54 protein-coding genes and 1 pseudogene (1 of these 55 only partly in view) are annotated in these 56940 nt (G+C 66.3%); 28 read left to right on the top strand and 27 right to left on the bottom strand.

Going from position 1 to position 56940, the window contains the following annotated elements; genetic code table 11:
• Positions 1-310 carry the 5' portion of a DUF4124 domain-containing protein gene (locus AAGA11_07025; protein MEM9602597.1) on the bottom strand. 17 nt of this gene lie to the left of the window's left edge, so 310 of the gene's 327 nt are visible here — the first part of the coding sequence; it begins with the start codon at positions 308-310; its stop codon lies off the left edge, out of view.
• Positions 311-745: 435 nt separating this feature from the next.
• On the opposite strand from AAGA11_07025, the gene AAGA11_07020 reads away from it, so the two are divergent.
• Complete coding sequence (locus AAGA11_07020) at positions 746-1120, top strand: hypothetical protein (protein ID MEM9602596.1); 375 nt, start codon at positions 746-748, stop codon at positions 1118-1120.
• A gap of 373 nt (positions 1121-1493) precedes the next feature.
• Here the strand turns inward: AAGA11_07020 and AAGA11_07015 are convergent, their stop codons facing one another.
• The 8 genes from AAGA11_07015 to AAGA11_06980 form a co-directional block, all read right to left on the bottom strand.
• A complete protein-coding gene (locus tag AAGA11_07015) occupies positions 1494-1949 on the bottom strand; it encodes a transposase (GenBank protein MEM9602595.1) in 456 nt (151 codons plus the stop codon).
• A gap of 401 nt (positions 1950-2350) precedes the next feature.
• Entirely contained in the window at positions 2351-3130 is a 780-nt protein-coding gene (locus tag AAGA11_07010; GenBank protein ID MEM9602594.1) for a 3-hydroxybutyrate dehydrogenase, read from the bottom strand.
• 57 nt (positions 3131-3187) lie between these two features.
• Positions 3188-4432, bottom strand: a complete 1245-nt coding sequence (gene phaZ / locus AAGA11_07005; GenBank protein MEM9602593.1) for a polyhydroxyalkanoate depolymerase — start codon at positions 4430-4432, stop codon at positions 3188-3190.
• A gap of 232 nt (positions 4433-4664) precedes the next feature.
• Positions 4665-5390 (bottom strand): acetoacetyl-CoA reductase, encoded by a 726-nt coding sequence (gene phbB / locus AAGA11_07000; GenBank protein ID MEM9602592.1) that lies wholly within the window; start codon positions 5388-5390, stop codon positions 4665-4667.
• 37 nt (positions 5391-5427) lie between these two features.
• Positions 5428-6606, bottom strand: coding sequence for an acetyl-CoA C-acetyltransferase (locus AAGA11_06995; GenBank protein ID MEM9602591.1), 1179 nt, complete (start codon positions 6604-6606; stop codon positions 5428-5430).
• 21 nt (positions 6607-6627) lie between these two features.
• A complete protein-coding gene (gene phaC, locus AAGA11_06990) occupies positions 6628-8406 on the bottom strand; it encodes a class I poly(R)-hydroxyalkanoic acid synthase (protein MEM9602590.1) in 1779 nt (592 codons plus the stop codon).
• A 53-nt stretch (positions 8407-8459) separates the two neighbouring features.
• Complete coding sequence (gene phaR / locus AAGA11_06985) at positions 8460-8906, bottom strand: polyhydroxyalkanoate synthesis repressor PhaR (GenBank protein ID MEM9602589.1); 447 nt, start codon at positions 8904-8906, stop codon at positions 8460-8462.
• Positions 8907-9007: 101 nt separating this feature from the next.
• The gene (locus AAGA11_06980; protein MEM9602588.1) at positions 9008-9367 is read right to left on the bottom strand and encodes a phasin family protein; all 360 of its coding nucleotides are present in this window, start codon (positions 9365-9367) and stop codon (positions 9008-9010) included.
• Between the two features lie 512 nt (positions 9368-9879).
• Between AAGA11_06980 and AAGA11_06975 the strand changes: the two genes are divergently transcribed.
• Both AAGA11_06975 and AAGA11_06970 read left to right on the top strand, forming a co-directional pair.
• Complete coding sequence (locus tag AAGA11_06975; GenBank protein ID MEM9602587.1) at positions 9880-10818, top strand: SMP-30/gluconolactonase/LRE family protein; 939 nt, start codon at positions 9880-9882, stop codon at positions 10816-10818.
• 26 nt (positions 10819-10844) lie between these two features.
• Complete coding sequence (locus tag AAGA11_06970; GenBank protein ID MEM9602586.1) at positions 10845-11261, top strand: heme-binding protein; 417 nt, start codon at positions 10845-10847, stop codon at positions 11259-11261.
• Positions 11262-11386: 125 nt separating this feature from the next.
• On the opposite strand, the gene AAGA11_06965 is transcribed toward AAGA11_06970, so the two are convergent.
• From AAGA11_06965 to AAGA11_06940, 6 genes are all read right to left on the bottom strand, one after another.
• On the bottom strand, positions 11387-11932 hold the full coding sequence (locus AAGA11_06965; GenBank protein MEM9602585.1) for a DUF4124 domain-containing protein: 546 nt from the start codon (positions 11930-11932) through the stop codon (positions 11387-11389).
• A 140-nt stretch (positions 11933-12072) separates the two neighbouring features.
• Positions 12073-12894: an aldo/keto reductase gene (locus AAGA11_06960; protein MEM9602584.1), complete on the bottom strand. Its 822-nt coding sequence runs from the start codon at positions 12892-12894 to the stop codon at positions 12073-12075.
• Between the two features lie 30 nt (positions 12895-12924).
• Positions 12925-14034 carry a sn-glycerol-3-phosphate ABC transporter ATP-binding protein UgpC gene (ugpC, locus tag AAGA11_06955; GenBank protein MEM9602583.1) on the bottom strand — a complete coding sequence of 370 codons (1110 nt, stop codon included), beginning with the start codon at positions 14032-14034 and terminating at the stop codon, positions 12925-12927.
• A gap of 5 nt (positions 14035-14039) precedes the next feature.
• A complete protein-coding gene (locus tag AAGA11_06950) occupies positions 14040-14912 on the bottom strand; it encodes a carbohydrate ABC transporter permease (protein ID MEM9602582.1) in 873 nt (290 codons plus the stop codon).
• Positions 14909-15790, bottom strand: a complete 882-nt coding sequence (locus AAGA11_06945) for a sugar ABC transporter permease (GenBank protein MEM9602581.1) — start codon at positions 15788-15790, stop codon at positions 14909-14911. The genes AAGA11_06950 and AAGA11_06945 overlap by 4 nt, the downstream gene beginning before the upstream one ends.
• Before the next feature lie 291 nt (positions 15791-16081).
• A complete protein-coding gene (locus AAGA11_06940; protein ID MEM9602580.1) occupies positions 16082-17332 on the bottom strand; it encodes an ABC transporter substrate-binding protein in 1251 nt (416 codons plus the stop codon).
• A gap of 179 nt (positions 17333-17511) precedes the next feature.
• On the opposite strand from AAGA11_06940, the gene AAGA11_06935 reads away from it, so the two are divergent.
• From AAGA11_06935 to AAGA11_06925, 3 genes are all read left to right on the top strand, one after another.
• Complete coding sequence (locus AAGA11_06935; GenBank protein ID MEM9602579.1) at positions 17512-18561, top strand: LacI family transcriptional regulator; 1050 nt, start codon at positions 17512-17514, stop codon at positions 18559-18561.
• Between the two features lie 18 nt (positions 18562-18579).
• Positions 18580-19824 (top strand): YbiU family protein, encoded by a 1245-nt coding sequence (locus AAGA11_06930; GenBank protein ID MEM9602578.1) that lies wholly within the window; start codon positions 18580-18582, stop codon positions 19822-19824.
• A 216-nt stretch (positions 19825-20040) separates the two neighbouring features.
• Positions 20041-22230, top strand: coding sequence for an OsmC domain/YcaO domain-containing protein (locus tag AAGA11_06925; GenBank protein MEM9602577.1), 2190 nt, complete (start codon positions 20041-20043; stop codon positions 22228-22230).
• A 19-nt stretch (positions 22231-22249) separates the two neighbouring features.
• Here the strand turns inward: AAGA11_06925 and AAGA11_06920 are convergent, their stop codons facing one another.
• Entirely contained in the window at positions 22250-23203 is a 954-nt protein-coding gene (locus AAGA11_06920; protein MEM9602576.1) for a formylglycine-generating enzyme family protein, read from the bottom strand.
• Between the two features lie 70 nt (positions 23204-23273).
• Here AAGA11_06920 and AAGA11_06915 point away from each other — a divergent pair, with 70 nt between their 5' ends.
• Together AAGA11_06915 and AAGA11_06910 are read left to right on the top strand one after the other, a co-directional pair.
• Positions 23274-24509: an aminotransferase class V-fold PLP-dependent enzyme gene (locus AAGA11_06915; GenBank protein ID MEM9602575.1), complete on the top strand. Its 1236-nt coding sequence runs from the start codon at positions 23274-23276 to the stop codon at positions 24507-24509.
• A complete protein-coding gene (locus AAGA11_06910) occupies positions 24506-24964 on the top strand; it encodes an Lrp/AsnC family transcriptional regulator (protein ID MEM9602574.1) in 459 nt (152 codons plus the stop codon). The genes AAGA11_06915 and AAGA11_06910 overlap by 4 nt, the downstream gene beginning before the upstream one ends.
• A 31-nt stretch (positions 24965-24995) precedes the next feature.
• On the opposite strand, the gene AAGA11_06905 is transcribed toward AAGA11_06910, so the two are convergent.
• On the bottom strand, positions 24996-25367 hold the full coding sequence (locus tag AAGA11_06905) for a VOC family protein (protein MEM9602573.1): 372 nt from the start codon (positions 25365-25367) through the stop codon (positions 24996-24998).
• Between the two features lie 43 nt (positions 25368-25410).
• Between AAGA11_06905 and AAGA11_06900 the strand changes: the two genes are divergently transcribed.
• The 3 genes from AAGA11_06900 (at position 25411) to AAGA11_06890 (ending at position 30404) form a co-directional block, all read left to right on the top strand.
• Positions 25411-25956 (top strand): winged helix-turn-helix transcriptional regulator, encoded by a 546-nt coding sequence (locus tag AAGA11_06900; GenBank protein MEM9602572.1) that lies wholly within the window; start codon positions 25411-25413, stop codon positions 25954-25956.
• A gap of 345 nt (positions 25957-26301) precedes the next feature.
• Positions 26302-28227 carry a nitrate- and nitrite sensing domain-containing protein gene (locus AAGA11_06895; GenBank protein MEM9602571.1) on the top strand — a complete coding sequence of 642 codons (1926 nt, stop codon included), beginning with the start codon at positions 26302-26304 and terminating at the stop codon, positions 28225-28227.
• Between the two features lie 263 nt (positions 28228-28490).
• Positions 28491-30404: a nitrate- and nitrite sensing domain-containing protein gene (locus AAGA11_06890; protein MEM9602570.1), complete on the top strand. Its 1914-nt coding sequence runs from the start codon at positions 28491-28493 to the stop codon at positions 30402-30404.
• Here the strand turns inward: AAGA11_06890 and AAGA11_06885 are convergent.
• A complete protein-coding gene (locus AAGA11_06885; GenBank protein ID MEM9602569.1) occupies positions 30394-30867 on the bottom strand; it encodes a MarR family winged helix-turn-helix transcriptional regulator in 474 nt (157 codons plus the stop codon). The genes AAGA11_06890 and AAGA11_06885 overlap by 11 nt on opposite strands.
• A gap of 75 nt (positions 30868-30942) precedes the next feature.
• On the opposite strand from AAGA11_06885, the gene hmgA reads away from it, so the two are divergent.
• Both hmgA and fahA read left to right on the top strand, forming a co-directional pair.
• On the top strand, positions 30943-32289 hold the full coding sequence (gene hmgA / locus AAGA11_06880) for a homogentisate 1,2-dioxygenase (GenBank protein MEM9602568.1): 1347 nt from the start codon (positions 30943-30945) through the stop codon (positions 32287-32289).
• Positions 32290-32299: 10 nt separating this feature from the next.
• Positions 32300-33574 carry a fumarylacetoacetase gene (gene fahA / locus AAGA11_06875; protein ID MEM9602567.1) on the top strand — a complete coding sequence of 425 codons (1275 nt, stop codon included), beginning with the start codon at positions 32300-32302 and terminating at the stop codon, positions 33572-33574.
• Between the two features lie 9 nt (positions 33575-33583).
• On the opposite strand, the gene AAGA11_06870 is transcribed toward fahA, so the two are convergent.
• Complete coding sequence (locus AAGA11_06870) at positions 33584-34735, bottom strand: ADP-ribosylglycohydrolase family protein (protein ID MEM9602566.1); 1152 nt, start codon at positions 34733-34735, stop codon at positions 33584-33586.
• 492 nt (positions 34736-35227) lie between these two features.
• On the opposite strand from AAGA11_06870, the gene AAGA11_06865 reads away from it, so the two are divergent.
• Complete coding sequence (locus AAGA11_06865; protein MEM9602565.1) at positions 35228-35590, top strand: nuclear transport factor 2 family protein; 363 nt, start codon at positions 35228-35230, stop codon at positions 35588-35590.
• A 19-nt stretch (positions 35591-35609) separates the two neighbouring features.
• Here AAGA11_06865 and AAGA11_06860 read toward each other — a convergent pair whose 3' ends face one another.
• Genes AAGA11_06860 through AAGA11_06845 form a run of 4 tightly spaced genes read right to left on the bottom strand, consistent with a single transcriptional unit; the run spans position 35610 to position 38752 of the window.
• Positions 35610-36371, bottom strand: coding sequence for a DNA alkylation repair protein (locus AAGA11_06860; GenBank protein MEM9602564.1), 762 nt, complete (start codon positions 36369-36371; stop codon positions 35610-35612).
• Positions 36368-37225 (bottom strand): TauD/TfdA family dioxygenase, encoded by an 858-nt coding sequence (locus tag AAGA11_06855; protein ID MEM9602563.1) that lies wholly within the window; start codon positions 37223-37225, stop codon positions 36368-36370. Before AAGA11_06855 ends, AAGA11_06860 begins: the two co-directional genes overlap by 4 nt.
• Positions 37222-37845: a peptidase gene (locus AAGA11_06850; protein MEM9602562.1), complete on the bottom strand. Its 624-nt coding sequence runs from the start codon at positions 37843-37845 to the stop codon at positions 37222-37224. The genes AAGA11_06855 and AAGA11_06850 overlap by 4 nt, the downstream gene beginning before the upstream one ends.
• Before the next feature lie 19 nt (positions 37846-37864).
• Positions 37865-38752 (bottom strand): phytanoyl-CoA dioxygenase family protein, encoded by an 888-nt coding sequence (locus tag AAGA11_06845; GenBank protein ID MEM9602561.1) that lies wholly within the window; start codon positions 38750-38752, stop codon positions 37865-37867.
• Between the two features lie 109 nt (positions 38753-38861).
• Here AAGA11_06845 and AAGA11_06840 point away from each other — a divergent pair, with 109 nt between their 5' ends.
• The gene (locus AAGA11_06840; GenBank protein MEM9602560.1) at positions 38862-39761 is read left to right on the top strand and encodes a LysR family transcriptional regulator; all 900 of its coding nucleotides are present in this window, start codon (positions 38862-38864) and stop codon (positions 39759-39761) included.
• A 6-nt stretch (positions 39762-39767) separates the two neighbouring features.
• Here AAGA11_06840 and AAGA11_06835 read toward each other — a convergent pair whose 3' ends face one another.
• The 3 genes from AAGA11_06835 to AAGA11_06825 form a co-directional block, all read right to left on the bottom strand.
• The gene (locus AAGA11_06835) at positions 39768-40232 is read right to left on the bottom strand and encodes an SRPBCC family protein (protein MEM9602559.1); all 465 of its coding nucleotides are present in this window, start codon (positions 40230-40232) and stop codon (positions 39768-39770) included.
• The gene (locus tag AAGA11_06830) at positions 40225-40542 is read right to left on the bottom strand and encodes a metalloregulator ArsR/SmtB family transcription factor (GenBank protein MEM9602558.1); all 318 of its coding nucleotides are present in this window, start codon (positions 40540-40542) and stop codon (positions 40225-40227) included. Before AAGA11_06830 ends, AAGA11_06835 begins: the two co-directional genes overlap by 8 nt.
• Before the next feature lie 68 nt (positions 40543-40610).
• Positions 40611-41795, bottom strand: a complete 1185-nt coding sequence (locus tag AAGA11_06825; GenBank protein MEM9602557.1) for an MFS transporter — start codon at positions 41793-41795, stop codon at positions 40611-40613.
• A gap of 119 nt (positions 41796-41914) precedes the next feature.
• Here AAGA11_06825 and AAGA11_06820 point away from each other — a divergent pair, with 119 nt between their 5' ends.
• The 9 genes and pseudogenes from AAGA11_06820 to AAGA11_06780 all read left to right on the top strand — a co-directional run bounded on the left by AAGA11_06820 (position 41915) and on the right by AAGA11_06780 (position 48957).
• Entirely contained in the window at positions 41915-43072 is a 1158-nt protein-coding gene (locus AAGA11_06820) for a Xaa-Pro peptidase family protein (protein ID MEM9602556.1), read from the top strand.
• Positions 43065-43853 (top strand): nitrilase-related carbon-nitrogen hydrolase, encoded by a 789-nt coding sequence (locus AAGA11_06815; GenBank protein MEM9602555.1) that lies wholly within the window; start codon positions 43065-43067, stop codon positions 43851-43853. Before AAGA11_06820 ends, AAGA11_06815 begins: the two co-directional genes overlap by 8 nt.
• A gap of 65 nt (positions 43854-43918) precedes the next feature.
• The gene (locus AAGA11_06810) at positions 43919-44284 is read left to right on the top strand and encodes a cupin domain-containing protein (GenBank protein ID MEM9602554.1); all 366 of its coding nucleotides are present in this window, start codon (positions 43919-43921) and stop codon (positions 44282-44284) included.
• A 12-nt stretch (positions 44285-44296) separates the two neighbouring features.
• Complete coding sequence (locus AAGA11_06805; GenBank protein ID MEM9602553.1) at positions 44297-44590, top strand: isochorismatase family protein; 294 nt, start codon at positions 44297-44299, stop codon at positions 44588-44590.
• 161 nt (positions 44591-44751) lie between these two features.
• Positions 44752-45075, top strand: a pseudogene (locus AAGA11_06800) (cysteine hydrolase).
• 37 nt (positions 45076-45112) lie between these two features.
• Positions 45113-45736, top strand: coding sequence for a glutaredoxin (locus AAGA11_06795; GenBank protein ID MEM9602552.1), 624 nt, complete (start codon positions 45113-45115; stop codon positions 45734-45736).
• Between the two features lie 100 nt (positions 45737-45836).
• A complete protein-coding gene (locus AAGA11_06790; protein ID MEM9602551.1) occupies positions 45837-46535 on the top strand; it encodes a DUF899 domain-containing protein in 699 nt (232 codons plus the stop codon).
• Positions 46532-47035, top strand: a complete 504-nt coding sequence (locus tag AAGA11_06785) for an RDD family protein (GenBank protein MEM9602550.1) — start codon at positions 46532-46534, stop codon at positions 47033-47035. The genes AAGA11_06790 and AAGA11_06785 overlap by 4 nt, the downstream gene beginning before the upstream one ends.
• A 152-nt stretch (positions 47036-47187) precedes the next feature.
• Positions 47188-48957 carry a hypothetical protein gene (locus AAGA11_06780; protein ID MEM9602549.1) on the top strand — a complete coding sequence of 590 codons (1770 nt, stop codon included), beginning with the start codon at positions 47188-47190 and terminating at the stop codon, positions 48955-48957.
• 192 nt (positions 48958-49149) lie between these two features.
• Here AAGA11_06780 and speB read toward each other — a convergent pair whose 3' ends face one another.
• Positions 49150-50100, bottom strand: a complete 951-nt coding sequence (gene speB, locus AAGA11_06775) for an agmatinase (GenBank protein ID MEM9602548.1) — start codon at positions 50098-50100, stop codon at positions 49150-49152.
• Positions 50101-50599: 499 nt separating this feature from the next.
• Between speB and AAGA11_06770 the strand changes: the two genes are divergently transcribed.
• From AAGA11_06770 to AAGA11_06755, 4 genes are all read left to right on the top strand, one after another.
• Positions 50600-52177 carry an FAD-binding oxidoreductase gene (locus AAGA11_06770; GenBank protein MEM9602547.1) on the top strand — a complete coding sequence of 526 codons (1578 nt, stop codon included), beginning with the start codon at positions 50600-50602 and terminating at the stop codon, positions 52175-52177.
• 184 nt (positions 52178-52361) lie between these two features.
• On the top strand, positions 52362-55286 hold the full coding sequence (locus AAGA11_06765; GenBank protein ID MEM9602546.1) for an adenylate/guanylate cyclase domain-containing protein: 2925 nt from the start codon (positions 52362-52364) through the stop codon (positions 55284-55286).
• Between the two features lie 26 nt (positions 55287-55312).
• On the top strand, positions 55313-56533 hold the full coding sequence (locus AAGA11_06760) for a DUF917 domain-containing protein (GenBank protein ID MEM9602545.1): 1221 nt from the start codon (positions 55313-55315) through the stop codon (positions 56531-56533).
• 152 nt (positions 56534-56685) lie between these two features.
• On the top strand, positions 56686-56940 hold a 255-nt coding region (locus tag AAGA11_06755), incomplete at its 3' end, for an adenylate/guanylate cyclase domain-containing protein (GenBank protein MEM9602544.1).

The following is a 56940-nucleotide window of genomic DNA, read 5'->3' as shown; positions in this document are numbered from 1 at the left end:
CACCTGCGCCGGGGTCGCCACCTGAAGCTGGCGGCAACTGTCGGGACGCACCGCGGCGCGGCAGATCACCCGATTGACCGCCTCTGCCGCCGATCGGCAGGCGTTTGACGATGTCCGGCGTGATGTCGGCCTCGGCCGTCGGGCACTTGGTCGAGCTGTACACGATGTTGCCAGCGCCGTCCTTGCACTTGTAGATCGCGGGTTGGGCGGCGGTAGAGTAGACGGCGAGTGCTGCGGTCGGCAGCAGGACGCGCAGAAGCCGGTGTGCTCGTTTGGAGAAAACCACGCGATTGCGGGGTGTGGAGCGCATGTTCAATGTCCCTGGCAGTGTGTGGAGAGGCTGCGTGAGCGGTCTGTCGTTCGCATCGTGTGCATACGACAGACACCACGCGCGTGCCGCAGCGCTGCACCCCGTCGAGCAATAGTCGTACCGTGGCCTGGGCAGTGGGTTCAGCGGGGCGCCCAGCAAGGGGGGCACGGCGGGGTGGCATCTTGCCGGGGGGCCCGGCTCAAGATGCTTGGCGAGGGGCGAGGGAGCACCCGACCATTGGTCCTTTGCAGGAGGTGTCACGCCTAAGCCGCCTGGCCGGAGGCGCCTGGCCAGGGGCGCCCAGCCAAGGGTGCCTGGCCAAGGGTGCCTGGCCAGGGGGCATGACGCCGGTTGTCAGGTCGAGCGGGCGCGGGGCGCCGGTGTGGCGGTGCTACGATGTGGCCACCGGTCTGCTCCGCTCGTTTCCCGATTGCGATGCCCCACTGCGAACTGCACTACTCCGCCGACCTGACGCTGGACGCCGTGGCCGTTCTGGCGTTGGTCGAACAGGTGATCAACGCGCACGACCCCGGCGCTGAAGAGTGCAAAGGGCGCGCGTATCCGGCCGAGCGGTTTCATCGGCGCCACCTCAAGGTGTCGGTCAGCCTGTTGCCGAAACCCCACCGCGACACCGCGTTCACACAGGCGCTGATGGACGACCTCGAGGCCCAACTCCGAGCACAACTGCCGCAGAGTTGTTTCTTCAGCCTCGCGCTCGAGTACAGCCCGGCCACCTGCCTCACCACCGTGCACCACGTGGACGGCGACCCGCTGCCCCGCTACCGCGACGACACGCCCATGGGGGCATGAGGCGCGCCGTGGGAGCCGCATCCTTGCGCAGCAAGATTCGGCGAAGCGGTGGTGAGCCTAGCGTGGGGCCTAATTCGCGCCGTGTTGCTACGCAACGACGGCGCTCCCACGGGGTCATGGGGTGGTGTTGGGTCCTCTGTGTGGGAGTCGCATCCTTGCGAAGCAAGATGCGGCGAAGCGGTGGTGAGCCTGGCGTGGGGCCTAGTTCGCGCCTAGGCTGCCCCACCGTGTTGCTACGCAACGACGGCGCTCCCACGGGGTCATGAGGTGGTGTTGGGTCCTCTCTGTGGGAGTCGCATCCTTGCGGAGCAAGATGCGGCGAAGCGGTGGCGAACCAGGCGACGCATGCCCAACCGCCACGGATTCAATACCGTCAGATCACTGCATCGCCGCCGTTCAGCCACACGGCATCCCAGTGCGGATAGTCAGCCACAGACGAAACCAGTCCGGCTCTCAGCGGGTTGGCAATGATGTAGCGTGCAGTATTTCGGAGGCTGTCTGTCGTTCGCAACGCATGATCAAAAAAGCCGCTTTGCCACTGGATACGCGGCGCGAGGCGCCGTGCGCTGTAGTGTTTGACGTTGCTAACACTGCGACCGAGTGACCCGTGTTTGAGGGTGAGCAGCCAATGCACGTGGTCCGGCATGACGACGAAACACACGGTGGCTGTTCGCTCTGCCCTGTCCTCCTGCTGCAGTGAGCGGATCACGGACCGCGCGGTGTGCAGCTCGGACAGGCTTGGCGTCCGGTCTCGTGTCGAAAAGCGCACGTGGTAGCTCAGGCCGATGCGGGAGACACGGCCGAGTCGCAGACGGTGGCTGTGGGCCATGGGGTGTGTTCTGTTGGCGTGCAATCAGAATGACGCCACGCTTGGTCGAAGCCAGCTCTGGTTGCCTTGCCATTGGCTTTTCTTGCGGGTGCTGGACCGCTTGGGAAACACATTCGCGCCTAGGCGGCCCCCCCGTGTCACTACGTGACGACGGCGCTCCCACGGGCTCATGAGGCGGTGCAGGGGCTGCCGTGGGAGCTGCATCCTTGCGGAGCAAGATGCAGCGAAGCGGTGGTGAACTAGGAGCGGAGTTTTTTCGCTCCGTGTTGCTACGCAACGACGAAGCTCCCACGGGGCATGGGGCGGTATCGGGTCTTCTTGTGGGAGCTGCATCCTTGCGCAGCAAGATGCGGCGAAGTGGTGGTGTCGCGACTGCCGAGTGCAGCCGCGCTTCGGGACCGCTAGAGCGCGGTCCAACCGCCGTCGACACTCAGGGTGGTACCGGTCATCTGATCGGCGCCGGGGGAGCAGAGGAATACGGTGGTCTGGCCGATCTGTTCGACTGACGCGAACTGCTTGGAGGGCTGGCGCGCGAGCAGGATGTCCCTGACGACGCTGTCGCGGTCCATTCCGTACTCTTTCATGGTGTCCGGAATCTGGGCCTCGACCAGCGGCGTGAGCACGTAGCCCGGGCAGATGGCGTTGGCGGTGATCGGTTCCTCGGCTGTCTCGAGCGCCGTCACCTTGGTGAAACCCACCACGCCGTGTTTGGCCGTGACGTAGGCGGACTTGTAGGGCGATGCCGTGAGCCCATGCGCCGAGGCCACGTTGATCACCCGACCCCAGCCGGCAGCGCGCATCATCGGCAGCGCCGCGGCGGTGGTGTGAAAGGTGGAGTTCATGTTGATCGCAATGATCCGGTCCCAGGTGTCGGACGGGAACTGGTCGATCGGCGCCACGTGCTGGATGCCGGCGTTGTTGACCAGGATATCGCAGGCACCGGCGTCGGCGATGAGCGCACGGCAGGCCGCGCCGTCGGCCATGTCGGCCTGCACATAGCGCACCTCGACACCGTGCGTGTCGCTCATGGACGCCGCGAGCGCGTGGTCTTCGTCACTGTTGGTGTAGGAGTTTATGACAAGTTTGGCCCCGGCCCGGGCGAGCTCGTGGGCGATGCCGAGGCCGATGCCCGAGGTGGAGCCGGTGACGACGGCGGTCTTGCCGTGAAGTGTGTGTGCCACTGTGGTGTCCTGGTGCGGTGGAGACGGCCGGGGTCGGTACGACCGACGGCGCCGGTCTCAGCCGTGCTTTCGCATGAAGGTGATCAGGAAAGGCGCGATCTCCTCGCGCCAGCGTCGGCCGCTGAACACGCCGTAGTGGCCGACGCCGTCTTTCAACAGGTGCTTGCGCTTGGACTTCGGAATGCCCGTGCACAGCTCCTGCGCGGCCTCGGTCTGGCCGACACCGGAGATGTCGTCCTTTTCACCCTCGATGGTCAGCAGCGCAGTGCGGGTGATCGCAGCGGGGTCGATGCGCCGGTGGCGGAAGGTCATGTTGCCGGTGGCGATCGCCGCCTGGTGAAACACGCGGTCGATGGTTTGCAGGTAGAAGTCGGCCGGCATGTCCATGACGGCGTTGTATTCGGAGTAGAAGAACTCGTGGGCTTCGACCGCGTCGTCGTTGCCGCTGACGAGGTCCTGGTAGTACTTCATGTAGGCGTTCTGGTGGCGCGTCGGGTTCATGTTGATGAACCCCGCGAGCTGCAGAAAGCCGGGGTAAACGCGCCGCCCGGCGCCCTCGAACATCATCGGCACGGTGCAGATCATGTTGTGGTTGAACCACGCCAGCGAGTGGTTGCGGGCGAAGTTGTTCGGCGCGGTCGGGCTGCGACGCGGGTCGATCGGGCTGCCCATCAGGGTCATCGACGCGGGCGCCTGCGGCGCGTTTGCCTGGGCGAGTACGGAGACGGCGGTCAGCACCGCGGGACCGGGCTGGCAAACGGCGACGACGTGCACGCTGCCGTTCGCGTCGTGCAGCTCGACCAGAAAGTCGCGGACGTGGGCAATGTAGCTGTCGAGGCCGAAGCTGCCGAGTTCGAACGGGATGTCACGCGCATCGACCCAGTCGGTCACGTAGACATCGCAGTCGGTCAAGAGACGCTTGATGGTGTCGCGCAGCAGGGTGGCGTGGTGACCGGACATCGGCGCGACCAGCAGCACGGGCAGGCGCGGCTGAGGGAGCGCGTTGACCGAGGCCAGGTCAAGGGAAAACTTGCGCAACTCGCAGAACGGGGTGTGGCTCACCACGCTTGTGACGACCCTGTGCTCCTTGCCGTCAATCTCGATCGCATCGATACCGAACTCGGGCTTGCTGTTCGGGCCGGTCATGAACTCGATGAACTTCAAGCCGGACGCGAGGTGGCGACCCGGGAAGGAATTTCGCCAGGGGTTGAACGGGTGCTCGAGGCACTGGCGCGCCATGACCGCGTAGCCGTGTGCCGGTACCGCCGTGGCCTGCAGGGATTCGTACATTTGATAGAGCATGGGTCCGCCTGTGTGAGCGTTGTCGTGCTGTTTTTCTATGGTGTCCGTGACGCGGTTTGCTGCGGTGCGTCGGCGGTGCTGCGGTTGTGGCCGCGGTGTCCTCTGTGTGCGTCCTGGCGCCCGTGCGCGTCGCGGCGTGGGGTCGTGCTCCTGGGTCTAGTGGCGCCGGGGGCGGTAACGCCCCCGACGATAGCGTAGTGTGTGATTGGCCTCGCCGCCGGCGAGCGCCGCATCAGTACATGTGTTGGCCGCCGTTGACGGACAGGGTCGAACCGGTGATGAAACCGGCGTCGTCGGCGACGAGAAAAACCACGCTGCGGGCGATGTCCTCGGCGCGGCCGAGTCGACCGACCGGGATCTTTGCGATGATTTTCTCGAGCACGTTCTCCGGCACCGCGCGCACCATGTCGGTGTCCACGTAGCCCGGTGCGATCGCGTTCACGGTCACGCCCTTGGCCGCGCCTTCCTGCGCCAGCGCCTTGGTGAAGCCGTGGATACCGGACTTGGCGGCGGCGTAGTTGACCTGGCCGTACTGGCCCGCCTGGCCGTTGATCGAGCCGATGTTGACGATGCGTCCGAAGCCACGCTCGCGCATGCCGTCGATCACCAGGCGGCACATGTTGAAACAGGAGCCGAGGTTGGTGTCGAGCACGGCTTGCCAGTTGGGCTGGTCCATGCGGTGCAAGGTGCCATCGCGTGTGATGCCAGCATTGTTGACGAGAATGTCGACGGTGCCGCCCATGTCTTCGCAGATGCGTTTCACACCGGCTTCACAGGCACTGAAGTCCGAGACGTCGAACTTGTAGACCGGGATGCCACTGCTCTCCGAGAAGGCCTTGGCGCGTTCGTCGTTGCCCGCGTAGTTGGCGGCCACCTTGTAGCCCTTGTTCTTCAACGCGATTGAAATTGCTGCGCCGATGCCGCGCGTGCCGCCCGTGACGACTGCAATTTTTGCCATGATGTTTGAAACTCCGTGTTCAGTCTGAAGGTGTGTGTCAGTCGCGCGCGACGCACATGGCGATGCCCATGCCGCCGCCGATGCAAAGCGTGGCCAGCCCTTTCTTCGCGTCCCGGCGTGCCATCTCGTGCAACAGCGTCACCAGGATGCGCGCACCCGACGCGCCGATCGGGTGGCCCAGTGCGATCGCACCGCCGTTGACGTTGACCTTGTCGGTGTCCCAGCCGAGGTCCGAGTTGACCGCGCAGGCCTGCGCTGCGAAGGCCTCGTTGGCTTCGACGAGGTCGAGGTCGTCGGTCGTCCAGCCGGCTTTCTTCAACGCCGCCTGGCTCGCCGGGATCGGGCCGGTGCCCATGATCTCGGGGTCGACGCCGGCGGTGGCCCAGGAGACGATCCGCGCCAGCGGTGTGATGCCGCGGGCCTTGGCGTTTTCGGCGGTCATGAGCGCGAGGGCGGCCGCGCCGTCGTTGAGGCCCGACGCGTTGCCGGCGGTGACCGAGCCCTCGCGGGCAAAGGCGGGGCGCAGCTTCGCGAGACCGTCCGCAGTGGTGCCGTGCTTGGGGTATTCATCGGCCTCGACGACCGTGTCACCGCGGCGGCTCGAGACCGTGACCGGCACGATCTCGTCCTGGAACCTGCCCGCGGTCTGTGCGGCTTCGGCTTTCTGCTGTGAGGCTGCGGCGAAGGCGTCCTGTTGCTCGCGGGTGATCTGCCAGCGCGCGGCGACGTTCTCGGCGGTGGTGCCCATGTGGTAGCCGTGGAACGCATCCCAGAGACCGTCCTTGATCATGGTGTCCACCATGCCGAGGTCGCCCATCTTGGTGCCGCTGCGCAGGTGCGCGCAGTGCGGCGAGAGGCTCATGTTCTCCTGGCCACCGGCGATCACGACCTCGCTGTCACCGGCCATGATGGCCTGGAAGCCCATCGCGACGGTGCGCAGACCCGAACCGCACACCTGGTTGACGGTGACGGCGGTGCGCTCGGCGGGGATGTCGGCCTTCATCGCAGCCTGGCGGCCCGGGTTCTGACCGGACCCGGCGGTCAGCACCTGACCGAAGATGACTTCGGACACGTCGGCCGGGTCCAGTTGGCTGCGTTGCAGCACTTCCCGGATGACGACGGCGCCCAGTTCGTCAGCGGCGACCGTGCTCAAGCTGCCGTTGAAGGCGCCGATCGGCGTGCGTGCGGCGCCGGTGATGACAATCTCGCGTTCCAAAACGATTCTCCAGATGACGGGTTAACTTTTGACCAGCACGTAGCTGCCCGGCGCGTCCTCGATCGCGGGCAGGTCGCGGTCACCGGGCACACGGGCCTTGACTCGGGTGCCGGACTGGGGTTTGAGCCAGGCGTGCCAATCCGGCCACCACGAGCCCTCGAAGGCCTCCGCACCGGCGAGCCAGGCGTCGAGGTCCTTGGGTTGGTCCGGGTTGATCCAGTAGCCGTACTTCTTGCTGCTCGGCGGGTTGATCACGCCGGCGATGTGGCCGGAACCGGCCAGCATGAAACGCACGGGGCCGCTGTACAGCCCGGTCGACTTGAACACCGACTTGTACGGGGCGATGTGGTCTTCGCGCGACGACTGCAGGTAGATCGGAATGCCAACCTTGGACAGGTCAATTGGCACGCCCTTGAGCGTGATGCCGCCCGGCTTGGCCAGGTTGTTGTGCAGGTACATCTGCCGCAGGTAGTAGAGGTGGGTCTCGCGCGGCATGCGCGTGGCGTCCGCGTTCCAGTGCAGCAGGTCGAATTTCAGCGGTTCTTTGCCGAGCAGGTAGTTGTCGACGTAGAACGACCAGATCAGGTCGTTGGCGCGCAGCATGTTGAAGGTGGTCGACATGGCGCTGCCTTCGAGGTAGCCCTTCTCGCCCATCATGGCTTCGAGGTTGTCGATCTGCGCTTCGTCGGTGAAGATCTTGAGCGCGCCGGCCTCGGAGAAATCCGCCTGCGAGGCGAAGAAGGTGGCGGACTGCACCCGGTCGTCGCCCTGGTCCGCCATGTACGCGAGCGTGGCGCTCAGCAGGGTGCCGCCGATGCAGTAACCGATCATGTTGACGTCGCGCTCGCCGCTTGCGGCTTCGACCGCCTCGAGCATGTCGAGGATGCCTTCCTGCATGTAGTCCTCGAAGGTCTTGCTCGCGAGTGCGGTGTCGGGGTTGACCCAGGACACGACGAACACCGTGTACCCCTGCTCGACAGCCCAGGCAATGAACGAGTTCCGCGGTTGCAGATCGAGGATGTAGAACTTGTTGATCCAGGGCGGCACGATGACCAACGGCCGTTTGAACACGCGTTTGGTGGTCGGCGCGTACTGAATGAGTTGTGCGAGGTCGTTCTGGAAGACCACTTTGCCAGGTGTGGTCGCGATGTCCTTGCCGACCGTGAAGGCGTCCGGGTCGGTCATCGTGATGCTGAGCTGACCGGTCTTCGGGTCCATGTCGCGCTGAAGGTTTTTCAGACCGTTGACGAGGCTCTGCCCCTCGGTCTCGACCATGGTGCGCAGCACCTCGGGGTTGGTCAGTGCGAAATTGCTTGGGGAAAAGGCGTCCACCATGAGCTGGCTGTAGAACTCGACCTTGTCGCGGTCGCTGTCTTCGAGCCCTTCGATCGAGCGCATGGTTTCGACGAACCACTGCGAGGTGATGGTGTAGGACCGCTTGATGTAGTCGAAGGCCGGGTTCCGGCTCCAGTCCTCGTGCGTAAAGCGTCGGTCGCGGCCCGGGTCGCCGGCGGCGGTGTCGGTGCCCTGTTTCTCGAACACGTCGAGCGTGAGTTCCTGCCAAAGGTCCATGTGCGCGGACCACAGCTCGTAGTTCGACTGCATCAGGCGTTGTGGGTCGGCGACCAGTCCGGACATCGCCTTGGTGAAGGCCGGCCCGGTGTTGAGGGGGTCGGTGCCCTGCGGTGCCGGTTGTTTGAGGAAGCTCGACATCATCGCCTGGTTCTGACGCATCAACTGGGTAAAGGTGTTACCCATCTCGAGCCACTGATCGGCCAGGGTCTTCTGCTTGTCGTCCACGGTCGCCTCCAGGCGGTGTTCACGCGGCGGTGTGTGGACGCCTGCGCGCGAACTCAGGGTTTGGTGGGATCGTCCGGTTTCTTGCCACCGAACATGGACTGCCACATGTCCATGTTCTTCTGCATCATGTCGAGCGGGTTGGTGGTCAGCATCCGCTGCATCTGATCCTGAATCGACTGCTGCTGTTCGACAAAGGCGTCAACACTGTTCTGCAGGTAGTCGGTCATCATGGCCTGCATGGGGTTGCCGTAGAAGCGGATCAGCTGCGCCAACAGGGTCACCGACAACAGCGGTTCGCCGGACTGTTCCTGGTCGACGATGATCTGCAGCAGCAGCGCCCGCGTGATGTCGTCGCCGGTGGTGTCGTCGACCACCCGGACGGTTTCGCCCGCGACGATGAAGCCCTTGATGTCGCTGAGCGTGACGTGCTTGCTGTCGACGGTGTCGTACAGGCGGCGGTTCGCGTATTTCTTGATCAGGCGGGTCAAGTCGGTGGCCACGGTGCGTTCGCTCGGTCGGCTGCGGGGTGCAGCCTGTCAGGCTGTCACCCGGGGGAGGGGATGTCCACCCCCTGCCCACCGGGCGACGCCCGATCACCCGATCACGCTGCTTTGACGGCGCTCGCGGCGTTGGCCGTGGCAGTCTGCAGCTCGTCGCCGAGTGACTTGGCGAGCTCGACGTACTCCGCCGTGCGGGCGTTCATGGTTTCGGCGAACGCCTTGGTCTGCTCGACCTGGGCTGTGGCGAGGTCGTTGATGTTGTCGTAGGCAAGCGGTGCGCGGGTGGTGGCCACCGCGTGCTCCACCAGGTCACCCATCACTTCGTAGTTCTTGCGCATGATCTTCTCAGACGCGTCGGCGGCGATGCCGAAGAACTGGCGCATGGGCTCGAGGCTTTTGGCCTGCATGTCGGTGAACTGCTTGAACTGGTCGGTCACTTTGTCCTTGGCTTTGGTCGGCATGGCTGGGGTCCTCAGGTTTCCGATTCACGAGAGCGATTGCTCATGTTGCAGTGCATAATATCGACCAGTTTTCTTGCATTGCAAGAAGAAATTGCAAAAATTTTTTTAATTTTTATAAATATTCTATAAAACAATAGTTTAAGTAAGATAACCGTAATGATATCCAAGCTAAATTATTCGTTTTGGGTAAAATTATTTTGCGAAAATTCTGCAGTAAACTGACGTCTCAGGCACTGCGTTGCCGACCGCCTCCGACAGCAGTTTGGCGCGAGACCACAGCGGTGCTGCGGACACACCGTTCGCAATGGCGGTATCGTGCCGGTCGGCACCGTGTGAGCGGCGTGGCGAGTCAGCCCGGCGACGGGGACGTCGGCGAGGACGGGATTCGTCCCCGATCGACAGGGGCGCGGCATTCCTGTCATCGGACGATTCTGTCAGACTGTTATCGGTAACAATCTGCGCGGCGGTGGCCCGATCGGGCCGCTGGAACAGCGAAATCGGAGGGTACGACTGTGTGGGGTGAACTCGAAGGCGCGGTTTTTGAGGTGATCGAACCGGCGTTTGCCGACTGCCTGATCGGGCACGCGCGTGTGGAGCGGCTCTGGAGCGGCGCGCGGTGGTCCGAGGGGCCAGCGTGGTTTGCAGCTGGCCGCTACCTGGTCTGGTCCGATATCCCGAACGACCGGATGCTGCGCTGGGACGAGACGGACGGCTCGGTGTCGACGTTCAGGCAACCGGCGAACAACAGCAACGGGCACACGGTGGACGTGTACGGCCGTCTCGTGTCCTGCGAGCACCTGACCCGGCGTGTGACGCGCACGGAGTTCGACGGGTCGGTGACAGTGATCGCGGACCGGATTGACGGCAAGCGGTTCAACTCGCCGAACGACGTCGTGGTGAAGTCCGACGGTTCGATCTGGTTCACTGACCCGAGCTACGGCATCCTCATCGACTACGAGGGCGAACGGGCCGACAGCGAGATCGGCGCCTGCCACGTCTACCGCTGGGACCCGGCGAGCAACACCGTGTCGGCCGTCGCCACCGACTACGTCAAGCCGAACGGGCTGGCCTTCTCGCCCGACGAATCGCACCTCTACATCGCCGACACCGGCGGCACCCACACGCCCGGCGGCCCCGCTCACATCCGCCGCCACGCGGTTGCCGCCGACGGCACATCGCTCGACGCGGGTGAGCTCTTTGCCGAGTGCACGGCTGGCTTCTTCGACGGTTTTCGCTTTGACACCGCCGGTCGGCTGTGGACCTCCGCCGCCGACGGCGTGCACTGCCTCGACCCGAGCGGCGCGCTGATCGGCAAGGTGCGCATCCCCGAGTTCGTCGGCAACGTGTGTTTTGGCGGCGCGAAGTTGAACCGCCTGTTTATCGCCGGGACCACCTCGCTCTATAGTGTGTACCTCGCTGTCAACGGTGTGCCGCCCGCGTCCGCCGTCTGATCCCCCTTCCGCACACGAGCCAACCCATGGATACAGTCATACCCTCAGCCCACCTCACGCACGCCGCCGTGCTCGCGATGTTGAACGCGGCCGTCGCCAAGGCCGAGGCCATCGGTCAGCCGCAGTGCATTGTGGTCGTGGACGCGAGTGGTGAACCGCTCGGCGAAATCCGCATGAACGGGTCGCGCTTCCTGAGCCGCAAGAGCGCACGCGCCAAGGCGCGCACGGCGGCCTCGATCGGCGGCGACAGCGCGAACATTCCCGAGGCCATGCGCGCGCCGCTGGCCGCGGCCACGGGCGGTGACGTGACCGGCCTCAGCGGCGGGCTTGCGATCCGGCTGGACGGTGCGTTGCTCGGCGGGGTGGGTGTTGGCTCCGGCAGTCCGGAGCAGGACATCGCGGTTGCCGAGGCCGCGCTGGCCGCGATTGGGGCCGAGCGCTGACACGACACGGCGGCGCCGGAGGGCGCCCGGTGGCTGTTCGTCGGCCCGATCGGTCTTCGTTGGGCTGATGTCGGTGGAGCGTGTCGGCGGCGGTCAGCCGGCGCTGCTGCGCGCGCGACCCGGGCTCACTTCTGTTTGCCGATGAGCGCGTTGAGGTCGTTGATGCGGTTTTCGTTCAGCGCCTTGAGTTCGTTGAGCTGCTCGCGGATGTCGCCGATGTCTTCGCGGGTCGGCAGCTCTTCGGAATCGTCGCGGTCGTCGCGGCTGCCACTGCCGTTGCTGTCGCCCTCGTCGCCGCCGTCACGGCTGCTGCCGCCGGACTCGGATTCGGTCTTCTTCTCCGGAATCGGGTGGGCCTTGACGAGGTTGGTGTTCGGATCGAGCTTCACGGTCTTGAACGCGGTGCCCGGCGGGGGCGGCGAACTGCTGAACTGCAAGCCGCCCTCGTGGTCCGTCCAGCGGTACACCGTGGTCTTCTCGGTACTGCTCTGGGTGAACGCGGACACGTCCGGGATATCGGGCAGGCTCGGCATCGAAATGTCGGGTTTCACCAGCTTCACGGCGTCGAAGTACGCCAACGGGTCCTTGCCCATGGTCGATGCGAGGTAGGTCATGCCGCCGACGCTGATCGCCACCATGCACGCCATCTTGAACAGGATTCGGGTCAGCATCTCTCGGTCCCCAAGGTGAAACGGGGCGCACGGTGATCAGAAACGCCCTCTCACCAGAGATAGCGAACCGAGGGCGGCAGGCTTGAGCCGGTGCGGCACATTTCTGCCGCCCGGCCCCGCTGCAGCCGCCGCTGGCCGGGTCAGTCGAAGTCGGGTGCCGTCGGCACCAGGTCCTTGTTGACGATGCGGTAGTTGGTGGCGGTCAGTGCGTCGATTCGCGCCATGTCGACCGAAGACAAGGTGAAACCGAGGGTGTCGAAGTTGGCCGCGATGTTCGCCGGTTTGGTCGACATCGCGTTGGTGGCGACGCCTTTCTGGAGGATCCAGCGCAAGGCCACCTGGGCGGCCGATTTCCCGTGTTCAGCCGCAATCGCCTGGATGGTGGCGTTCTCAAACACCTTGCCGCGCGCCACGGCGCAATACGCGGAGAGGGAAATGCCGGTTTCCGCTGCGGCGGCGAGCAGGGTGTCCTGGTTGAGCAGCGGGTGGAACTCCACCTGGTTGGTGCAGATCTCGCCGCTGCCGAGTTGCGTGACGGCGTCGCGCATCATCGCGGCGGTGTAGTTCGAAATGCCGATGTGCTGGGTGTAGCCACGGTGTTTGGCTTCGGCCAGCAGGTCCAGGCTTTCGGCGTTGTTGAAGTCAGCCGGTGGCCAGTGCACGAGCAGCACGTCGACGGCGTCGAGCTGCAGGTCGCGCAGGCTCTGCTCCACCGAAGGCAGGAAGCGGTCGGCGGCAAAGTTGACGGGGTCGACCTTGGTGGTGATGCACAGCACGTCGCGGTCGAGTCCGGTGGCTTTCAGCGCGGCGCCGGTGTCTGCTTCGTTGCGGTACATCTGCGCGGTGTCGAAGGCGCGAAAGCCGACGTCGGCGGCAGCGTGCACCGCCTGGTGCAGGGCATCGTCGGTCAGCGGGAAGGTGCCGAAGCCGCGTTCCTTGCCGCGCGTGAAGTAGATGCTCACAGGTCGGGTTCCTCCAGGGTGTGCCTCGACTCAGGCGATGCGGTCGCCTGAATCGGGGTCGAAGAAGTGGGCGCGCCGCATGTCGAGTGCGAACGGCGCGCGCGCACCCGATTCGATGCGCACGTCGTTGCCGACGCGCGCGGTGAACGAGGCGTCGCCGTCGCGGGTCACGATGAAGGTGTCCGAGCCGGTCGGTTCGGTCAGTTCGACGTTCAGGTGGAGCAGCGCCGGTGCATCCTCGACACCGGTGCCAATGTCCTCCGCGCGGATGCCGAAGTCGACAGGCGCGCCTTGAGCGGCGCGCGCCCGGACAGCCTCGGATGCCGCGGGGTGCGGCACAACACCTCCGGCCATCGCGACCTGGACCACGTCGCCCTCGAGCGACAGCGTTGCGCGTACCTTGTTCATGGCCGGCGAGCCCATGAAGTCGGCCACGAAGGCGTTGGCGGGTCGGTGGTAGATGTCGTCCGGGGTGCCGATCTGCTGCACGCGGCCGTCGCGCAACACCGCGATGCGGGTGGCGAGCGTCATCGCCTCGATCTGGTCGTGGGTGACGTAGACGATGGTGGTACCGAGACGCGCGTGCAGTTTCTTGATCTCGGTGCGCATGTCGACGCGCAAGCGGGCATCGAGGTTGGAGAGCGGCTCGTCGAACAGAAAGGCCTGCGGGTCGCGCACCAGTGCGCGCCCCATCGCGACGCGCTGGCGTTGGCCGCCGGAGAGTTGAGCAGGCTTGCGTTTCAGCAACTGCTCGATCTGGAGAATCGACGCGACCTCGGCAATGCGTTTCTCGCGTTCGGGTCTGGGCACGCCACGCGTCTCCATGCCGAAGCCGATGTTGGCGGCGACGTTCATGTTCGGGTAGAGCGCATAGGACTGGAACACCATTGCGATGTCCCGCTTGGACGGGTGCAGGTCGAGCACCGACCGACCGCCGATGCGGATGTCGCCCGCGGTCACCGACTCGAAGCCTGCGATCATGTTCAGCAGCGTGGACTTGCCGCAGCCGGACGGTCCCACCAACACCAGGAAGCCACCTTCCTCGACGTCGATGCGGATGTCCTGCAAGGCGTCGACGCGGCCGTAGCGCTTGCTGACGCCGTCGATTTCCAGAAATGGCGCGTTGCCGTTGTGTGTCACGTCGTTCACCCCTTGACTGCCCCCGCCATGAGTCCACGCACGAAATAGCGTCCCGAGACCACGTACACGATCAGCGTGGGCAGGGCGGCGAGGATGGCCCCGGCAAAGTGCACGTTGTATTCCTTGACCCCGGTCGAGGAGCTGACCAGGTTGTTGAGAGCCACCGTCATCGGCAACGAGTCGGCGTCGGCGAAACTCGCGCCGAACAGGAAGTCGTTCCAGATGTTGGTGAACTGCCAGATGACCGTCACCACGATGATCGGCGCGGACGAGGGCAGCAGGATGCGGGTGAAGATCCGCCAGAAGCCGGCGCCGTCCATCTGTGCCGCGCGCACCAGCTCGGTCGGGAAGGCCGCGTAGTAATTGCGAAAAAACAGGGTGGTGAAGCCAAGCCCGTAGACCACGTGCACCAACACCAGGCCCGAGGTCGAGCCGGCCAGCCCGAAGATGCCGAGCATGCGTGCCATCGGGATCAGCACGATCTGAAACGGGATGAAGCAGGACAGCAGGATCAGGCCAAACACCAGGCCGTCGCCCTTGAAGCGCCACTTGGTCAGCACGTAGCCGTTCAGCGCACCGAGCAGGGTCGAGATGAACACAGCGGGCACGACCATGAAGATCGAGTTCAGGAAGTACGGCTTGAGACCGGTGGCCTGCACGCCGATCTGCGCCTCTGACCACGCGCTCAACCAGGGCGCGAGCGTCCAGGCGTCCGGCAGGCCGAGCATGTCGCCCTGGCGGATCTCGTCGAGCGGCTTGAAGGAGTTGACCAGCATGACGTAGAGCGGCAGCAGGTAATACACCGCGAACACCAGCAGCACGGTGTAGAGCAGGGCACGTTGCCAGGGCGTGCGGTCGGTGTCGGTGCTCACGGTCAGCGCTCCGTTCGGCTGTTCGCCCGCAACTCTGAATACAGGTACGGCACTATGATCGAAAACACCATCGCGAGCATGATGATCGCGCTGGACGCACCGATGCCCATGAGGTTGCGGGTGAAGGTGTAGGAGTACATGAAGGTGGCCGGTAGCTCGGTTGCTTTGCCCGGGCCGCCGCCGGTCAGCGCGATCACCAGGTCATAGGACTTGATCGCGAGGTGGGCGAGCACCACGAACGCCGACAGGAAGACCGGCCGCATCAGCGGAATGATGATGCGTCGGTAGATCGTGAACTTCGACGCACCGTCGATTTCGGCGGCCCGCACGATGTCGGCGTCGACGCCGCGGAGGCCAGCGAGAAACATCGCCATGACGAAGCCCGAACTCTGCCAGACGGCGGCGATCACGACGGTGTAGATGGCGTGCGTGCGGCTCTTGATCCACTTGAATTCGAAACTCTCCCAGCCCCATTGCTGCAGGGTGTGCTCAAGGCCGATGCCCGGGTCCAGAAACCATTTCCACGCGGTGCCGGTGACGATGAACGACAGCGCCATCGGGTAGAGGTAGATCGGCCGCAGCACGCCTTCAGCGCGGATTTTCTGGTCGAGCAGGATCGCGAGCAGCAGGCCGAGCACGCTGCAGATCAGGATGTACAGCGTGCCGAAGACCGCGAGGTTGCTCAGCGAGCCTTTCCAGTGCCGGAGTTTCCAGAGCTTCTCGTAGTTCTCAAGCCCGACGAAGCCGTAGGACGGCAGCATCTTCGAGTCGGACACCGAGAGGTAGCCGGTGTACAGGATGAACCCGTACACGAAAAAGAGGATCAGCGCGAAGCTCGGTGCGAGCACCAGTTTGGGCATCCAGCCTTGAAGACGCTCTCGCATTGGCGTGCCTGACGGTCGGGTGTGCGGCGGGCGGTCGCGCCCGAGCGGGGTGGGTGTCGGGGTTGCCGCCGTGTGCGGCAACCCCTATCAGCCTGTTTAAAATCTACTGCGGGTGTCAATTACTGCGTTGCTGTCGCGCCGGCGCACCGGCTGCTCGGACCGAGCCTATCTGCCGGTATGCCGTACCATTGATATGTCTCGGCCACTGCCGGGGCGCCGGACCGGCTGCTCGCGCCTTGTACTTGACTCCCTCGCTACGATTTTTAACGTGCTGCTTGGGCCGGGCCCGGTTTACATCGCAGCTTCGATGCTGTTGACCAGCTCTTCAGCCGCTTCGGCGCTCGACATGTCGCCGTTGAAGTGCTGGGTCACCACGTCGTAGAGCGCGTTCTTGATCGCCGCGGGTGCCGCGTGACCGTGCGCCATCGAACCGAACAGGGAGCCGTTGCTGTTGGCGTCGGCGAGATCCTGCATGCCTTTCTTGCCGCAGTCGTCGAAGTCGTCGCTCGGCACGTCGGTGCGCGCCGGCACGGAGCCTTTGACCACGTTGAAGGCCGACTGGAAGGTCGGGTTCATGATCGAGGCGGCCATCTTGAGCTGCGCATCGGTGTCACCGTCGCCCTGGCCGAACATCGCGAACTGGTCAGAGTTGAACGTGACCGAACCCTGGGTGCCGGGGAAGCGGATGCAGACGAAGTCGGTGCCCGGGGTCTGACCGGCCTTGAGGAACTCGCCCTTGGCCCAGTCGCCCATCATCTGCATGCCCGCCTGGCCCTCGATGACCATCGCGGACGCGAGGTTCCAGTCGCGGCCGGAGAAGTTGTCATCGACGTAGGAGCGCAGGGTGGCCATGCGGTCGAAGACCTCGACCATCGTGTCGCCGCCGAGTGCCGCCGGGTCCAGTTCGATCATCGACTTCTGGTAGAAGTCGTTGCCCATCGACAGCACGACGGCGTCGAAAATGGTCGCCTCCTGCCAGGCCTGGCCGCCGTGCGCGAGCGGGGTGATGCCGTTGGCTTTCATCGCGTCCATGACGGCGACGAGCTCATCCCAGCTCTCCGGGGCCTTGCCGCCGGCGGCGTCGAGTGCGGCCTTGTTGATCCACACCCAGTTGGTCGAGTGGACGTTGACCGGGGCGGAAATCCAGTTGCCGTCGTGCTTGGCGAAGGCCTGCAGCGCAGTCGGCACCACGTCATCCCAGCCCTCTTCGCTGGCGACGCTGTTGAGGTTGCCGAGCGCGCCTTCTTTGGCCCAGTCGGTGATGTCGAAGCCGAGCATCTGCACGGCCGTCGGTGCGTTGCCCGCGGTGACGCGTGCGCGCAGGGTGGTCATCGCGGCTTCACCGCCGCCGCCGGCCACCGGCATGTCCTGCCAGCCCACACCTTGGGACTCCAGGTCCTGCTTGAGAACGTCGAGGGCAGCGGCTTCACCGCCCGATGTCCACCAGTGCAAGACCTCGACGTCAGCCGCGTTGGCCCCTGCCGTCGCCAGCCCGATGCTGAGCGCCAGCGCGGTTTTACCGGCCCATTTTGAAACGGTCATCCTCATCTCCCTCACGATGTCTGAAAGCGTTGTCGCCGATGCGGCGATCGATACCCGAGGCGGCAACATAGTGCCTGTACCCGTGGGAGAGGTATCGTAACGATATAGATTGCTGACGTCAAACCCTTTCAAAATATGACAATTTGACATCTGTAACGTTATAGGTAATTATTTTTCATATGGCCAAATCACCCACCCTCGTCGACGCCCCGCTGCGGCAGAAGCGGCCCACGCTGAAAACCGTGGCGGCCGCGAGCGGGCTCGCGGTGACCACCGTGTCGCGCGCGCTCAACGACGGCGACGACATCGCCCTGAAAACCCGCGAGCGCGTGAAGCGCATCGCCGCCGAACTCGGCTACGTGCCCGACCGCGCCGGTCGTGGGCTGCGCACCGGTCGCAGCCATGTGCTCGCCCTTGTGCTTGCGCCGCACGCGCGCGTCTCGGGCTACACCGCGTCGATCATTGCGGGTCTGAGCGATGTGTGCCGGGCGCAGGGCTACGAGCTGGCCATCACACCGGAGGAGGCCGACACCGACCCGCTGAGCACGGTCCGCTCCATCGTCGAAAACCGACGGGCTGACGGCGTCATCGTGTCGCGCATTCAGCCGCAGGACATCCGGGTACGCTACCTGCTGGAGTCGGGCTTTCCATTTGTCACGCACGGGCGTACCGAGCTGGCCTCGGCGCACGCCTACGTCGACTTCGACAACCAGGCGTTCACCGAGAGCGGCGCGCGGCGCCTCGCCGAGCGGGGTCGCACGCGACTGGCGCTGATCGGCGCGCCGGCGGACCTCACCTACGGCGCACACATGACCATGGGGTTCCTGCGTGGCGTGGCGCAGGCTGGCGTCGACGCGGTCGAGTTGCCCCAGGCGTTGTCTATCGAGACGCCCTTGCCGGTGATGCGCGCCGTGCTCGCGGAGGTCTTTGCCGGTGAGGCGCGGCCCGACGGGGTGGTGTGCGGGGGTGATCTGCCGACGCTCGCCGTGCTCGCAGCCATCCGCGATAGCGGCCTGACGCCCGGCGTCGACGTCGAGGTGTTCGCCAAACAGACGTCCGATGTGCTCGATCACACGCACCCGGCGATCGACACCTGCGTCGAAAACATCCAACACACCGGGCGCGAGCTGGCCGAGCTGCTGCTCAAGGCCGTGGCGGGCGTCGAGGTGCCCGCCGAGCTTGCGACCCTCATCGCGCCGGAGTACCGGTTGCGCACCGAGAAACCCTGACAGCAGGAAATACATGCCATGTCTGACACCCCTTTCAACCCCGGTCCGTTCATCGCCGCAGCCAAACGCGAGCTCACGAACAACAACAACGTCAAGGCCCATTTCGAGGCGATGCGCGATGTGGCACGCCGCCGTGTGGATGCCATCACCGACACGCACGCCAAGACGGGTGCTGTGGTGCCGGAGGTGTCGTTTGACCGGATTCGATCGAACAGCGTGTCGGACGAGGACATTGCTGCCATTCGGTCGCACGGCTGCGTCATTGTGCGGGGCGTGTTCGACACCAAGCAGGCCGAGGACTGGAACGCCGAGCTCGGCAGTTACCTCGCCACCAACGAGTACGAGGCACGGGCGAAAGAGAAAGCCGGGCTCGACAACTACTTCGGCGACCTCAAGGACGCCAAGCCGCAGATCTTCGGTGTCTACTGGTCGAAGCCGCAGGTGCAGGCGCGTCAGGCCGAGTCGATGGCCGTGACCAAACGCTTCCTCAACGGGCTCTGGGACACCGACGCACCGGCGGGCCAGGAGTTCGACCCGAACCACGACTACAGCTACGCCGACCGCACGCGCCGGCGGGCACCCGGCGATACCACACTGGGGCTGTCACCGCACATGGACGCAGGCTCCTACGAGCGCTGGGTCGACCCGGCCTTCCAGAAGATCTACGCCGACGTCTTCGCGGGCCGGGCCGAGCGGTACGACCCGTGGCGCGCAGCCTACCGCACCCAGACGCGCGAATTCTCCTCGCCGGCGGTGAGTTCCATGTTTCGCACCTTCCAGGGCTGGACCGCGCTGACCGAGCAGGGGCCGGGCGACGGCACACTCGAGTTGCTGCCGATGGTCGACGCGATCGGCTACGTGTTGCTGCGGGCCCTGCAGGATGACGTGCCCGAGGACGAGCTCTGCCTGGCGCGGCCCGGGCGTGCGCTTGGGGTGGACACCACCTGGCACGCCGACATCATGCCGGGCATCGTGCCGATCCAGACCGTCGCGCCCGGCGACACCGTTTGGTGGCACCCCGATGTGGTGCACGCGGTCGGCAACGAACACAACGGCGATGACTTCGCGAGCGTGATCTACATCGGCGCGAGTCCGGCCTGCGGCAAGAACCGCGCGTACGCCCTGCGTCAGAGTGCGAGTTTCCTGAGTGGCCGCAGTGCGCCCGACTTCGCCGCCGAGGACTATGAGGTGAACTTCGAAGGGCGTGCGACCGAGTCGGATCTCACCGAGTTGGGTCGGGCACAGCTCGCGCTCGACGCCTGATCGACCGGGCAGGGCAGGGACAACGCCGCCGGGTTGTGCTCGGCGGCGCGACCCGGCGATCCCGGCACCCGACCCGGTGGCGTGGCCGCCGTCGCAGCGGGCAGCGGCGGGCCGAAAGCTGACATAATTCCGGGCCCACGGGGTGCCGCCCGCGCGTGTCGGTGCCCTTCACCTTGAGCTGCGTGCGCCCTGCGTGCGGCCCCCGGACCCGCCCGCATGGAAATCACCGTCAACTTCCTCGACAACCTTCGGCTCGAGGCGAAATTCGACGACTTCACCGTGGTGGCCGATCAGCCCATCCGCTACAAGGGCGACGGGTCGGCGCCGAGCCCCTTTGACTACTTTCTCGCGTCGTCGGCGTTGTGTGCGGCCTACTTCATCCGCGTCTACTGCCTCGCACGCGACCTGCCGACCGACGACATCCGGGTGTCGCAGAACAACATCGTCGACCCCGAGAACCGCTACAACCAGATCTTTCAGATCGACGTTGCGCTGCCGGACACCCTGTCAGAGAAAGACCGCCAGGGCATCTTGCGCGCGGTGGACCGCTGCACGGTCAAGAAAGTGGTGCAGGCGGCCCCCGATTTCCGCATCGAGGCGACCGACCCCCACGCGGCCGACGCGCAGGCACTGCTGGTGTCGCAGGACGACGACGGCACCCGCACGCGCATCCCCGGCAAGGACGCCGCCCTCGAGGACACCATCGCGCGCCTGACCGACACGCTCGCGGCGCTCGGCATGAAGATCGAAGTGTCGTCCTGGCGCAACATCTTGCCCAACGTGTGGTCGCTCAACATCCGCGATGCGGCGTCGCCCATGTGCTTCACCAACGGCAAGGGCGCGACACGGAACAGTGCACTGTGCTCGGCCCTCGGGGAATTCATCGAGCGCCTGAGCTGCAATTTCTTCTACAACGATCAGTATTTCGGGCCGGAACTCGCCGGGGCCGAGTTCGTGCACTACCCGGAGGAGCGCTGGTTTCCGCTCGAGGCCGACGACGCGCTGCCCGAAGGCATCCTCGACGCACACTGCCGTGCGGTGTTCGACCCCGACGGGGAGCTGCGCGGCTCTCACCTTGTCGACACCAACAGTGGCCGTGCGGACCGGGGCATCTGTTGCATTCCCTACCGGCGACGCTCGGACGGTGAGACCGTCTACGTGCCGAGCAACCTGATCGAGAACCTGTTCCTCAGCAACGGCATGAGTGCCGGCAACACGCTCGCCGAGGCACAGGTGCAGGGCCTGTCGGAGATATTCGAGCGTGCGGTCAAGCGCGAGATCATCGAAAACGAACTCGCCTTGCCCGACGTGCCCGAGGCGGTGCTCACCCGCTATCCCGATGTGCTCGCAGGCATCGCGGCACTCGAGGCGCAGGGCTTTCCCGTGCTGGTCAAGGACGCGTCGCTCGGTGGCCGCTTCCCGGTGATGTGTGTGACGCTCCTGAACCCGCGCACCGGTGGCGTGTTCGCGTCCTTCGGCGCGCACCCGCAGTTCGGCGTGGCGCTGGAACGCAGCTTGACCGAACTGTTGCAAGGGCGCAGTTTCGAGGGGCTCAACGACGTGCCGCGGCCGACCTTCAACAGCCAGGCGGTGCGTGAGCCCGAGAACTTCGTCGAGCACTTCATCGATTCGACCGGCGTCGTGTCCTGGCGTTTCTTCAGTGCAACCGCCGACCACCCGTTCTGCGAGTGGAATTTTGCTGGTTCGACGGAAGACGAATGCACGCAGCTGTTCGAGGTGCTCGATGGCCTCGGCAAGGATGCCTACGTCGCGGTGTTCGACCACCTCGGTGTGCCGGCCTGCCGCATCCTGGTGCCCGGCTATTCGGAGGTGTACCCCGTCGAGGACCTGATCTGGGACAACACCAACAAGGCGATCGCGTTTCGCGAGCCGATCCTCGGCCTGCACCGCCTGGATGACGACGACTTGCGCGACCTGGTGGCGTCACTCGAAGACAGCGAGCTCGACGGGTACAGCGACATCCGCACCCTGATCGGTGTCGAGTTCGACGAGAACACCGTCTGGGGACAGTTGACGATCTTCGAGCTGGGTCTGTTGATCCACCTGGCGCTCGGCGACGCCGACGCCGCGATCGAATCGCTCGAGGCGCTGCTGCAGTACAACGACAACACGATCGATCGAAACCGCTTTTTCCACGCGCTGCACGCGGTGCTGACCGTGACGCTCGACGCGGAGCTTGCGCTCGACGACTACCGCGACAATTTCAGCCGCCTCTACGGCGAGCAGACGGTCGCGGCCGCCGTGGGGTCGGTCTCGGGCGAGGTGCGGTTTTACGGTTTGAGTGAAACCGACATGGCGCTCGCGGGCCTCGACCGCCACTTGCGCCTGCTCGAGAGCTACCGCAAGTTGCACGGCTTCCGACGCACGCGTGCGACAACGCGTTGAGACGGCAGCGCAGGGTGGTTCAGGAGAAGACGAGCCGAAAGCCCTGGTGGGCCGTGCTGGTCTCCGGGGTGGTGCCGGTGCGCGCCGCGATGCGGTAGCGGAAGCAGTAGCTCTTGTGGCACAAAAACGAGCCGCCCTTGAGCAGTTTGCTGCCCTTGGGTTTGTTGGCGAGGTCGCGCTTTTTCTTCGACAGCGAGCGCAGCACGAGCGGTTCGGCGATCCACTCCCAGACGTTGCCGCACATGTTGTAGAGGCCGTAGCCGTTCGGCTCGTACGAGCGGGCCGGCGCAGTGGCGGTGTAGCCGTCGAGGGCCGTGTTGTGCATCGGGAAATCGCCTTGCCAGATATTGCAAGGCTGAAACTCGTTGTCGTCCGGCTCGCGGTGGCCCCAGGGGAAGGGGATGTCGCCGTGGCCACCGCGCGCCGCGTGCTCCCACTCGGCTTCGGTGGGCAAGCGCCCGCCCGCCCAGTCGGCAAAGGCCTGCGCGTCGTGCCAGCTCACGTGTACGACAGGGTGGTCCGGCAGGCACTGCGCCTCGGTGCCCGGGCCGTTGATCGCGCGCCAACTCGCGCCGTCGACGCGTCGCCACCAGGCGGCTTCCTGGGCGCCCAGCGTATCCGCCACGGCGCCGGCCACCTGGTGGTGAAACACGTACGACCAGCCGTAGCGTTCGGCTTCGGTGCGGTAACCGGTGTCGTCCACGAAGGCGGCGAACAGCGCGTTGGTCACGGCGGTCTGCATCATGTGAAAGGCCGCGACCTTCTTCTTGCGGCGCGGGCCCTCTTCGTCGAGCTGGATCACCGGGTGGTGCGTGCCGACGATAGCGTTGCCACCGGGAATCGCGCACACCGCAATTTGCGGTGTCGCGTCAGCGGCCGGCGACGGGGGTGTGTCGGTTGGGACGCGGGTGGACGGTTCGTGCTCTGACGGACCGCGGGCGGCGTCGGGGGTGCAGCAGCGGTCTCCGTTCATGGCGTCGTCGGGCGCGGCGGGTGTCCGAGCATCATACAATGGCGCTCCCCCTTCCCGGAGCCTCGCCACGGTGACCGTCCCGCTTGACCTCGACTTCGTGCGCGCCCAGTTTCCCGCCTTCGCCGAACCCACGCTCAAGGGCCAGGCACACTTCGAGAACGCCGGCGGTTCCTATGCCTGTGGGCAGGTGATCGACCGCCTGCACCGCTACTACTGCGCGACCAAGGTGCAGCCCTACCACCCGTTTCCCGCGGCAGCGGAGGCCGGGGCGCAGATGGACGCGGCCTACACCGCGTTGGCGCGCTACCTGAACGTCGACGTCGACGAGGTGCACATCGGCCCATCGACCACCCAGAACACCTACGTGCTGGCCCGGGCCATGGCGACCGGCCTGCTCGTGCCCGGCGACGAGCTCATCGTCACCAACCAGGACCACGAGGCCAACGGTGGCAGTTGGCGACGGTTGGCCGAGCGCGGGGTGGTGGTGCGGGAGTGGCGGGTGGATGCCCAGACCGGGGAGCTCGACCCGGCGGAGCTCGACGACCTGATGACCGAGCGCACGCGGTTGCTCTGTTTCCCGCACTGTTCGAACATCGTCGCGCACGTGAACCCGGTCGCGGCGATTTGCGCCCGCGCCCGCGCGGCGGGGGTTGCGACGGTTGTCGACGGCGTGTCCTACGCCGGCCACGGCCTGCCGGACGTCGACGCACTGGGTTGCGACGTGTACCTGTTCTCGCTCTACAAGGTGTACGGCCCACACCAGGGGGTGATGGCGGTGCGGCGCGGGTTTGCGGAACGGCTGGACAACCAGAGCCATTTCTTCAACGCCGGCGAGACGCGCAAGCGGCTGGTGCCCGCCGGGCCGGATCACGCGCAGGTCGCTGCCTCCGCTGGTGTGGCAGCGTACTTCGATGCGCTTGACGCACACCACGGCGGGGCGGACGACGATGGGCGGCCGGCACGCGTGCGGGCGCTCCTGCACGCGGCCGAAACACGCTTGCTCGGCGGCCTGCTCGACGCGGTCACCCGCGTGCCGGGGCTGCGGCTGCTCGGGCCCGGTGACGCCGCGCGCCGCGCGCCGACGGTGTCGCTCGCGACGCCGGGCCGTGACCCGGTGGCGCTGGCGCGCGCGCTCGGGGAGCGTGGGGTGATGTGCGCAGGCGGCCACTTCTACTCGTACCGCACGGTCGAGGCGCTCGGCCTGGACCCGAGCGAGGGCGTTTTGCGGTTGTCCTTTGTGCACTACACCAGCGACGCCGAGGTGGATCAGGCGATTGCGGCGTTGGACGCGGTGATGCACGCGTGAGCCTCGACGACACCGACCGGGCGCTGCTGACCGCCCTGCAGCGCGATGCCCGGCTGACCAACCAGCAGCTCGGCGACAGCCTGCACCTGTCCGGCTCGCAGGCCGGCCGGCGACGCCAGGCACTCGAAGCGGACGGGGTGGTGCAGGGCTACCGCGCGCACGTCGACGCGGCGCGCGCGGGCTTGAGCGTGCAGGCCTTTGTCCAGGTGGTGCTCACGAGCCACGACCGTGCACACGCCGCGGACTTTCTCAGCCACTGCCATGCGTCGCGCGAGGTGGTGTCGGTCTGGGCCTTGACCGGCGACGCGGACTACCTGTTGCGGGTGTACTGCGCCGACCTCGGCCGCTTCAACGCCGTGCTGCAGAATGACCTGTTGCAACACCCGGCCGTCGCGCGCGTGCACAGCCAGATCGTGCTCGACCAGGTCAAGGACGACGCCGCGCTGCCCATCTAGCCACGCTGAAGACGCGCGGGCGCGCGCTCGTCTACGCCGACAGCGTCTGGGCCAGCATGAAGGGGTTGCCGTCGGGGTCGAAAAAGGTCGCGAGCTTGACCATGTCCGGGATCACGAGGGTCTCGCCGTCGAAGCGCACGCCCTCGGCCTCGAGCGCGCTGCGGGCCGCGTCGCAGTCGGCGACACCGAACACCGGCACGGTGCTGCTCGGCGTCACCGACTCGGCGTCGCCGAAGCCGAGGGTGACGCCCGGTGTGTTGGTCGCAAGTTCGGTCCAGCCGGCCTCCTCGATCGAAAACACTTCTTTGAAGCCGAAATGCTGCGTGAACCAGGCCGCGGTGCGCGCGCGGTCCGTGACGGACACGGCGAGGGTGATCGTGTCCTGCGTCGAGACGGTGGGCATGGCTTCTCTCCAGGTCCGGTATTAAGTATAGTAACTATACTATATGGACACTTTATTCCTCGTCAATTTGTGCGCGCGCAGTTGGGCCGTGACGGCCCTGGCGCTGATCGCACGCGGCACGGTCGCCCGCACCTCACCCCTTGCCGCTGCCGCCGGCTGCGGTCGCACGGCGATGACCGCCAGCGTCGAGCACCTCGTGTCGCTTGGCCTGCTGGAGGCGAACCCGGGCTACGGTCACCCCTTGCGCCCGGCGTACCGGTTGACCCCGGCGGGTGCGCGCGTGGCCGCGTGGGCGGAGACGCTCGATTCGGCGGTGCCCCCAGCCGTCGACCGCGCGCTGTTGCGCGGCAAGTGGACCCTCGCCGTGCTGCACTGCCTCGACCGTGAACGCCGCTTCGGGGAATTGCGGGCCACACTCCAGCCGGTGACCGACCGTGCGCTCTCGGCCAGCCTGGGTCGCCTCGCGGCCGAGCGGTGGGTGACGCGGCAGGTGTCCACGCACACGGCGCCGCCGAGCGTGCTGTACCGCGTGCGCCCGAGCCACGAGCCACTCGTGCGCCAACTCCACCGGCTCCCCGCGGTAGCCTGAACACCAATCAATTCCTCGTGACACTCGGACGCCCGTCGATCGCGGCGTTGTCACACGTTGTTTGGAGTTGGCGTGTGTGCTCTCGCACACGGGATCTGAACGCGCTCATAGTGCAGTGCTTGCAATATGGCTGTGCAGTCCGACGTCCCGATTTGCTTGGGTTGCGTACGGTCGTCCTGTCCACCCGTCTCGAATGTACGTTCGCTCGATCAACATTCGTTTACAACTGCTACAGCGGTGGCGTGGGGGGCCGATGCCCAGTGTGATTTCAATGGATAGCAACGTTCTCAGGAAGCTGAACCGTTGCGGCGTCTCGTCTGGGCGTCTCGTTACACACTGGTGGTTATGAAGATGCTCTTTTTCAAGAACATGACGCTCTCAAAAAAGCTTGGTTTGATTCTCTTTGTCCCCTTGCTGGCAATGTCGTATCTCAGCTATGAAGAGGTCGCGATCAACCTCAAGGAAATCCGCGACGCCGAAGCGGTCGCCGCCGTGCCACCGTATTTCGAGGCGTTCAGCGCTGTAGTGCACGAGCTGCAAAAAGAGCGCGGAAACTCCGCGGGCTTTCTCGGCTCCAAGGGCACCAAGTTTGGCTCGGAACTGCGTGAGGCGCAAACCCGCAGCGACGGCGTGATCGCCAAACTCGCCAGCGTACACGAGCAATACCAACACCTCGGAAAGCCAATCGTGGTCGAGGGCGCCACGGCGATTCTGGCCTCGCTCGAAGATGTACGCAGCACCCGCGAGCGGGTCGCAGCGCAGACCATGACGGGCAAGCAGGCGCTCGGCTACTACACCGGCATCATCAACACCATTCTCGACCGCATTGGTGCGGTCTCGAAGGAAGCCAACACCGGTGCGGTCGGCAGTAAGGTGTCGGGTTTCCACGCGGTGCTGAACATGAAGGAAGCGGCGGGCATCGAACGCGCGCTCATCGCCACCACCTTTGCCGACAAGCAGCTGCCTTGGGGCCGCTTGCAACGCATCATCCAGTTGGCGGCGACGCAGGACGCGAACGCGGCCAACTTCCGCGCCTTTGCCGCCAAGGACCAGCGCGCGGTGCTCGACGCAGTCAAGGCGACCGGCGGCTACGCCGCGGCGTTGGCCACGCGCGGGTTGATCCTTCGCATCGGGCAGGGCACAGAGTCGTTCGACGCGCTCAACCGCGAGCCGGTGTCGGTGTTTGCCGAGCAGAGCGTCAAACTCGATGAGCTGAAGAAGGTTGAGGACAAGCTCGGCCGAGACATGGTCGAGATGGCCACCAGCCTCAAGGACAGCGCCTGGGCACACCTGGTGTTCGTGATCGTGCGTGCCGCGATCGTGCTTATGTTGACTGTGATTGCGGCCGGCTTCCTGGTGCGGGCGATCGTTTCGAACATCCGCGACGCGGTGGGCTTTGCCCAGGATCTCGGCGAAGGCAAGCTCAACGGCAACATCCCGCAGGGCAGCGACGACGAGATCGGCCAGTTGCTGAACGCACTCGGCGCGACGCAGCAGCGCCTGACCGACGTCATCAGCGAGATTCAGAGCTCCTCGCTCGAGCTCGACAGCGGTGTCAACGAGATTGCTCACGGCAACCAGCACCTGAGTGAGCGCACCCAGGCACAGGCGGTGAACCTCGAACAGATCACCAAGAAGATGCACACGCTCTCGGACATGGTGTCGAGCTCATCCAGCCGTCAGAACGAGGGTGACAACATGGCTGAGCAGGCGCTCGAACTGACCACCAAGTGCAGCGAGATGGTCAAGCAGCTCTATTTCTCGATGCAGGAAATCCGCGACTCGAGCAAGAACATCATGACGATCACCTCGGTGATTGACGAGATCGCCTTCCAGACCAACCTGCTGTCGCTGAATGCGGCGGTTGAAGCGGCGCGGGCTGGCGAACAGGGCAAGGGCTTCGCAGTGGTCGCGGCGGAGGTGCGCCAACTCGCCCAACGCAGCAGCTCGGCGGCAAGCGAGATCAACGAGTTGATCGACACCGGCGTCAACAAGGTCAGCAAAGGTGGCGAGCTCGCCGAGACGGCGCGCAACTCACTCAACGAGGTGCAGGACGCGGTGCGCTCGGTCAGCGACGTGATGCGCGAGTTGTCACAGAACAGTCAGGACCAGGCGACCGACATCGGCAAGATCTCCGACATGCTTCACGAGATCGAGACTGTCACGCAGCAGAACACCGCGCTGGTTGAAGAGGTTGCAGCGGCGAGCGAGATGATGAACCAGAGCTCGTCGGGCCTCAGCGAAGTCACCAAGTTCTTCGCGCTCAAATGACCTGACCGCACTGCGGAAAGAGGCCGGCAACACGCCGGCCTTTTTTTGTGCCTGGCGACAGCCGGTGTGCTCTGGCGTACGGCATTCCACGCCTGACGTCAGACCCGCGCGGCCAAAGCGACCTGAAGTCGTCTGCACGCGCCGGACACCCGGCGGCTTGCAACGGTATTTTTGCGTTTTTCGCAAGGCGGTGTAGCACCCAGGTGATTTTGGGCCTTCGGATTGCAAGGACAAACCGTTCAACGTCAAGCTGGGATTTCAGGATGAAATCTGCGAACGGTCTCGGACGATTTTCACTCGGTAGAAAGCTCGCGCTCATTCTGCTGCTGCCGCTGGCGCTTTCCGCTATATTCATCGTTGAAGAGCTCTACATCGGCTTTCTCTCCATCGAGGAGGCCGAGGAAATACGCACCTTGCCGCCGTATTTCGACGCCATGAGCAACGCCATCACCGAACTGCAGAAAGAGCGCGGCATGTCCGCGGGCTTCCTGAGTTCCGGTGGGGCGAAGTTCAACAGCGAACTCGAGCAGCAGCAGCGGCGCACCGACAAGGTGATCGCCGAGCTCGCGACCGTGCGCGGCAAGGTGGCGCCCGAGCTGTCGGCCGGCATCGAGAAGCTCATGGCCGATGCGCGCGAGCTCGGCAACACGCGCAAACGCGTCGCGCTGCAGTCGCTGGGCGTGCCGGCCGCGATCAAACTCTACTCGGACTTCATCGCACAGATCCTCAACCAGGTGGGCGCGGTGGCGCGGACCATCGAAATCGGCGAGGTCGCGGGCATGTCGGTGGGCTACCACGCGGTCCTGAACGTGAAGGAAGCGGCGGGCGTCGAGCGCGCGCTGCTCGCGTCGGTGTACGGCTCGAAGGCCGTCACCTTGGGCACCTTCGAGCGCATCATCAAACTCGCACAGTCGCAGTCGACCAACCTGCAGAACTTTGTCTCCAGCGCCTCGGAAGGCCAGCGCAAACTGATGAACACCGTGCTGACCTCGTCGGCCTACGAGGAGGCCGTTGCGTCGCGCGAAATCGTGCTCAACGTGTTCCGCGAAGGCCTGAAAGGCGACACCTTCCGACGCGACCCGGTGGAGGTGTTCGCCCAGCAAACGCAGAAACTCGACAAGCTGCGGATTGTCGAGGAGCGCTTGCAACTTGACATGTACGCCAAGGCCGACACCAAGTCCGCTCAGGCCTGGAACTTCATCATCTTCATCATCGCCGAGACGCTGATCGCCGTCTCAATCACGGTGTTCCTCGCAACTTTCCTGGTGCGCTCAATCCTCGGCAACGTGCGCAACGCGCTGGCTGCCTCCCGCAGGCTCGGCAGCGGCGACCTGACCAAGCGCTCGGAAGTGAAATCGCGCGACGAGGTGGGGTTGGTGCTGAGCTCGCTCAACGAAACCAAGGATCACCTTGTTGGTGTCATCGGCGACATCCAGAACACCTCGCGCGAATTGGACGTCGGCATCAACGAGATTGCGGTGGGCAACCAGAACCTGAGTCAACGCACGCAAGAGCAGGCGCAGGCGGTGCAGACCATCAACGACCGGGTCACGGCCGTGTCAGAATCGGTCGTGCAATCGGCTGCCAAGCAGGCTGACGGCGATCGCATGGCGCGCGAAGCCTACGAACTGACCGCCGGGTGCACCGGCATGGTGTTGGACCTGTACCGGTCGATGGACGACATCAAGGCGTCGAGCAAGGACATCATCACGATCACCTCGGTGATCGACGACATCGCGTTTCAAACCAACCTCTTGTCGCTCAATGCGGCGGTCGAAGCGGCACGGGCCGGCGAAATGGGCAAAGGCTTTGCGGTGGTCGCCGCGGAGGTCAGCCAACTCGCTCAGCGCAGCAGCTCGGCCGCCAGCGAGATTTCCGGGCTCATCGAAACCAGCGTCGGCAAGATCAAGAAAGGCGGGGCGGTGGCGCAGAACGCGCGCAAGTCCCTGACCGAAGTGCAGGAAGCGGTGCACGCGGTGAGCGCGCTCATGCACGAGTTGTCCGAGACCAGCCAGGCGCAGGCGGAGGAGATCGGGCACATCGACAACATGGTCGATGACATCGAGGAGCTTACGCGCCGCAACGCGTCTCTCGTTGAAGAGGTGGCTGCCGCAAGCGAAACGCTCGGCCAGGGTTCGGGCGAGCTCACCCGCGTCACCGCGTTTTTCAAGGTGTAACCCGGCGCGCCCGGGCGGGCGGTTCATGGTCCAGTGCCGCTGTGTCGGTGAGGGCCGTCAACACCTGGTCCAGATTGCGGTGTTGGGCGGGCGTCAAGGCCGCGAGCGCCTCCGCCTGGTAGCGAGCGGCGGCGGCGGACAGCCGGCGCATCAGGCGTTTGCCGTCGGCGGTCAGGGTCAACGTGCACAGCCGGTGGTCGTCCGGGTCGACGGTTTTTTGCACCTGACCGCGCGCCTCGAGGCGTGTGACCGCGCGTGACACCGTGGATTTCTCGAGCTCGGTGCGGTGCTGGATGTCGCGCACGCTGACCGACGGCGCCTGGGAGAGGTGGGCGAGCACGCGCCACTCGGCGTTGTTCAAACCGTGGGCGTCACGGTAGTAGGCCGCAAAGCCCCGGCTGGCCCGGTGCGCAAGCAGGTTCAGTCGGTAAGGTAGAAAGCGGTCGAGGTCGAAGGCCGTCATGCTGGCACCGGGGTCGGGATCGCGTTAGGCTAGCCTACATCGTTGCAATTGCAACGAACAAGCAGGCACAACCCCGTGAGCACACCGCCACCGCACGACACCCGCTACGGCACCACCCCCGACTACCTCTCGGGCTTCGGCAACGACTTTGAAACCGAGGCACTGCCGGACGCGTTGCCGAACGGGCGAAACTCGCCGCAGCGGTGCAACTACGGCCTCTATGCCGAGCAACTCTCCGGGTCGCCGTTCACCGCGCCGCGTGGTAAGAACGAGCGCAGTTGGCTGTACCGCATCCGCCCCTCAGTCACGCATGTCGCGCGCTTCACCAAGCGCGTGTTGCCGCACTGGTGCAGCGCGCCGAACGTGCACCCCGACGTGATCTCGCTCGGTCAGTACCGTTGGGATCCGCTGCCGTTCCCGGCCGATGAAACCCTCACCTTTGTGACCGGCATGCGCACCATGACCACCGCGGGTGATGTCGGCGTGCACACCGGCATGGCGAGCCACGTCTACCTCGCCAACCAGGACATGGTCGATTCCTGCCTGATCAACGCCGACGGCGAGATGCTGATCGTGCCGCAGCTCGGCCGTCTTCAGCTCGACACCGAGTTCGGGCGAATCACCGTGGGCCCCCTCGAGATCGCCGTGATCCCGCGCGGTGTCACTTTCCGCGTGGCGGTGCTCGACGGCGAGGCGCGCGGCTTTGTGTGCGAGAACTACGGGTCGCCGTTCACGCTGCCCGGGCGCGGCCCGATCGGCGCCAACTGCCTGGCCAACCCGCGCGACTTCAAGACACCGGTCGCGCGCTACGAGGACAACGACCGCCCGCACCGGGTCACGATGAAGTGGTGTGGTCAGTTTCACGACACCGAGATCGGCCACTCACCGCTGGACGTGGTGGCGTGGCACGGAAATTACGCGCCGTACAAATACGACTTGCGCACCTTCTCGCCGGTCGGCGCGATCGCCTTCGACCACCCGGACCCGTCGATCTTCACCGTGCTCACCGCGCCGACGGCCGAGGAGGGCACCGCCAACATCGATTTCGTGATCTTCCCGCCGCGCTGGTTGCCGCAGGAAGACACCTTTCGGCCGCCGTGGTACCACCGCAACGTGATGTCCGAGTTGATGGGCAACGTGTACGGTGAGTACGACGCGAAGCCGCAGGGCTTCGTGCCCGGTGGTATCAGCTTGCATAATTGCATGTTGCCGCACGGCCCGGACGCCGACGCCTTCGAGAAGGCCTCGCGTTCACCTTGGGATCCTGTCAAACTGGAGAACACCCTGGCGTTCATGTTCGAGACGCGGTTTCCGCAGCAGCTGACGCGCTTTGCCGCCACCGAGGCCCCGCTGCAGGACGACTATGCCGCGTGTTGGGCCGGGCTTGAGAAAAAGTTCGACGGGTCTCCGGGCCTGAAGTGAGTCGCGACGCATGACCCTGATCCCGAGCTGGCTCGACGCGGCTAACGCACCCGATGGCCCCTTCCCGGTCAACAACCTGCCGTGTGGGGTGTTCTCGCCTCCGGACGGCGCACCGCGCTGCGGTGTGGCGCTGGGCGACCAGGCGATCGATGTCGGGGCCCTGGTGGCCGCCGGCGTTGTGAAGCTTGATGCTGCACTCTTCGCCGAGCCCAGCTGGAACGCGTTCATGGCGGCCGGTGCGAGCGTGTGGCAACACCTTCGCGACCGCCTGCAAACGTTGCTCGCCGCCGACGGAGACCGCGTGCTGGCCGAAGACCCGGCGCTCCGGCAGCGCGTCTTCCACCCGTTGGCGCACGTCCGGTTGCACCTGCCGTTCGAGGTCACCGAGTACACCGATTTCTACGCCGGGCGCGACCAGGCGACCAACGTCGGCACCCTGCTGCGCGGCGCCGAAAACGCACTCTCGGCCAATTGGTTGCACATACCGATCGGCTACAACGGGCGCGCATCGAGTGTGGTGGTGTCGGGCACCAACGTCCACCGCCCGCTCGGGCAACGCAAGCCCGCGGGTGAGCCCGACCCGGTGTTCGGGCCCAGTCGTCGGCTCGACTTCGAGCTCGAGCTGGGCGCGGTGGTGGGAACGGGCAACCCGCTTGGGCGGCCGGTCTCGGTGGCCGAGGCGGACGCGATGATCTTCGGCTACGTGTTGCTCAACGACTGGTCGGCGCGCGATATACAAGCCTGGGAATATCAGCCGCTCGGTCCGTTTCAGGCCAAGGCGTTCGCCACCAGCATCAGCCCGTGGATTGTCACGCGCGCGGCGCTGGAGCCGTTTCGCGTAGCGACCCCACCGCGCGACAAGCCGCTGCTGCCGTACCTGCGTGACGAGGGTGCGCTGTTGTACGACATCGACTTGTCGGTGGATTACACGCCGGTGTGCAGCGGCACCGCGACGCGGGTGACCCGCACCAACTACAAGCGCATGTATTTCGCGTCAGCGCAGCAGTTGGCGCACCACGCGGTGGGCGGGTGTGCGATGCGCCCAGGCGACCTGCTCGGGTCCGGCACCATCTCAGGCCCCGAGCGGCACAACTGCGGCAGCTTGCTCGAGCTCGCCTGGGGCGGTCAGGAGCCCCTCACCCTCGACTGCGGCGCGACTCGATCGTTTCTCGAAGACGGCGACACGGTCTGCCTGCGTGGTGAGGCGCGTGGTGACGGCGTCACCGTCGGCTTCGGCGAGTGTACAGGCACGGTCCTGCCGGCGGTCGCTGACCGCTTCGTCTGAGACCGCGCGTCAGAGGCCGACCGCGTCGAGCAGCGCCAGCACCTCGTCCCGCCGGTTGAGGCGATCAAGCCAGGCCTCGGGTATGCCGCCCTCACCGACGCAGCCGTAGACAGCGCCCGCCACCGCGCCGATGCACATGGCGCGGCCGCAGGAATCGCCGCCGGCCAGGATGTTGAGCCGCACCGCGTCGCTGAACGACCCCGCCGTCAGCAGGATGTGCGCGGCACCCGGCATGCCGTAGACCAGTTGGCAGCTCATGCCGATGTCCTTGACGACGTCGATGGACGAGTCCGCGAGTCGCGACTGCACCGATTCGAACAGCGGCTTGAAGGTCTCGCCGCCGTCCATCAGGGCGGCGCGGAAGGCGGTGGCCATGTCACCGGTGGTCAGGGCTTCGCGCAGGAAGGTGCTGAACACCTGGCCCGCCTCGACCGCCACCGCGGTGTCGTTGGTCACGCGCACCGCCGACTCGACCGCAGCGGCGAGGTCGGGTGCGTCGCAGTGGTGTGCCACCAGGGCCGGCAGCTTGGCGATGGCCGGGAGCTGTTCGTCTTGCGCGCCCACGTGTTCGCGCGCTGCAACCAGGGTGTCGGCGAGGCGGAGCGCGTAGGCCACGGTCTCGTCGTCGTCGTGGCTGCGCCGCACCGCGGCTTCGATGCCGTCGCGCAGGGCCGCCCCTTCGAACAGGGCGAGGTTCGCCGTGACCTTGGTGATCAGCGCCTGCTGGTCGCTGGCGGATCCGGCAAACGGCAGGGCCCTGGCCGCGGCCATCGCGTTGGCGTCGGCGCGAGCGAGGTTGTCCAGCGTGTCCCGGGTCGGGTGGTCGATGTAGCCGACGTAGGGGCCGCCGTAGCCGAACACCGCGCGGAAGTGGTCCTCGTAGTGGCGTTGCACGTAGCGCCCGCTGTTTGCGGCCAGCGACTGAAGCAGCGTGATTGCTTGTTCGCCGTACTGCGAGACGTCGCCTGGTTGCTTGGTCGGGTGGGCGAAGTAGGCCGGATAACCCTCGAAGTCGGCAGCCGAGGTGTCGCAGAACTCGGGCGTGGCGCCGCCGAGTTCGCGCACGCGGTCCTGGTCGTAGAGCCAGTGCAGGCCGAGCGCGGCGGCATCGGCGACGAGTGCGCCGAGAACGGCAGAGCGGCGGGGTGAGTGCGTTGACATGGCGAGGGTTCCGTTGGGGCGTGCAGGCAGTGTGTGGCAAGTGAGACCGGGGCGGCGCCCGGTCGTTCGGGCCCTGCACGCGGTCGTGTTGCAGGTGGTGCGCTATAGCGCACAAGGCGGGGCGGTGCGGTAGACAAGCTCGGCTGCATTGATTGCAGTGCGGGGCATGAGCACCTCAGCGACCTCGATGTGACCTCCACGGCGTCCGTCGACGCCTTCGCCGCCACGTTGGACAGCAACTGCGGCGCGTTCCGCTGCCAAGCGACGCGTTTCGCCACCGAGTCGGATCGCGCGTCGCCGTTGACCTCGGCATCGGCCGTGAAGATGGCTTGGGCCGCGCGCCGGGCGCCGGGCGCGCCCCAGCGTCAGTGTCGCACGCTGCAAGGCCGCGAGTCGTCGGCTGCCACGACAGCCGCGCCGCAATCCGTAGGCTGATCACCGCGGCACCGGGCCCGGCTGCCGCACTGATCTGACAGCCGAGGAGCCCTGGCGATGAACCGAACAGACGACAGCCGCGCGGTCAGCGCGGTGGTGGCCGCGTACGAGCGCGGCACGCGCGACCGTGATGTCGAGACCCTCAAAGGGGTGTTCCACCCGAACGCCGTGATGACAGGCTACCTCGGGCCAAACAAGCTGATCGGGTCGCCAGAGCCCTTCTACGCCCACCTCGAGGCCAACCCGCACCCGGACGACGCCTACACCGCCGAGGTCGTCGAGGTCGAGGTGGTCGGGCGCACGGCGCGCGCGCGGCTGGTCGAAGACAACCTCTACGGCCTGTCTTTCGTCAATGACTTCCACCTGATCAACGAAGACGGCCAGTGGTCGATCGTCTCGAAGCTTTTTCACCACGACTGAGCCGGTGGCGTGCGGCCGCTCAGCGCGCGTTGCGCAGGGCGCGTTTGACGATGTAGCGCGTGGCGTCGGTGTCGGAATCGGCGGTCCAGGCGGCGCAGCGTGCCGCAACCCAATCCGGTTGCGATTTGTAGGCGTCGTTCAGCCAGTTTCCCACCGAATCCTGCACGTAGCGGCTCGGGTCGGCGCGGAGCGTGTCGAGCAGTGGCCCGGCGAGACCGGGCTTGTCTTTCAGGGCGCCGATGTGGCTGCACCACACCCCACGCGGCCGCAGGGCCTCCGACGCAAAGCGGCGCACGTTGGCCGAGCGGGCGCGTGCCCAGGGCAGCAGCAGCGTCAGCGCCGCGTCGAGCTCGGCCGCCAGTTGCGGGCGCAGCGCCAGCCACGCCCACTCGCGTACGGCGAAGTGCGCGTCGTCGGCGAATGGGCGGATCGCGGTCAGTTGCTGGCGCAGGCTGCGGGTGCCGTGGCTGGCGACCACGTAGGCGCCCCAGCCGCGCACGGTGTCTGACGGGTGTGTCTGGCAGCGCGCCACCGCGTCGTGTCCGAGGTGGTTTTGCACGCGCTCGGCCGCCAGTGCCATGCGGCGGGTGATGCCGAGCGTCGCGGGCACCGGCTCGACGTCGTCCGTGTCCAACACACGGGCCAGCAGGGTGTTGAAATCGATCGCGAGGGCCTCGGCCAGCGTGGCGGTTTCCGCGGTGCCGGCTTCCAGCTCGCGCAACACCTCAGCCGGGACGTCGGCAACCCGAGAAACGCCCTTGCGTTTTTTCGCCGGGCTCATGCGGCGGCGTCGAGCTGGCAGCCCGTGACCGTGATCCGGTGCATTTCCCGGCGATGGCCGTCGTAGTCGTTGATCGCCTTGTGCCAGGTGGCGCGGTTGTCCCAGATCGTCAGGTCGCCGACCCGCCAGCGCACGCGGCAGTGGAAGGTCGGGTCGGTGCAGTGGGCGTAGAGGTCGTCGAGCAGCGCACGCGACTCGGCGGCGTCGAGTCCGTCGATGCGCGTGGTGAACACCGGGTTGACGTAGAGGCAGGTGCGGCCCGACAGCGGGTGGCGGATGGCCACGGGGTGGAGGCTGCGCTGGGTGGCCGCGCGGGCGTTCTGAAACCGGGTGCGGTCGTCGCCCTCGAGCGCCGCTCGCCCGAACACGTGTTCGCTTTCGTGCCAGGCCTTGAGGCCGAGCAGGCGCGCGCGCAGGTCTGCCGGCAGGGCGTCCCAGGCCGCGGCCATCGACACGAACACCGTGTCACCGCCAACGGTTGGCACGTCGCGCGCCAGCAGCAGCGAGCCGAGCGCCGGTTCGGTGTCGTAGGAGTGATCGGTGTGCCAGCCTTCGCCGATGGCCGTGGTGTGCGTCGCTTCCTTCACCACCAACGCAATTTCCGGGTGGTTCGGGTGCGGCGTGAAGAAGCGGTTGATGTTGATCTCGCCGAAGCGCCTGGCCAATGCGATGTGCTGGGCCGGGGTGATGTCGGTGCCGCGCAGGGTGACCACGCCGTACTGCGCCAGTGCGGCGCGGATGAAGTCGACGTCGGTGTCGGGGTTGCAGTGGTAGAGGTCGGCGCCGAGCGCGCCGGTCATCGGTTCGGCGCGCGGCGTGCCGACGCGCAGTGGTGCAGCAGGCGGGGCGCTCACGCCTTCGCTGCGCGCGCCGCGGCGACGTCGGCGTTTCTCAGCGGTTGGTCCGGGGCGTTCAGCACCGCAGGGTCATAGGGGTCGCGCGCGAACACCTCGCGCACCATCGGCGCGAAGAACGCGAGCGGCAGGTTGTCGTAGTCGGGGTCGAAGCTCGACTGGTCCCAGCGCTCGCAGAACTCGGCACAGTCGTCGAAGTATCTCGCACCCTCGTACCGATCACGTTTGTGCGGGTTGGCGCCGACGTGGTGGCCGTAGTAGATCATCTGGAAGTCGCCGTGCTTCTCGACGACCCAGCGGCACTGCTCGCGCACGAAGGGCTTGAGCACCGTCGCGGCGTACTCGTCGTGGTTGTAGGGTGCGAAGATGTCGCCGATGTCGTGCAACAGCGTCGAGACCACCCAGTCGATGTCCGCGCCGTCGCGCCAGGCACGGGTGGCCGATTGCACCGAGTGGCCCATGCGTGTGATCTGGTAGCCCGACAGGCCTTCGTCAAGGTGTTCGAGTGCGCCCAGCAGGCGGTCGGCCGTGCCTTTGGTGTACTCGATCTCGTGCTCGGTGAGGAAAGCGTAGTCGGCTTCGGTGCCGTCTTTCATCTGGGTGAAACTGACGTGGTCCACGGCGGTTCTCCTCGGCGCGCTAGCGGCTTTCGCTGGCGTACATCGCGACGTCCTGCTCAGCGCCCTTGGTCAGCGCGGCAGCCTGATCGTCGCGGATGCGCGCGTAGAGTTCAAGGCTCGCCGGCGTGAACGGCTCCGGAGGCGCGACGTAGTGCACAAAGTTGCCGTGCAGGTCAGCGCCACGGACCAGCATGGCGTAGTCACGGTCGGCCACGTGTTGCACGGCCTCGGGCGCGACGAAGCGGATGGCGAAACCGAGGCGGCGGTCGTCACTGGTGTTCGGGCCGGAGCCGTGGATGGTCAAGCCGTGGTGCAGCGACATCTGCCCGGGTTGCAACTCGATGTAGGTCCGGTCCGACTCGGCGACGTCGACCGCGACTTCCTGGCCGCGCGAGAGCAGGTTTTCGTCGGCGAAGGTGTCGTTGTGCGGCAGGATCGGGTTCTTGTGGCTACCCCGTGCCAACGCCATGCAGCCGGAGGTACGCGTCGCCGGTGAAAGTGCCAGCCACGCCGTGACCTGCTTGGACGTGGCGCCAAGGCCCCAGTAGGTCAAGTCCTGGTGCATCGAGACGATCTTGTCCGAGTGCGCGGCCTTGTCGAAGAACTCGGCACCCCAAACCAGCAGGTTCGGGCCGAGGACGCCTTCAACCACATCCAGGATGCGGCGATCGCTCGCGAGTTTCGCCGCAAGTGGCAGCACCACCGGTGTGTTCACCCGCAGGTACTGGTTGAGTGGGCTCGGCAGGCTGCCGTCCGGGTAGGCGGTCTCGGTGGCTTCGACGCCGGCGCGCCAATCGGCGGCCTCGGCCTCGTCCATGATCGGAATCGGGAACAGAAACCCGTCCTCCCAGTACTGCTCGACCTGGGCGGTGTCGAGTCGACCTTGGTTAAGTGCGACGGCTGGCATGCTGAGTCCTCCGACAGGCTGGGTGTGTGCTGACCGGCAGTCTAGCGAAGCACGGTCGCGTTGAGCCATGTAATACTTGCCCATAAGGAAAAGTAGAACTTATCTAATTGTGAGCTTATCGCGGATTCCGTCGCTGAACTGGTTGCGGGTGTTTGCCGCTGCGGCCCGCGCGGAAAGCTTCGCGCTGGCGGGCCAGGCGCTGCACATGAGCGCGCCGGCCGTGAGCCAGCAGATCAAGGCCCTCGAGTCGCACCTTGGCGTCGAGCTGTTTGTGCGCGGGCCGCGGTCGGTGGCCCTGAGCGCGCATGGCCGCGCCTGGCTGCCGGCGGTGGAGCACGCGATGGTGTCGCTGGAAACGGCGACTGACGGGCTCTTCGGGCCGCGTTTGCAGACGCCGTTGCACGTTCAATCGGTGTTGCTGTTTGCGGTCGGCTTCCTCGGCAGCCGAATCGGGGCGTTCCAGGCCGCGTACCCGGACACCCGGTTGCACCTGAGCACCCGCGAAGACGCGGTCAGTTTCGAGGAGCGCGTGCCGGGCCTGCATATCGTCTTCGGTAGTGTTGCAGGGCGCGGCGACCTTGCAGACGTTTTGTGCGGTGAGCACCTCTGCGCGGTGGCGCGCCCTGACATTGCTGCGGCGATCGAATCACCCGAGGACCTGCTGCAACACAGCCTGTTCGAAGTCGCGACCCACGCCGCAGGCTGGCTTTACTACCTCGACGCACTCGAACTCGCAAACACCGCCGGTCGATTTGTCTACACCGACTCCACCGTTTACAGCTTCAGCCTGGCTGCCGGTGGCGCCGGAGTTGCGTTGGCGCGCTCACCGGTGAGCGATGACCTGCAGCGGCAATTCGGCCTGGTGCCGTGCCTGGACACGCGCGTTGCGGGTCGGCAGAGCTACGCGTTGATTCGCCCTGCGCAGCACGCGGCGTCGCCTGCGGTCAGTGTGTTCAGAGACTGGCTGTTGGCACAGTGCGCGCCCTACCGGGACACCGAGACGACTTGACCGTGCTCAGGCGGTGAGCTGCTGGCATGCGCTGGCATAAGCCTGCTCGAACACGCCCACCCAGCCGGCGTTGTAGCCCTCGCGCATGTCGCGCGCGGCCTCGCCAAAGGCCTCCCAGTGGCTGTGGGTGAGGGTGACCCGCGTGCCACCGTCGTCCAGCGCGGTGAAGCGCACGTCCACGGTACTGGCGTCGCTCTGGGGGCGGCCGATGTGCCAGTCCAGCGTCAGCCGTGACGCGGGCTCGTAGCAGCTCACCGTGCCCCACTGCTCGGTTGTGCCGTCGTGCGTGGTCTCGAGCACGCGACCGCCAACGTGCGCTTCGATCAACACGTGCTGTGCGCAGTGCCCGGCCATCGCCGAGACACTGTGCTTGTCCAGCGGCCACCAGCTCGCCGTCTCGGTGACAAAGACCCGAAACGCCGTGTCGGGGCTGCAAGGCACATCGAGGGTTTTGACAACGGGTTCAATCACAGTCGGTCTCCTGTCGGGCGTGAATGGCAGCGCCGAAGGCGTCGAGCACGTCGGTCCAGTAGCCGTCGACGTAGTCGCGCAGGCTGTCGAGGCCGGCCTGGCGCGCCGACACCAGGCTGCGCCGGCCCGCGGTGTCCACGGTCACGAGACCCGCCCGCTGCAACACCTTCACGTGCTGCGAGACTGCCGGTCGGCTGATGGGCAGGGTGCGCGCCAGTTCGCCCACGCTCCGTCGGCCGGAGCGCAGCTGTTCGAACAGGTGGCGACGACTCGGGTCAGCCAGGGCGCTGAAAATCAATTGGTAAGTCATGACTTACCATAAGCCGCGCAGGGGGCGGCGTCAAGGTGACGGGACAGTGTTCAAGAGCGGAAGCGCGCTCAGGCGGCGCGTGTGTCGTCGTGGCCGGGCAGGGCGAGGGTGCCGAGAAAAATCGCGCTGGCGGCGAACGCGAGCACGGTGAACAGCGCGCCAAAGCCCCAGGTGCCGTGCAGCCAGCCGATCAGCGGCACAGCCGAGGCCATGACCGAGAAGGTCACGATGTAGCGCGCTGCAAACGCGCGGCTGCGCCACGCGCTCTTGGCCATACGCCCGACCAGGACGTCGTTGATCGGGATCTGCCCGAACACGGCGAGCATGAACGCGACCGCAACGACGAGGGCCGCAGCCCCGGACGAGGAGATCATCACCGTGAAGAGCACAGCCTGGCACAGGGCGACGACCATGAAGATGCGCTTGACGTCGTGGCGGTCCAGCAGGAAGCCGACGACCAGCTGGGCGAGGGCCGCCAGCGCAAAGACCAGAAAGCTGTAGACCCCGACGGCACTCGCGCTCTGCGCCATGTCGCCCAGGCGTTCATCGAGAATCTTGGGCAGCGCAAAGGTTGTGCTCTGGAACACCAGGCCGCCGACGGCGGTGGTGAAGAAGATCACCGCGAACACGCGGATCACGGTGGCGCGGTCGTGGCTGGCAGCATTGGCGTTGGCGCTCGCAGGCGCGTCGTCGTGGCGGTCCGCGGGCTGGCGCACGAAGTGCGCGTAGGCCGCGCCCACCAGCAGGCACACCACCCCGGTGGCCGTGAACGCGGCGCGCCAGCCGGCCCAGTCGATCATCAAGCCCGTCACCAGCGCCGCACTGGCAACGCCGAGGTTGCCCCAGACGCCGTTGATCGCGAGCGGCATGCCGGTGCGGGTGCGGCCTTGCACCACCATCGAGAGCCCGACGGGGTGGTAGATGGCGGCGAACACCCCGAGCACGCCGAGCGCGAGGGCCATGTCGGCAGGGGTGTCGCTGCGCGCGGCCAGCAGGCAGGCGCCGCCGATGCCGAAAAAGAACACCACCATCATGCCGGGCCGGCTCCAGCGGTCGGCGAGCCAGCCGGCCGGGATGGCGCACACCCCGAACGCGACGAAGCCCGGTGTGGCGTAGGGGATCAGCTCGGCGTAGCTCAGACCCCACTCCGCCGCCAACTGCACCGCCGCCGCGGTCGCGAAGATCAGCAGCACGAAGTGATCGAGAAAGTGCCCGATGTTGAGGTACAGGAATTCCCGTTGGCGGTGGGTCATGAAGTCGTGCTGCGAACCGTGTCGCCGGAGTATGCCTGTACGGCCGACCGGTACCCAAGGGCGGGGCGCGACTTCGCCGTGGTGCTGTGCTTGAATAGCGCACCCGGAGGAGAACCGCCATGCTCGAACACGCGCGCGCACGCACCGACGCACTGCAACAGGCGATGCAGTCACAGGGCATTCGTGAAGCGCTGATCACCGACGAGAGCTCGATCGCCTGGCTTGCGGGTTTCTGGGGCTACCTCTCGGTTGAGTTCGGCCGGCCCACGTGCCTGCTGGTGCGCAGCGACGCGCCGCCGACGGTGCTGACGCCGGCGATGGAGAGCGAGATGGTCGCGGCGATGACCTGGGTCGAGGACATCGCGACCTGGGAGGACGCGGGCGCCAACCGCTGGGAGGCGGTGCTCGGGCGGTTGCTCGGCGAGGGCGCGGGGTCGCTCGCCATCGAGCGCGCGGTGGTGCCCGGGATCATCCGGCAGTTCCTCGACGAACAGCGCTCGACGACCGAGCTCGTCGACATCTCGCCCGTGCTCGGCGCGATGCGCCAGGTGAAGTCCGACGCCGAGATCGAGGTGATGCGCCAGGCCGGCGACATCGCCGGTGCCATGATGCAGGCCGCACACGATTCCTTGGCTGAAGGCGTGCCCGAGTACGAGTCGGCGCTCGCGGTGATCAACGCGGGGTCACGGCGCGCCGCGTCCTTCCTGACCGACCGCGGCTGGGAGGCCTTCGTCTCGCCGATGATCCACAACCTGCAGATCCTGCAGAGCGGCCGACAGACCTCGATGGTGCACCGGCGGGCAAGCGTGAAGCCGTACGCGAAGTACGACCCCGTGTACTTCTGCTTCTGCAACATGGCGCAGTTCAAACAGTACAAGCTCGGCTTTGACCGCATGTTCCACATCTCCGCGGTGCGCGACGAGGACGCACGGGTCCAGCAAGCGGCGATCGACGCGCAGCAGGCGGCCATCGCCGCGATCCGACCCGGTGTCACGGCCGAGTCGGTAGCCGAGGCGGCCGACGCGGTCTACGCCGAGCGCGGCTACGCCACCGGCTACCGCACCGGGCGCTCGATCGGTGTCGCCTACCTCGAGACGCCGGAACTCAAGCACGGCGACACAACGGTGTTGCAGGCGGGCATGACTTTCGCGGTCGACGGCGGCATCTCGGTGGACGGCCACACCGCCGGCCGCATCGGCGACTCGGTGGTGGTCACCGACACCGGTTGCGAGTACCTCACCCAATACCCCAGAGAGATCCTGCTCAGCCGTGGCTAGGCTGCGCCTCGGCCTCTGGCAATCGCCGGGCGAACTGGACGGGGTGGAGGCGCGGCTGGCGTGGTTGCGCGTGCAGTGCGAGGCGTCGCCCGGCCTCGACCTGGCACTGTTGCCGGAGCTCTTCCTGAGCGGCTACAACGCCGGTCCAGCGGCGCTGTCGGCGGCGGCGGATCAGATGCCGGCGCTGCTCGCGTCCGTGGCGGCGCTGGCGAGAACGCACGGGCTGGCGCTTGCGTTTGGTTACCCGGAACGGGCAGGCGACGCGTTATACAACACCGCGTGTCTGATCGACGCCACGGGCACGGTTCAGCTCCGACACCGCAAGCGTGTGCTGCCCCCGGGGTTCGAGGCGACCTGCTTTGCCGTGGGCGAGCGCGCGCCAGAGGTGGTCGCGCTGTGCGGGGTGCGGGTCGCGCTGCTTGTCTGTTTCGAGGTCGAGTTTCCCGAGGCCGTGCGGGCGCTGGCGCGCGCCGACGCCGAGCTGGTGCTGGTGCCGACGGCGCTCGGCGACGCGTGGGGAATCGTCGCGCAGCAGGTCGTGCCCACCCGTGCCTTCGAGAACTCGCTGTTCGTCGCCTACGCCAACCACGCCGGGGTCGAGCAGGGCGAGCGCTACCTCGGCGAGAGTTGTATTGTCAGCGCAACCGGCGCGTGCCTCGCGCGCGCGGGCGCCGAGCCGACCCGCTTGTTCGCAGAGATCGACACCGACATCATCGCCCCGTGGCGCGCGCGACTGCCGTTCCTGGCGCAGAGTGCGGCGCTGCGGCCGACCACCGGGTAGTCGACGCGCTGCGGCGTTCGGCCGTGGTACCGTCCGCGTTCGGACTGCACAAAGGTGGGGACCGCATGTCGCCGGAGAAGATCAACCTGTCGGACAAGCTCGGCTTGTTCAATGCCCACTGGTCACCGCGGGTGATCGCCGAGATGAACGACTACCAGTTCAAAGTCGTGAAGGTGGCGGGTGAGTTCGTCTGGCACGCGCACGACGACACCGACGAGACCTTCGTCGTCCTGAAGGGCCGCCTTGGCATCGCCTTTCGTGACCGCACGGTGGAGCTCGACGAAGGGGAGATGATCGTCGTGCCCCGCGGCGTCGAGCACAAGCCCTTCGCGGCGACCGAATGCCACGTGCTCCTGATCGAACCCCGCGGCGTGGTGAACACCGGCGAGGCCGGCGGCGAATTGACCGCCGAAAACGACGTCTGGGTGTGAGGGGTTGTTGCCATGGCCAACTTCAACCGCGAGCCGCGTGCGCTGATCGAGGGCCGCGCCGCGCTGATCGTGGTGGACATCCAGGCGTCCACGTTCATCAACCACGACACCGTGCGTGCCATTGACAACATGCCCGACTACCGTAAGCGCATGGAGGCGGCGCGGGCTGTCGCCGACCAGGCGCACGCCTCGGGCATCCCCGTGATCTTCATCCAGGAGATCCACAGGGCCGACGGGGTCGATTTTGGTCGCGAACTCGACGGCGACGAGGACGTCTGTTGCTTGGATGCTGTCGTCACGAGTTGAAGAATCGAGCGAAAACAGCGATTTGCGAGAACCGCAGCGCAGTGTACGTTTTGGTACAGGCCAGCAGCAGAAGCGCAGCAAACGTTGTTTGCAGCCGATTATCCGGCTCGTGACGACAGCAGCTGGAGACCGCGCCCGGCACGGCGATCGCCAAGGCCGCGATGGGGTGGCAGGACGGCGACTACGAGGTCCCCAAACGGCGCTACTCGGCCTTCTTCGGCACCGACCTGCAAATCCTCCTGCGCGGCCTGAAGGTCGACACCCTGATTCTCGTCGGCGGCTTGACCGACGTCTGTGTCCACTACACCTTTGTCGACGCGCACCAGCATGACGACTTCTGTCGCGTGGTGTCCGAGTGTGTGGCCGGCTCGAGTGTCGCAGCCCACGAGGCGGCGTTGACGGCGATGGAATACCTGCAGACCGGCGCCGTGCGCTCGCGCACCGAGGTGCTGTACGCAATGTCCGAAGTGAACTCCGGTGCATGAGCCGGTCAGAACCCCATTATCCCCAGAGAGCCACGATATGACAGCCCCGGACAGTCCCGTCAAAGTCACCTTGTACAAGTGGGCCGGCCAGTGGGGCCCGTGGAAGGTGAACATCCCCTGCGGTGAGTGCTCGCTGACCATCGACGTGATCGAGGACACCTTCGCCACCGAGCTTGCCGGCATCCCGGTCGAGCTCGAGACGCACGAGTGGCTGTCCAACTGGTGGAAACCGTTGCCCCAGGGCGGCTGGCACGCGCCGATCGTGATGGTCGAGGGCAAGCTCGTCAGCCAGGGGCACGCGCTCAACCGGGGTCTGCTCACCGAGGCCATCATCGCCGCCCACGTGCAGCGCTCGGAGCGCACCGGCACCCACGTGTTCGGCAAGGCCTCCTGCCCGCACTGTGTGCGTGCGAAGGGCTACCTCGACACCGCGGGGATCGCCTACGAGTACCACGACGTCGTGCGCGACCCGCGGGCGCTCTACGAAATGATTGGCCGTGTGAAGCCGATCGTCGGGCCGAAGACGCCGATCACCGTGCCGCAGATCTGGGTTGACGGCGGCTACGTCGGCGGTGCCGACGAACTCGAGAAGATCGTCAACGCGCCGGTCGAGCCCAACCCCGAACGCGGCCGCTCCTCGTTGTCACCGGCGCGGGCGTAAGCCTGGAGTCCAGGCTGACGGCGGCGTGCGGCGTTTGGCCACGGCGCGGCGTGTGTGGCACCCTCGGCCGACCGGAGAACGCACCTGAGGGTGAGTCGGCATGCGTCGGGTGGTGGATCAGGACACGTGGGCGCGTGCGCACCGCGACTTCCTGCAGAAGGAAAAGGCGTTGCAGCGTCAGCGCGATGCGCTGGCGGCCGAGCGCCGGGACCTGCCGTGGGTGCGGGTGGAGCGCGACTACCGGTTCGACGGTTCCGACGGGCCGTGCACATTGCACGACCTGTTCGACGGGCGCAGCCAGTTGCTGGTCTGGCACTTCATGTTCGGGCCCAGCTGGGACGCCGGTTGTCCGTCGTGTTCGCTCTGGGCCGATCAGTACGCGCCCGCCGCCGTCCACCTGGCGGCACGCGACGTGAGCCTGGTGGTGGTGTCGGCTGCGCCGATCGAGACACTCGACGCCTACCGCACCCGCATGGGCTGGGATTTTCGCTGGGTGTCTGCCGGTGACTCGGGCTTCAACACGGATTTTGCCGTGAGCTTCCCGGCCGAAGCGATTGCTCGGGCTGAGCCCGACTACAACCACGGCACGCTCGCGCCGATGGCGGAGGAGCTGCCCGGCCTGAGCGTGTTTGCGCGCGAGGGCGGGGTGATCTACCGCACCTACTCGACCTACGCGCGCGGCCTGGACGCGTTGAACGGGGTGTATCAGCAGCTCGACCTGGTGCCGAAGGGCCGCGACGAGGCGGCACTCGATTACCCGATGGCGTGGGTGCGGCGCCACGACGAGTACACGCCATGAGCACGGAATCGCTTGAGTGGCCGGACGACGGCGACGCGGAGGCACCGTCGTACGCCGGGTTCTGGGTTCGCGTGGGCGCGGCCATTGTCGATTCGCTGATCCTGCTGGTGCTGACCGGCCCGCTGCTGCACCTGATCTACGGCGCGGCGTACTGGGAGGGGGAGCAGCTCGTGCACGGCTTCTGGGACGTCGTGATCGGCTACGTCTTGCCCGCGCTGGCCGTGATTGCCTTCTGGTTGGTCAAGTCCGCCACCCCCGGGAAGATGGTCTTCCGCCTCATCGTGTGCGACGCGAAATCCGGTCTGCCGTTGAGCCCGACCCAAGGCGTGGTGCGCTACCTCGGCTACTTCTTTGCCATGATCCCGTTCGGTATCGGCATCCTCTGGGTCGCGTTCGACAAGCGAAAGCAAGGGTGGCACGACAAACTCGCCGGCACCGTCGTGGTGCGCCGACCACCCACCTCGATTCTGGACGCGTACGCGGCGTCGGACATCGACTGAGCGCGGTAGTCGACGCGCTGACCGGTTCGCCGTTCGCACGGGATTCGACGGGCTGGCGAGCCGGAAAGCCGTTCGGACACCCATGGTCTGCTGGCGGGCTTTTTGTTAGAACCAGGGGTGTTGCCGTTTCGGTGTTGTGAGAGGACGTGGGCGTGCGCACCTGTCGATTGCAGAGGGCCACCCCGGACCGACCACCCCGGGCCGAACGCCTGCGCCAGCGCTGGCGGCACGCGTTGGGCGCCGCCGCCCTGATGCTGGTGTCATCGAGTCTGCTGGCTGCCCCGGCCAGCCTCGGCCCCCTCGCGCCCTATGTCCAACCTGCAGAAGACAGCACCTGGCGGGTGCAGGACGACGGCCACGCGGCCACCCTCGAGAACCGGGGTACCGAAGGCGCGATCACCTACTACTACATCGGCTCGCCGGGCGACACCCTCGGCAAGCGGCGCGTGTCCGTCGATGTTGCGCTCGGCGCCTCGACCACGTGGTCACTCGCAGGCCTGCTGTACGGCTTTGACGAGTCGGCTGCGTCCTATTTCGTCTTTGCGCTGGGTGGTGACGGCACCGTGCACGTGCTGCACATCGCCAACGGCCAGGCCGAGGAGATTGACGCCTTCTCGGTCGACGATCTGTCGGCGGCAGAGACCACCCTGACGCTCGAGGAAGCCGGTCAGCAGGTCACGTTGATGGTCAACGGCACGGTGGTGGGGCGCTACGAAGACGCCCGCCTCGGCCGCGGCGACGTCGGCATTCTGGCCGGCGATGTCGGCCAGTACACCTTCAGCAACTTCGTGCTCGAGACCACCGACACGCCCGCGAGGGCGGTCTCGCGCGTCGGTGGCACCACCGCTCCGACGTCGACGCCGTCTGACAGCCGCAACCGCGCTAGTACGGCGACCGCGTCGACGGCGGGTGCGCAGCCCGAGACGCCGCCCGCGTCCTACGCGAAACCGAATGTCGAGTTGCGCTACTTCCCGAGCCGCGATCCGCAACTCGGCGTTGCGAGCCTCTACACGCCGTTTCCGGCTGTGTGGACCCAACAGAAGGGCAACCGCGAGTTCGGGTTCTTCGGCCCCAACGGCGTCAAGGTCAGCAACGCCTTCGGCCAACTGTTCAGCTTCACCTCGAACGCGGACGGGCAGCAGATTCTCTTTCAGCAGAACAAGGCCAACACGCCGCCGATGTCGATTGAACAGATCATCGACCGCTTTTTCATGCCGACGGCGCGCGAGCACAACCGGACGCTGGTGCGCCACTACCCCTTGCCCGGCCTCACGCAACTCATGCGCGAGTTTCAGGCACGCTTGTTCAAGGCGGTGCCAGTGCAGGAAACGGTGTCGAGCCACGCGATCGAGTGGCGCGACGACGCGGGCCTGTCCTACATCACCACCCTGACCGTGACGGTCTCGGAGGCCTTCCCGATTTCGACCTGGTACTTCAACGGGCAGTACATGCAGGCCGAAACGTCGCACTTCGCCGCCGCGCGCGACGCGTATCTCTACGGCGTCGAGCACACCGAAACCAACCCGCGCTGGATCCAGCTCACCAACGAACGCGACGCCCGCCGCGCCGGGCGCAGTTGGGCCGCGCACCAGTCGCGCATGGCGGCCATCCAGTCGCGCGCGCAGGCCAGTCGATCGGTCTCCGACATCTACAGCGAGATCTCGGACATCAGCCACGCGGGCTTTCTCGAGCGCTCGGACATGGTGAGCCAGGGCCAGGCGGCGAGCGTGCGCGGCATCGCCGAGCAGACGCTGATCAGCGATCAGCGCACCGGTGAGCGCTACACCGTCGACGGCCAGAGCCAGTACCATTGGGTCAACACCAACGGGGTGTACGTCGGCACCGACAACCCCGCGTTCGACCCGCGCACCGACCGGCGCCTGAACATGTTCGACTGGACGCGCTTCCAGGCCGAACGCTAGATGCTGTCGTCACGAGCCGGATAATCGGCTGTAAACAGTGCGGGCGTCGTACGCATTGCTGCGCTTCCGCTACTCATGTACCACTACGTACACTGCGCTGCGGTTCTCGCAATTCACTGTTTTCGCTCGATTCTTCAACTCGTGACGACAGCATCTAGACCGCACCCGGCCAACACGCACTTTCCGCGGCGATCAGCGGTGGTGCAGCAGTCGGCCGATCACGTTGAGCAGCAGTTGCGCTGCCAGGGTCGAGGTTGAACCCGCGTGGTCGTAATCCGGCGCGACCTCGACCAGGTCTACACCGACAATCGTACCGCGCTTGCATAATCCATCGAGCAACTCCAGCCCTTCGTAGTAGAGGAACCCGCCGTGGCTGGGTGTGCCGGTGCCCGGTGCAATGCTCGGGTCGAACCCGTCGATGTCAATCGTCACGTAGTAGCGCTTGCCGGCCGGAATGCGCTCGAGCACAGCATCCACGCCGAGCTTGCGCACCTGGCGCACCGAGAGGATGTCCGACCCCACGCTGCGCGCGTACTCGTAGCCTTCGCGCGCGGTCGAGGAGACGTTGCGGATCCCGATCTGGCTCATGCCGGTCACGTAGTCCTTGTCGGCGGCCCGGCGCATCGGGTTGCCGTGGCCGAAGCGCACACCGTGGCGCTCGTCGACGAAGTCGAGGTGCGCGTCGAGCTGCACCACGTGGATCGGCTCCTGGTCGTCGAAAGCGTTGATCGCGGGGATGTTGACGCTGTGGTCCCCGCCGAGCACGACCGGCACCGCCCCCGCCGCGAGGATCTTGCGCACACCGTACTCGATGTTGCGGTGGCTGCCCTCGGTGTCGGTGTGGATGATGTCGGCGTCGCCGATGTCGACGATGCGCGTGGTCTCGGCCGGCAGGTAGGTGATGTCGTCCTCGTGGTCGTAGGCACCGGCGTGCCCGAAACTGAACAACGTCGACGCCTCGCGGATGGCGCGTGGCCCGAAGCGCGCGCCGCTGCGGTACTGACAGCCGAAATCGAAGGGCGCACCGAGCACCGCGATGTCGGCGTCGATGGCATCCCAATCCTGCACGAACGGGTACTTGCCGAAGGTGCAGATGCCGACGAAGGGCAGGTTGAGGCGGCCGCTGTCGTAGGTGTTGCTCATGGTGCGTTCTCTGGGCTCTCGGGCGTCTGGGAGGGGCAGTGTACCGCCGGGCTGTCCACCGTGCCTGTGCGGGCCAGGGCCCCGCGGGGAGTGGGCCCGGTACCGGGCGCAACCGGCCTCCCGGCGGCGCGTGCCGCCGCCCTGCAAGGCTGCCTTGCGCGCTCGGCACGACATTGACCCAATTGGGTTTTTCGCCCGTGTTGAGCTTGCATTAGATTGAAGCTGTCCGCCGTGTGAACCGAAGCCAGTCGGGGGCACGACAGCGTGACACGGGGTAGGCCGGGTCGCATGGGCCAGGGGGGTCCAACCCAGCGGCGCATAAAGTTAGGACACGAATGAAATAGCGGTCGGGTGGGCCTGTGACACAGCGCCGACTTTGGCCACCGCGATTGGGTTCTGGCGCAGGAGACGTGTACGCTGGAACAGAGCAGGGCGAACCGTACGCTCAGGTCGATTGCCAACCGAGGTGCACTCGGAGCCAACAGAGGGAGAGGTAGACATGGCACTCATTGCAAACGCCAACGCACGCTTGCGTGCCCGCGAGCTGACAGAGTCGCTCGATGCACTTGGCGAAGAGGGGTTGGCTGCGCTGCCGGTCAGCTCGGACGCACTGTACGCCTTTCAGGCCAAGGTGCTGGGCAAGGTGGTGTTGCCGAACAACCCGAGCTACGCGAAGGACCGGCGCGGGCACAACATGTACCCCGACCTCGCGTACCCCGCGATGATCGTCTACTGCGAGAACCACGAAGACGTCAGGTCGTGCTTGCAATTCGCGCACGAGAACCCGGCAATGCCGTTCTGCGTGCGCGGTGGCGGGCACTGCAATGCGGGCTACAGCGTGTGTGACGGCATGGTGATCGACGTCAGCCCGATGCACTTCGTCCTGATCGAGCCCGACCACACCCACGCGTGGGTCGGTGCGGGCGCCACGCTCGGCCACGTCTACACAGAGCTCGACCCCTACAATCTGCACGTCCCGGGCGGTGAGTGCGACACCGTCGGCGTCGCCGGCCACAGCATGGGCGGTGGCTACGGTTTCACCTCGCGCAATTTCGGCCTCAACTGCGACGCCATCGACGCCTTTCGCATGATGCTGCACGACGGCCAGGTCGTCTACGCCGACGCCAACACCAACGCCGACCTGTTCTGGGCGGTGCGCGGCGCGACCGGTAACACGCTTGGCGTGTTGCTGCAGATCCGCTACAAGCTGGCGCACCTCGACGACGTCTGGGGCTTCGTCATCCGCTGGCCCATCCGCGAGTCCGCCGAGGTGCTGCCGATGCTTCAGCGCGACTACGTGCGCCACGGCGTGACCGAGCGGCTGGGGTACCAATGCGCGTGGGGCCCGGACGGACCGGTGGTTAAGGGCGATCACGCGTGCGACCCGAGTGAAGAGTATTTCTTCATGATGGGCATGTTCAACGGCAGCGAGGCTGAGGCCCGCGAGCTCATTGCACCGTTGCTGGACGTCGGCAGCGCCGAACTGGTCAAGCACCAGGTCGGGCGCTACAAGGACCTCAACCCGTTCTTGCTGAGCTGGTACCACGATCCGCCGATGCCCGGCACCTTCGAGACCAAGCAGAGCAACTTCATCGCGCGTGAGCTGAGCCCGGTCGAGTGGAACGAGATCATCGACTACTACCTCACCAAGCCGAACCGCTACGACATGTGCGCCTTCGAGGTGTACGGCGGGGTCGCGTCGAACCCGTCGAGCGACTGCGCCTACATCCATCGGGACGTGGATTTCGACCTGTTCATCGACAACTTCATGCGCCCGGGCTGGGTCGGCAGCGACGTCCCGGACGGCGAGAAGTGGTTGGCTGGGTTCAACGAGGTGGTGGCGCGCTTTGCCAACGGTCACAAGTACCAGAACTACCCCAACCGCCACAACCACAACTACCGCTGGAACTACTGGGGCGACGCCTACAACAGCCTGCTGTTCGTGAAAGGCAAGTACGACCCCAACAACTTCTTTACCTTCCAGCAGGGCCTGTCGCCATACCCGGACGAGGCCGGTATCAAGCGCTCCGAGGTACCGTCGCACTTCGACGACCCGGTGATCGTCTACGAGACCTGAACGCGCCCGTGGGCGCGCGAGGTTTTGGATGGCAAACGCAGTAACCGGACGGGGGTAACAGGGCATGTCGGTATGTCAGCAGTGTCAGAGTCCGCTTGAGGCCACGGACAAGTTCTGTCGCAACTGCGGGACGGCGGTCGTCGCGGTCGCCCAGGCGCTCGCACGGACCACCGAAGAGCGCCGCATGCTGACTGTGCTCTTCTGCGACCTCGTCGGCAGCACCCAGTTGGCGTCGCGGCTCGACCCCGAAGAGATGCGCGAGCTGATCCAGCTCTACCAGGCGGCTTGTGGCCAGGAGATCTCGCGCTTCGGCGGCTACACCGCGCAGTATCTCGGTGACGGCATCCTGGTGTACTTCGGCTACCCCACCGCCACCGAGGACACAGCCGAGCAGGCGGTGCGCTGCGCGCTCGGCATACGCAACGCGATCGAACGGCTCAGCACCGAGTTGGCCAGCACCTGGGACGTGACCCTCGCGGTGCGCATCGGCGTGCACACCGGCATGGTCGTGATCGGCGACATGGGCACGGGCGACCGCACCGAGCGGTTGGCGCTCGGCGAGGCGCCAAACGTCGCCGCCCGCATCCAGGGGCAGGCGGCGGCCAACGAAGTGCTGATCAGCGACGAGACGCGCAAGCTCACGCGCGGCCGGTTTCTGCTCGCTGCGCGGGGCGCGCCGGAACTCAAGGGTGTGGCGCAACCGCTCGCGTTGTTCGCCGCGCACCAACAGGCGTCGGGGGTGCTCAAAGGGGCGCTGCAGGACGTCGAGGTGCCGATCCACGGGCGCGCGGACGAACTCGCCCGGATCCGCGACGCCGTGGCAGCGGCACCCGCGCAGGGGGTGACGGCAGTGCGCCTCGAAGGCGAGGCGGGCGCGGGGAAGTCGCACCTGCTGCGCGCTTTTCTCGCCGATCAGCCTCAGCCTGTGGTCGAGGTTTTCTGCAGCGAACACTACAACACCACGCCGTTCTGGCCGTTCTCGGCCTGGCTCGAGCACGAGGCGGGCTTGTCCGCCGTGGCACCGGGTGATTGGGAGTCGGCACTGACCCGCTACCTGGCGCAGCACGAGCTGCCCGAGACGGTGTTGCCGGGCCTTGCCACCTTGCTCGCGCTGCCGGGGGCCGCAATCGGCGACGCTGCGACGGCGCGACAGGCGACTATCGAGGCGGTGATCGCGCTGCTGACGGCAAAGCCGGGCATCGTGGTGTGCGAGGACGTGCACTGGGCCGACGCGTCGACGTTGGACGTGATCGCCGCACTGCGCGCGCACACGGACGGGGCGCCTGTGGTGCTGATTCTGACCTCGCGCACGGCCGATGCCGCCGAAGCCGACGACGCGCCCGCGCTGACGCGGGTGGCGCTCGGGCCGGTTGACAGCGCGGCGGCCGAGGCGATCGTGCGCGATGCCGTCGGGTCGGCGCTCAACGACGCAGACTGTGCGCAGATCATCGAGCGTGCCGCCGGGCTGCCGATGTTTCTCGCCGAACTCGCACGCCAGGTTGGCGCGGACGCGGGATCGGGCCAGCGCGGCGGTCGGGACCTCGTGCCCACCAGCCTGCGCAGCCTGTTGCTTAACCAGCTCGAACGCATTGGCGACGCCAAGCGCGTGGCGCAGGAAGCCGCGGTGCTCGGCATGGAGTTCAGCCACGACGACCTGTCGGCCATCTCGCTGTTCAGCGCGATGAACCTCGACATCGAGCTCACCCGTCTCGAGACCGCCAACGTGATCGTGCGCACCCACAGCGCGGCCGGGGACGGCTACCGCTTCTGCCACGCGCTGATGCACGACGTCGCGCTCGAGTCGTTGCTGAAGAAGAGCTTTACCCAAATCCACCGGCGCGTGGCGGTGCACCTGCAGGAGCGTGCCTACCCCGACGCCCCGGACCGGCAACTGGTCAGCCGACTGGCCCGGCACTGGGAGCGCGCGGTATCGAACCGCAAGGCCGACACCCGCGACATCGCCGCCGCGGTGGGGCACCTGATGGTGTCGGCCGAGTCGTCGCTGTCTATTTCGGCCTACCAGGAAGCGAACAGCAGCCTCGACATCCTGGCCGGCTTGATCACCCGCCTGCCCGATGGCACCGAGCGCGATGAGATCGACCTCAAGCTGCACATGATGCGCAGTGTCATCCACAGCGCGCTCGAGGGCTTCGCCGCGCCGAGCGTCGAGGCCGACTTTCAGGTAGCACGGGCACTCTGTGCCAAGCTTGGCAAAAAACGGGAGCTGGCGCAGGTGCTGCTGAGCCTCTGGATGCTGCACCTCGGGCGAGGCCAGTACCCGGAGAGCCTGAATGCCGCACAGGAATCGCTCGCCATCACCGAAGACATCGACGACAGCGTCATTCGGCTTCGGGCGCTCACCGCGGTCAGCAACGCGGAATTCTGGCTCGGCAACCTCACGCGCGCCTCGGCGCTGGCCAGCGAGGTGATCGAAGCCTACACCCCGGGCTGCGACCCGACCGGGCTGGTCGAGCACGGCTGGGATGCGGGCGTGCAGGCGTACATGGTGGCCACCTGGTCCTCGTGGCTGCTGGGCCACGGCAACACGCTCGAACTCGAGGCGCGGATGAAGGCGCTGGCGGCGGAGCTCGACCACCCGATCAACCGCGCACTGGTCGCCAACACCTCCTCGATGCTGCACATCCTGCGCGGTGACGGCGACGCCGTCATCGCTGCGGCCGACGATCTCATCGCGGTGGCCAACGAATTCAATCTCGGTTTCTACAAGATGTTCGGCGATATGTTTACCGCGGCCGGCTGCCTCTACCTCGGGCGCGGTGAGGACGGCTTTGCCGCGGCCGACGGCACCTTTCAGTTCTACGAGCAGAACATGGGCGGTCTCGCGCAGACCTTCATCGCGGCCTTCATGGTTCAGGTGTACGCCGACCGCCAACTCTACGAACGCGCGCTGGCGGTCGCCGAACACGGGCTCGCCGCGGTGGAGCGGTGTGACGAGCGCGTGTTCGAGTCGACGCTGCGGCGGCAACAGCAACTGCTGCAGGCCGCTAGCCCGCCCGCAACCGACGCCCTGTCGATCTGCGGTGGCCGCCTGAGCGAACCCGATGCGCTAGACCCGGCCGACGAGCGCAATGTCTGGATACCGGCCTAGCCGTGCATGAACAAGGAGTAACGGATATGTCCCCAACGACGACTGACTACCACACCGACGCCGCAAGCGGCACGAACCTCGGTGGCCAGGACCTGCAGGACGTGATGAACGGCGCCGCCTTCCTCTCGGTGGGTGGCGGTGGCCCGCGCAACTTCGGGCAGAAACTGCTCGACGCGCTCGACGGCAAATCGGTGTCGGTGGTCGCCGCGTCGCAGGTGCCTGACGACGCCTGGGTGGTGTGCTCGGCCTACCTCGGCTCGCCCGACGCGGCGCAGGCACTGAAACACCCGACCTTCAATTCGCTCAAGCGCTCGATCGAAGCGCTGCAGAAATCGAGCGGCATCACCGTCGACTACGTCGTGCCCGGCGAAATGGGGGCGGTCAACACCGTCGCGCCGTTTCTGGCTGCGAGCGACATGGGCGTGCCGCTGATCGACGCCGACGGCTGCGGCCGCGCCGTGCCGATCCTCGCCGCGACCTCCTTCGGCGGCGACTCGCTGCTGATCCCGCGGCACGGGGCAGCGGTGGCGAACGACGCCGACGACCTCGACAACTACCAGTCGGCGGTCTTCTCGGCCGGCAACATCGAACAGATCCAGATCGCCGCCGGGGTGGTGCTCGGCAGCCCGGCCTATGGCAAGCTCGGTGCCGTTGCGCTCTGGCTGATGACCGGCGCCGAGCTGAAGAAGCTCGCGGTGGTCGGCGGCGTGAGTCGGGCGCAGGCCGTTGGCAAGGCGCTGCGTGAAGCCCAGGCCGGTGGCGGTGACCCGCTCGCCGCCCTGCAGCAGACCCTGACGGCGGTCGGCATGCCGAACCGGGTGCTGTTCAACGGCTCGACGCTCAACGCCACCGGTGTGAAAGTCGCGACGCGCGACATCCACGACCACGGCACGCTGACCTTCCAGGTGACCGACAACCCCGGCGAAGTGGCGACGGTCTACACCTTCAACGAGAACATCCTGATGTACTCCAACCGGCAGACGTCACCCGTGCTGCTCTCGCCCGACATGCTGGGCTGGATGCGCGCAGACGGCAGCACGCTCGACAACTCCGAGCTCCAGGCCCGGTACGAGCAGGGCGACCTCGGCGAGCTCTACGCGATCGGCATCGAGGCGGTGCAGCCGATCGGCGTGCCCGGACTGCCCGACCGCACCCCGTTTCGGGATGCGCCCAACATCCGCGCGGCGATGACCAAGATCCTCGGCATGGCCGGCTACTCCGGCGAGTACACCCACTTTAAGGCATGACGCTGCCACGGCGAGCGGGTAGGCTAGGCGCGCACACGCCCTGACCGTGTCCGGTCTGTGGTGGGACGAGAGGGAGAGTGATGGCGTTCTGTGGCCAGTGTTCAGCGGCGATCGAGCCGGGTGACAAATTCTGTCGGAACTGCGGTGCACCCGTGGCCAGCGCACCGCAACCGGCCACCGAGGAGCGCCGGCTGCTCACCGTCGTGTTCGTCGACCTGGTGGGCAGCACGCAGTTGTCGTCCGAGCTCGACCCCGAGGAAATGCGGGAGCTCATCCAGCTCTACCAGAATGCCTGTGGCCAGGAGATCAGCCGCTTCGGCGGCTACACGGCCCAGTACCTCGGTGACGGCATTCTGGTGTATTTCGGCTACCCCAGCGCCACCGAGGACACGGCCGAGCAGGCGGTG

This window comes from Pseudomonadota bacterium, from assembly GCA_039196715.1.
In the GTDB taxonomy this organism is placed as follows: domain Bacteria; phylum Pseudomonadota; class Gammaproteobacteria; order CALCKW01; family CALCKW01; genus CALCKW01.
This window is presented reverse-complemented; position numbering and strand designations above follow the sequence as displayed.

Bases quoted from the DNA above. Each gene is read 5' to 3' on its own strand.
- AAGA11_07020 (MEM9602596.1), top strand. From the start codon at position 746: ATGCCCCACTGCGAACTGCACTACTCCGCCGACCTGACGCTGGACGCC.
- AAGA11_07015 (MEM9602595.1), bottom strand. From the start codon at position 1,949: ATGGCCCACAGCCACCGTCTGCGACTCGGCCGTGTCTCCCGCATCGGC.
- phaZ (MEM9602593.1), bottom strand. From the start codon at position 4,432: ATGCTCTATCAAATGTACGAATCCCTGCAGGCCACGGCGGTACCGGCA.
- phbB (MEM9602592.1), bottom strand. From the start codon at position 5,390: ATGGCAAAAATTGCAGTCGTCACGGGCGGCACGCGCGGCATCGGCGCA.
- AAGA11_06980 (MEM9602588.1), bottom strand. From the start codon at position 9,367: ATGCCGACCAAAGCCAAGGACAAAGTGACCGACCAGTTCAAGCAGTTC.
- AAGA11_06970 (MEM9602586.1), top strand. From the start codon at position 10,845: ATGGATACAGTCATACCCTCAGCCCACCTCACGCACGCCGCCGTGCTC.
- AAGA11_06965 (MEM9602585.1), bottom strand. From the start codon at position 11,932: ATGCTGACCCGAATCCTGTTCAAGATGGCGTGCATGGTGGCGATCAGC.
- AAGA11_06945 (MEM9602581.1), bottom strand. From the start codon at position 15,790: ATGCGAGAGCGTCTTCAAGGCTGGATGCCCAAACTGGTGCTCGCACCG.
- AAGA11_06940 (MEM9602580.1), bottom strand. From the start codon at position 17,332: ATGACCGTTTCAAAATGGGCCGGTAAAACCGCGCTGGCGCTCAGCATC.
- AAGA11_06935 (MEM9602579.1), top strand. From the start codon at position 17,512: ATGGCCAAATCACCCACCCTCGTCGACGCCCCGCTGCGGCAGAAGCGG.
- AAGA11_06930 (MEM9602578.1), top strand. From the start codon at position 18,580: ATGTCTGACACCCCTTTCAACCCCGGTCCGTTCATCGCCGCAGCCAAA.
- AAGA11_06925 (MEM9602577.1), top strand. From the start codon at position 20,041: ATGGAAATCACCGTCAACTTCCTCGACAACCTTCGGCTCGAGGCGAAA.
- AAGA11_06920 (MEM9602576.1), bottom strand. From the start codon at position 23,203: ATGAACGGAGACCGCTGCTGCACCCCCGACGCCGCCCGCGGTCCGTCA.
- AAGA11_06905 (MEM9602573.1), bottom strand. From the start codon at position 25,367: ATGCCCACCGTCTCGACGCAGGACACGATCACCCTCGCCGTGTCCGTC.
- AAGA11_06900 (MEM9602572.1), top strand. From the start codon at position 25,411: ATGGACACTTTATTCCTCGTCAATTTGTGCGCGCGCAGTTGGGCCGTG.
- AAGA11_06895 (MEM9602571.1), top strand. From the start codon at position 26,302: ATGAAGATGCTCTTTTTCAAGAACATGACGCTCTCAAAAAAGCTTGGT.
- AAGA11_06890 (MEM9602570.1), top strand. From the start codon at position 28,491: ATGAAATCTGCGAACGGTCTCGGACGATTTTCACTCGGTAGAAAGCTC.
- AAGA11_06885 (MEM9602569.1), bottom strand. From the start codon at position 30,867: ATGACGGCCTTCGACCTCGACCGCTTTCTACCTTACCGACTGAACCTG.
- fahA (MEM9602567.1), top strand. From the start codon at position 32,300: ATGACCCTGATCCCGAGCTGGCTCGACGCGGCTAACGCACCCGATGGC.
- AAGA11_06870 (MEM9602566.1), bottom strand. From the start codon at position 34,735: ATGTCAACGCACTCACCCCGCCGCTCTGCCGTTCTCGGCGCACTCGTC.
- AAGA11_06865 (MEM9602565.1), top strand. From the start codon at position 35,228: ATGAACCGAACAGACGACAGCCGCGCGGTCAGCGCGGTGGTGGCCGCG.
- AAGA11_06860 (MEM9602564.1), bottom strand. From the start codon at position 36,371: ATGAGCCCGGCGAAAAAACGCAAGGGCGTTTCTCGGGTTGCCGACGTC.
- AAGA11_06845 (MEM9602561.1), bottom strand. From the start codon at position 38,752: ATGCCAGCCGTCGCACTTAACCAAGGTCGACTCGACACCGCCCAGGTC.
- AAGA11_06830 (MEM9602558.1), bottom strand. From the start codon at position 40,542: ATGACTTACCAATTGATTTTCAGCGCCCTGGCTGACCCGAGTCGTCGC.
- AAGA11_06825 (MEM9602557.1), bottom strand. From the start codon at position 41,795: ATGACCCACCGCCAACGGGAATTCCTGTACCTCAACATCGGGCACTTT.
- AAGA11_06820 (MEM9602556.1), top strand. From the start codon at position 41,915: ATGCTCGAACACGCGCGCGCACGCACCGACGCACTGCAACAGGCGATG.
- AAGA11_06810 (MEM9602554.1), top strand. From the start codon at position 43,919: ATGTCGCCGGAGAAGATCAACCTGTCGGACAAGCTCGGCTTGTTCAAT.
- AAGA11_06805 (MEM9602553.1), top strand. From the start codon at position 44,297: ATGGCCAACTTCAACCGCGAGCCGCGTGCGCTGATCGAGGGCCGCGCC.
- AAGA11_06795 (MEM9602552.1), top strand. From the start codon at position 45,113: ATGACAGCCCCGGACAGTCCCGTCAAAGTCACCTTGTACAAGTGGGCC.
- AAGA11_06790 (MEM9602551.1), top strand. From the start codon at position 45,837: ATGCGTCGGGTGGTGGATCAGGACACGTGGGCGCGTGCGCACCGCGAC.
- AAGA11_06785 (MEM9602550.1), top strand. From the start codon at position 46,532: ATGAGCACGGAATCGCTTGAGTGGCCGGACGACGGCGACGCGGAGGCA.
- speB (MEM9602548.1), bottom strand. From the start codon at position 50,100: ATGAGCAACACCTACGACAGCGGCCGCCTCAACCTGCCCTTCGTCGGC.
- AAGA11_06770 (MEM9602547.1), top strand. From the start codon at position 50,600: ATGGCACTCATTGCAAACGCCAACGCACGCTTGCGTGCCCGCGAGCTG.
- AAGA11_06765 (MEM9602546.1), top strand. From the start codon at position 52,362: ATGCTGACTGTGCTCTTCTGCGACCTCGTCGGCAGCACCCAGTTGGCG.
- AAGA11_06760 (MEM9602545.1), top strand. From the start codon at position 55,313: ATGTCCCCAACGACGACTGACTACCACACCGACGCCGCAAGCGGCACG.